A 57,671-nucleotide genomic window follows, 5' to 3' on the forward strand; every position below is an offset into this window, starting at 1 on the left:
TATTCAAATAAGTGAACACACCTGCGAACAGGATCAAAGCAAGGGAAACCAGGGTCAGAATACGAAAGATCTTATCCCTGCGAATCCAAAGGATTGAACACCCCAGAACCGCAATGATTATACCCACTGGCGCATTTTGCTGCTTGGAAGTAGTCAGGATAATCGTACTGATCAAGAACAGGGCCAGCAGCACGTAGTCATTGTATCTTTTTTGATATAACAACAACCAAGCTGCGAACATAGTAATCATCGTGATCATCACGACGCTCTCACCGTAAAAGGAGTTGAAATAAGCGGTATACCCGGTATCTCCAAATATAAAAATAGCAATACCTGCAGTGACCCATCCCTGCTTGCGGGTCATCCCCCATGTAATAGCCTCTATTAATAAGTAGATCGCCGCAACATATAAAATCGTGTAAATGACTGCTTGAAACCGGATATCGAAAACCTCGCTGCTAAAAAACAGCTTATTAAGTCCAATGGCCAGCTGGATAAATAGGGACTGTGAAGAAAATAATGTCGCGCCATTCTCATTAAAATATTGAAAGATTCCATATTGCTTTACAAAATAACCAAAGTATTGCTCGTCATAATCCGGCAGATTGAAATAAATTCCGTTACTATAGATGCTGCGAAAAAAATCACCATTATCCGCCATTCCGACATACGGGGCGGTAAATAAGGCGATGATGGTTATAAGCAACACTCCAACAGCAGTGATAAAAGCCGGGGACAATGGCAACGGTAGGTTAGCGAGTGTCATCCCCTGCCTCAGAGGTGATTTCACCGTGTTGTTTATCATGCAGATTCACCTTCGTTACTATAGGTTTAAATTAATAGACATAGGCCAATGATGCCATCAGATTGTCAAAGGAATAGGCTTGGCCACTAGCTACATCGCCGAAGCCTCCATACAGTGAGCTGCCGGCATCGGTTATTCTGAACTCGTTCATTCTTTCAATGCTTTTGCGATAGAGTGCATCGTCTCCGATCTCGGCACCAATCATAGCCGTAATGGCGTAAATGGCTGTTGAGCGAATATCGTTAAGCGGCTTTCCCTCACGCGAATATTGTCCATATAATGTGCCAGCCTCGACCTGCTGCTTGATAAAATTAATGCTGGAGGATTTCTGCTGGTCTACCTCTGCCAAAGCCAGAATAGACAGTAGCGATTCTACTGTATTGATATTCTCCGAACTATAGGTTCCACTCTCATAATTAAACCTTGTTTCATAGAAGGGAAACTCATCTGATAAATATCCATCTTTCAGAATAACGCTCATATTATTCAACAAAAAGTCACGAGATTCTCCAGAAACCGACAATTTTTGCATTGTACCTAAATCAATATAACATAAAGTAACGAATGTGTTGGTTTTTTTGTAATTTTCATCATAGAAGTCATACATATATCCATTTTTTACATTATAGTTATAAAACCTCTCACCATACTTAGCCGCTTCTTCTGTATATTGTTTATCTCTAAACGTATCCCCCGCTTCATAAAGCGCACGAATGATACGTAAGTCATCAACGGCAGCATTCACAGGATATAATTTCTGCTGTTTAGGGCTATATCGGTAGCTAAAACCACCCTTCATATCAAAGGTTTGCTTAGCCAGCGCCCATTCTTCTGCAAATCGCTCTTTCTCACCACTCCGTACGGCTGCCAGCATCCTCAGAGAGGCAGACTCACTTAGAATCTCATGGCCGCTTGCTGCTTCCCCGGATTGCTCTGTTTCAATTAAATTCGTATAAACACCGGACGAGCCGGTAAGCTTCGTAACAATAAATTGCTCTAAAGCATCCAATTCCTGTGAAAGGTCCCCCATATCATTATTAGCCGAACCCGTAGGATTCGGTGGCTCTGTTGTATGAACATTCGCGGAGGGCGAGGGTGTTGATGCCGGCATTGCTGTTTGCTCGCATGCTGTTAATGCTGTAAAACCTGTAAGTACCACTACAGCAACAGCTATCTCTTTCCTCAAAAAATCACCTCTCTAAGCATCTGCTTATATTGCCTAGTATTATCTATAACGGTAATATACATCACATCCTTAATCCAAATGTTAAATTTATGAAACCATTAGATGAAAAAAAAGAGGCATCCACACGCCTTCTGACGAGCAGATCCTCCTTTTTCTGTCATCTACTTACTTTATTCCATACGTTCCCAAAAACGATGGGCAGTAATGGCTGCAACGAAGCTAGCCGCGAAAACTTCCCCACCATCGCCTATTATGACTCCCGGACTGCTTCTATGTTCATCTGTTGCAAGCAGCTCAGCAAGTATTGTCGTCATCGCGATAGGTTTAAAATGTGCATAGGCTTGGTTGAGGAATAACGCTGCATCTTTATGGAATTTCTTGCGTTCCGCATTTCCACCAGCCGCATAAATCGCATCGAAGAGCACCGAATCTGTAGTGGACAAGGTATGGATGACTTCAAGCTCTGTGCCGCTTGAGCCTTTAATAAATCCAAGCTTATCACTGATTAGCTCCGGTTGTATCCCAGCTCCCATAAGCGTGTCCAACACAGGCATTACCGCAGCTTCATCAAAACCATCTCCGATAATCACGCCTACTTTCCGCGTGTTGGGATGTTTTTTCGTATTAGCCTGACTTAAGGCAGGGGAAGCTTGAGTGACCTCGGAACCGCCAACTTCTGGAGCCGCTACTCCAATGGCTTCTGCCACAGGTACAGCAAGCTCGGAGGTAATGTTAGCAAGCATATTTACGACCTGCTGTCGGACCGACTTACTCTTAACCTTTCCAAGCTCAAAAGAATAAGCTTCGATAATATGCAATTGTTCCGGAGGGCTCATACTATTCCAGAATAACTTGGCTTGTGAAAAATGATCCTCAAAGCTTTTACTCCGGCTCCGTACCTTACGGCCCTCAACCTTTTCTTGATAATGCACATAACCGCCTTCAGCCTCTGGGACAGGTCTCGGCGTGTTTTGGGCCAGAGAATTATTATGATAACTCACAGTGCCCTGATTAATCGTCTGCCGCCCATATCCGTCACGCTGGTTGTTGTGAAAAGGACAAACCGGTCTATTGATCGGCAGTTCGTGGAAGTTAGGACCTCCAAGCCGAATCAACTGGGTATCCGTATAAGAGAACAATCTGCCCTGAAGTAGGGGGTCATTGGTGAAATCAATCCCTGGCACTACATGTCCGGGGTGGAAAGCCACCTGCTCCGTTTCGGCAAAAACATTATCCACGTTGCGGTTCAAGGTCATTTTCCCAACGATCTGCACGGGCACGACTTCCTCTGGCCATAGCTTTGTAGGGTCCAGCACATCGAAATCAAACTTGAATTCGTCTTCTTCACTAAGAAGCTGAATGCCCAGCTCGTATTCCGGAAAGTTGCCGGCTTCAATCGATTCCCATAAATCACGGCGGTGAAAGTCAGGGTCCGCTCCGGATATTTTCTGTGCTTCGTCCCACACCAAAGAGTGTACACCAAGCACTGGTTTCCAATGGAATTTAACAAAATGCGCTTTCCCCTGTTCATTGATCAGACGGAAGGTGTGAACTCCAAACCCTTCCATCATCCGGAAGCTGCGCGGAATGGCGCGGTCGGACATCAGCCACATCGCCATATGGGCCGATTCCTGATTATTGGCGATGAAATCCCAGAAGGTATCATGGGCTGATGCTGCCTGAGGCATTTCATTATGCGGCTCCGGCTTAAGCGCATGCACTAGATCAGGGAATTTAATCGCATCCTGTATAAAAAAGACCGGCATATTATTGCCTACCAAATCATAGTTGCCTTCTTCGGTATAAAATTTGGTCGAGAAGCCCCGGGCATCCCGCACAGTTTCGGCTGAACCCCGTGATCCTGCTACCGTTGAGAACCGGACAAACACCGGGGTCTTCACGGACGGATCTTGAAGGAATTTCGCCTTCGTATATTCTTTCAACGATTTATATACTTCAAACTCCCCGTGGGCGGCAAATCCGCGTGCATGCACGATCCGCTCAGGAATCCGCTCGTGATCAAAATGGGTCATTTTTTCCCGAAAATGAAAATCCTCCAGCAAGGTTGGCCCCCGGTCACCGGCTTTTAGGGAGAACTCATCCTCGGACACTTTCAATCCCTGATTGGTTGTTAAAGCGTGACCTTCGTCCTTACTGCGAAACTGTTCCAGTTGCTCATTTTTGCTATTTCCGTTCACTTTTTGCTGTTCACTCATTAACAATGGCTCCTTCCGAAAGGTAGAGTAACGATAATATTCATCTCTTACCCTTAAGGAAGGAACGGCAAACAAAAAGAAGCGGAATTCCGAGAAGCCATTCTCCCGAAAATCCGCTTTACTCGCTCACTGACCTAACCTTTAATTCTCCGATATGTCTCTTCATCCGAAACAATATATAATCTAGCCTCTTTAGGAATAGGCTGGTCCAGCTTGCGATTGATGCTAAGGTCACTACGATCCGAGAGTAAAGTTGCACCTTGAAGGAGCAATTCCTGAAACGCCTGCCCATAGGTCTTCCATGCACTATTCACTGGAATCTCATAAATATCATCCCCATACTGGCGGCTCAGCAGCTGCGTAATCACCTCTGAATTCCCCTCTTGCAGAGCGGATCGGACTGCCAATCTAGAAATGGCATCATGCGACAGAACGAATTCATTGACCTGAACATGCCTGAAATTCTGTATATTCTTCTCCTGCATAATTTCTACGGTAGTATGTACTTGTGGCGCTATGCGCTCAATGCTGGAGGCGATAAGCAGAGATTTCCCGTCAATTAGCGATGCTTCATCAATCCGTGTGTCTCCGAACACAATGGCTGCCCTAGCTTCGTGTATGTTAGCTTTAAGGAGAATCTCATCGCTGGAAGCATCACCGCTTACAAAGTGGACCTGTTCCATATGCTCCAGCGGATGCCGTCCTATCTCATCAATGATGACGATATGACATTTAGGTGAATAGCATAACACCTCATCTACCGCAGCTTGCGCTTTCTTACTCCAATTGATTAATATCACATGATCCTTTCCCCGGAAGCTCAAAGTTCCTGCTCCTCTCCTTCTCTGCACCTCTGCAATAGAGTCAATGACCTTGCCAATAACCAAGCTGAGAAGACCAATCCCAAAAATATACAGAAACATGGTGAATAGCTTACCCACTACAGTCTCTGTAAAATAATCTCCATACCCAACGGTGGCCATCGTTGTCATGACCCAATAGAAGGCATTAAACCAGTTGTGGAATGTACTCGGTTCAAGCAGGTAAGCTATCGATGCGCTAAGAATTATAAAGATCAAAATAATCAGACCGATCGACCGTTTGCGTAAACGCATCATCCTGTTGGATATTCTCAGAAAAAAATGCATCTGCCATCCCTTCCTCACATTAATAAAGCTGCCTCTCGAGGTTATTACTGAGGGCAGCCTTATCCATGTCCATCTGCGATTTGTGAACTAAACAATCAAACTGCTGACTGCAAATGCTGTGCCGATAAACACCAAGCAGAGCATGGTGCCTACTGCCACATTGCCTTTTTCCAGATGTTCTGAAATTTTAAAGCTTGGGGTCGCCAATTCAAAAATCCAATAAGCAGCGATGAGGCACACATAACCGACAGCAAACCAAATGATCATATGCAGAATAGAGGTATTCGTATACGCCGCTACTCCAATGATAATTGCTGTAGCGAGAAATTTGCCGCCAAGCGCTAGAGCTACAGCCACATTCCCTTTTTTCAGCTCTTCCATATCCTTGAACGGGGTCATCAAGCCAAAGATAACCATACCCAACAATTGCAGAAGAATAATCACAAATATACTGACTATTAAATTAACAACAATCGTCACTTTGCCCACCCCCGAAATTTCGCATATGCCGAGTCATAATCGGCGAAATCATGTACTTCCTCAAGGACTACGGAAGCGGTCTTTTCTTTCTCTAATGCTGCATAACGCTCATCGTCTATCGGCTGCTTGATCCGGTTGCCGGAAGGCAGCTCGAGGACGGCAAAGTTTCTTGTCTTCTCATTATATTTTGTCTTGTATACTCCTACAAGATCAACATCTGTAGTTACCGATACCTTAAGGTTGGTAAGATCCTCGACTGCTGTTTTTTCATCGGGATACGATTTAATGGTCGTCCAGGAAGAGAGGCGGACTTCATTGCGTTGGTCGGCATCTGTGATCAGCTCAGCGTCCATGAACTGCAGTGTCCATATTTTATCGCCAGTAGCATAATTCTCATCATTCGGCAGCAGCTCATTATCCGGCAACACCGTCATATCGCTACCAATTAGATCACCTACAGTACTCTCCACAACCCGGTAATCCCAAGGTACCCGTGCAACACTGTCAGAAGTTTTCGCAGTGCCTGAATCAAACACACTCCCCTGATTACTGGAACATGCACTAAGCAGCAATACCGTTAGAAGCATCATACATAAAGCCCCGATCCGGGCCTTTACTAATCTGGTAGACGACTTGTTTATAGCCTTACTTTTATCCAACTATCTCACTCCCAACGCGATAAAATGACTGGCATTGCCCGTAATCAGTCCGCCAGCCCGGCCGAGCAGCCCACACGGCTTCCCATTAATGACGAACATGCCTGTCAGTAGGTGGAATTCACCTTTGGCGGTGTGTATTCGGGCTAGTTCAGCTCTTTTTTGATATACAGAGGGAAAAAGCTGACTGCTATCATAACCCTCTTCGTCCTCAATTTCTAGAGTTCCACTATCGTCAAAGAGACGTACAGAACCGCCTTCGCGGCCAAATACAGATTTGGACACAAAGCTGCCAGAGAACACAGGCTTATTATAAGTCGGCAAAATATAACGTGAGATCGCCTCACGCTCTTCATTGTCAAATAATAAGCCAAGCTCATACATTCCCCACACAGCTGCAATCAATCCCTTAGACTGCAACAGGATACTGTGTGGTCCATTAAAAAGCTGAAGATTTCCCTGTTCAACAGCATAGGCAAGTGCATCTCCACCCTCATCGACGGCCATCCACTCTTTAGGATATAGGGCGAACATCCGCTTTATCACCCGGTCCTCCCCGTCCTTCAAAATGCCCTCATCGACCCACAGATCGAGACAATCCACACACTGAATAGTAAGCCCGCTATGTCTGGCCAAGGCTTCAATCGTACCCGAATCTTCAAGATGAGAGCCATAAGCAACACAAGCTGCGGTATCTGGTCGTTCTATCTGCCAGGCTGCGGCAAGTTGTTCCTTCATCGCATGATTTGGACTAGTCACACCCGCCTGTTCACAGATCCAAGGTGTTGCTATGGAAGCCTCCACATAACCTGTAGGTGTATCGGCATTCAGTTCCAGAAGCTTGATGGTTCCATCATTAGCTATCGCAAAATCGAACCTTGCATACCGACTGATTAGACCTTCTTCCGGAATAGAAAACCCGTCAAGCATCTCCCAAAGAACAGGAGGAATGCCCAGCAGCTCATACAAATCGCGTTTTAGATGTATATACCGAACCGCTTTATCGAGGATAGCCCACAGCTTTGCGGAGGCTTCCTCAAGCTCTTTATAAATGTCGCTGCGCATCACAGCTATTGCATCCATCCAGTACTCTTCTTCCTCTAGATCTGCCCAAGTGAACCCAAGCTCATGCAGCGCTTGTACCCGTGGGCCCCGCTCCAGATCAGACAAATCTAGAATCTCAAACACGCTCTGCTGATCACTCATCCGCCGAAACCACTCTTACTGGAACCAGATCTCGATGAAGATTTCGAGCCTGAGCTTGATTTAGAGTTCTTCGAAGAGTTTAAGCCACTGGAAGTGCCACCGATTCCGTTCTTTGAAGAGGAACCTCTTCTCGTGATGGAACCCGTGGATGAGGTTGAGGTTTTAGGTTTCACTACAGAACCGGGCACCTTTTTATTCTGAAACTTTTCGCTGCTATAAGTAGGTGGTTTATAAGTGGTTCTCGTGCCTCCATAATAGGTAGGACGGTCCTTAGCCCATCCTCTGGAGGAGTAATTGGCACCGCTGTTAAACAACATGTGATACAGAAGCAAATCCGTCCAGCCAAAACCTGAATGATAACCGCCATAGTTATTCACTACCGTTGTTCCGTTTGAAGTTACTACGCCTTGGCCTTGCTCCTCTACCTCTTTCGTACCTTCTTCGGGGTAGGGAATATTCCAATCCACATTTTTATCAAAATAAGCTTTAACCTCTTCATTAGACCAAGAGACTAGCTGTGGTTCGCCCGCAGAAGTATTCGCGCTAGCCCCCGCTCCGCCAGGAATAAACATAGCATTCGCTAATAAGGCTATGCCTAGCGATGTTGATAATACACGGATGGGTTTGCCATCTGCGGTAAATAATTTTGATGCAGGCAATTCCTTATCCCTTTCTTCTTTAGCCATCGTAAGGTTCTCCTTCCCTGATGATCTTCTATCCCTCAGTGTGCATCGGAACAAGCAAAAGCTCCAGCTTGCCTTCATCCACATTCAGTCGTCCTTCAACCGCCTCATATTCCTTACTGCCCACCACTATATAATTGACATGTTCAAGTGCAGTTATCATATTCATGCTCCACGTACGCTCTTCAATCACTCGTAGATCACCTTCTGGCATTTTTTCGATTAAAACTACACTCATCCCGTTATCCATTATTACCATTCCTTCCTTATATCTGCTATAGCATCTGATACGTTTTTATCACCTTTTCGTTTCAGTTCTAAGCTTGTATAGATTGCCCAGCATTACTTTTGGAATAAGAACGTCTATATAAAAGGAGAACTCCTAACGAACACAAGCTGACAACGAGCAACAGTCCGTATACATGCTCATATGCTTTTGCCGGCGCAAGATCACGCTGAGCATGCAGCAACAGCCCACAGACCGCAACAGATACAGAACCTCCAAAGAACTGAATCAGTTGTAAAAGCCCCATACCTGAACCAATCCAAGTTCGCGGAAGAACCCGAGAAGCTTCATTATTTAAGGATGCCATTGTCGCCGAGAAGGCCGGAGAGAAGCAAAGATAACCAAGCAGAAGAACTACAGGAGATACAGAAAGGTTCAGCGCAAATGCAGCCATAACAGCGGCAAGAATACAATGCCCTATGATTAAGAAGCGCAAGTTGCCATACCGGTCAATAAAACGTCCAACAAAACGGGTAAGAAATGCAGATAATAACGCACCTGGTGCGATAAACAAACCAATCATCAACGCGGATTTACCAAACAGATTAGCGAGCACAAGCGGCATCAGGAACAAATTCCCCAAGTTCAGCACCAGAATACAAAAGCCTATGGTAACTAGCTTCAAGTATCCCGGCATTTTTAGCAGCTGCGGGTTAATAAAGGATTCCTTCGCCTTCTTCAAATACCAAGCGTGCACGATAATAGACACTACGCCCACTGCCAACCATACCAGAGATTGGGTGGTTACGGCTACCAGCAGACTTGCTGCATTTACAACGGTCAGCGCCGCCCCAATAACGTCAAAGCTTGCAGGCTTCGGCTGTTCCTTAGGTAATAACCGCAGTAGTACTGGCAATACAACAAGCACAAGGCAAGTAATTCCGAATAACCCGTTCCAGCCAAAATACTGACTGATGACACCACCAAAAATCGGGCCCAAACCAAAGGCCATTGCACTCCCTGCGGAGATCATGGCGATAGCCGCACCACGTCTTTCAATAGGCACATAACGGCTAGCCAGTACGAGACCCAATCCAGCCATCGCACCCGCGCCAGCAGATTGTACTATTCTCGTTATCAATAATGTATTAAAGTCATGCGCAAATAATCCAAACACTGAGGCCAACCCGAGAGTAATTAAGCCAACGGTCAAAAGTCTCCGAATCGGCACCACGTCTGATAAGCGGCTATAAATAACCGTCGATAAAGCATATCCAATCGAATAGCTCGAAATTACCCATGAACCTAGATCAGCAGAAATTTGGAGATCCTGAATAATGGTTGGAAGTGATACATTAAACATCGTTGTGTTCATCACTACGATAAAAAGGCACATGGTCCATAATGGCATGACTACTTTATCATTCATTACTACTTTCTCATTCATTCCTATCCATCCCTGTCCTAATTTATCTATACAAGCTTATCTAAGTTTATGCCTATAAAATCAGGATGGCAATTGGAATAGGGGGATTTAGACTACTTACGCCACATCAATCCGCACAACAATTCAAACAACTCCATGTAGTTGCGTGGATTTTTGCCCGTTAATGTATGAATGCGATTAAGCCGGTAGTTCAGTGTATTTCGGTGAATATTCAGCTTCTGTACAGTACGATTATGGTCCCCATTCTCAGCAATAAATACTTGCAGTGTTTCAATCAGGCCTGTCTTATCGCCCGACTGATCCAGTAGAGCATAAATCGTCCCGGGCCGTTCTGCCCCGTCATAGGAGAGATGAATTAAGAATCTTAGTTCTTCATAAGTGTACAGTATCTTGAGCGGGTCGACTCTACTACCAACACTAATCGCCGCCTGGGCCTGTTCAAGTGAATAAGCAGCTAACTCCTCTGCTTCGCCAGAACCTATTCGCCCCACATTCGCACATGAATTTAGTTTTCCTATGAGCTCTTTATAAAGAAAAACATCCGTTATAAAAAAAACCGCCTTATCATTCTCCAAATTCCAGTAATGTGGATAGGACCTAAATACATTTTTGAATTCTTTTCCGTTCACATCGCCTTCCACTAGGATCGCCCAGCATTTTTTCTTAAGATCAAGCCCATAGCTGCCCGCCCGTTCCAGAAACTCAAGATCATATGCTTCTTTACGATAAGACAATTCATGATAAAATTTCACACGTTTTACTCGCTCATCCTGTTCCAGCTTGTTCCTTGCTTCCTGCTCAATAAGTAATATAGTAGTGACTCTGACCAGCTTACTAAACGGCCTAACCTCATCTGGATGTCCCGTAATACCTACCACACCCAAAACTTTATGATCTATAATAATGGGTTCATTCACCCCCGGCTTCATGCCGCTGCCATCCTCGTACACTTCAAAGACATGCCCACTTTGAATGGCTATTCTCGCTCCCTCATGTAAGGTTCCGACCCGTTTCAGATCTCCGCTCCCCACAATAAAGCCGCTCTCATCCATAACATTAATGTTATAAGGAACTACGCTCATCATTTCTTGTGCTATTTGTCCTGCAAGTGATTTCGATATCTTCATGTCTGTACCTCCTGTCCCTTTATATTCTACTCAGAAAGCTTCTACCTTAAAAAAGAAAAAGGGGCTGACTCCGTTCAGTCAGCCCCTCTATCACTTTGTATAATTCAATCAGCTTCCTTGGTTCAACATGACTAACCTAGCCACATTCTCAGCCGTTCTTTCCAGATTCTCTTGCCCTTTATTCAAGGCATCCTCCAATGAAGCTGCACCTGGCATGATCCCAAAAATAGCATCAATCCCTTTATCATACAGCACTTCCGTCTGATCGCCGATCCGTCCCGCAAAAGCCAGCACAGGTTTATTATATTTCTTAGCGACCTCAGCAACGCCAAGCGGGGTCTTGCCATATTGGGTCTGGAAATCGATGCTTCCTTCCCCGGTCCACACCATGTCCGCCTGCTGCACTTTTTCTTCAAGTCCAGTATAGTCGATCACAAGCTCAATGCCCTTTTTTAATATTCCGTTTAAGAACACCACCAGTCCTGCCCCAAGGCCACCCGCTGCACCAGCACCAGACATATCTATAATATCGAAACCCAATTGCTCTTTGATGACACTCGCATAATGATGCAGATTGCTGTCCAGCTGTTTGATCATATCCGAAGTAGCCCCTTTTTGCGGACCAAATACATTGGAAGCCCCAGTCGGACCACATAATGGATTCGTAACGTCGCAGGCCACTTCAACCTGTACATCCTTAAGGCGAGGGTCAAATCCACTCAGATCAATACGGGCTAATCTGCCGAGCTCCCCACCACCAAACAACAGCTCATTGCCTTCGGCATCCAGCAGCCTGCCGCCTAATGCCTGCACCATCCCGGCGCCTCCGTCATTGGTGGCACTGCCACCGATACCGATCAGCAGCTTGCTGACCCCACGATCCAGACATGCTTTGATTAATTGTCCTGTCCCGTAGGTAGTTGTAATCAACGGGTTACGTGTCTCTGGGGATACCAGCTGAATGCCACTCGCACTAGCCATTTCCAGCACCCCTGTCAGCCCGTCTCCTGTGATTCCGTAGGATGCGCTAACTTCATTGCCCAGTGGTCCTTTAACTTTTGTTATATATACTGTACCTTCCGTTGCATCGACCAAGGACTGCATCGTTCCTTCGCCGCCATCTGCCATGGGTACATGAATACAAGTAATATTAGAATTTACTTTATGAATGCCTTTTTCCATGGCTTCACAAGCTTCTTTGGCTGTCATACTTTCCTTGAAAGAATCCGGTGCCAATACGATGACAAAGTCTTTATTCATAGAATATCCGTCCCTTCTAGTTGCAAATATAAATTATAGGATGAAGCCGTATAATATAGTGGCGACGATAGCCATCGTCAGACCCACGAGACTTTCATAAGGAATCAGTGACATCCGGTCCTTAATGTTCATCTTAACGGAATCAGCGGTCACGTGGAAGAAGTTACCGTGTGGCAGATGGTCAATGACTGTAGCCCCGGTGTGCACCATAATTGCTGCATTTAGCGGCGCTGTGCCCATCGAAAGAATAGCGGGACCAAATGATCCGGCAGCCACGATAGAAGCCGTAGAGGTTGATGCTGTAGCAGCCGCCATCAGGATCCCTGCAATTGGCGCAAGGAACGTTCCGGAAATCCCCATAGCCGTTATTGCATCTACAACAGTAGCACTCAAATCCGATTTTGAGATAATACCAGCGATAGCACCAGCACCAATCAGGATAATGGCTGTACCTGTCATTTTATTTAACCCTGAGGTTGTAAATGAAATGATGTTCTTCGTTTGTTTCATAGCAATCAATCCAATAATGCCGGCAAGAGGCAAGATGATCATAGAATCGACTTTAAATGATTTCAGCAATTCAATATTTAGAATATTTCCGATTGGGTTAATGGCTAGAAGTAAAATAGCGACAACTGGAGCGACGATGGCACGGCCAAAGCTAGGTTTAACCTTAGTACTGTCTTCCTCTTTAGTTACAACGTCACCCTCTGCAATTTTCACACCTTTGTTGACCAGCAGATTAGCAATAATAACAGTGACAATCAGACCCGCAATGGCTGGGATGAATCCATGAATCATGACCTGAGCCAAATCTACATCAAAGCCTTTAGCTACGGCAATGGTGTTCGGGTTCGGTGAAATAATGTTACCGGCTTTACCGCCACCGACCAGTGCGAGCAGCAAAGCGGTTTTGGAAATGCCGATCTTCTTACCTACGGACAAAGCGATTGGAGCGACAATAATGATAGCAACTGTGATGAATACGCCTACCGCTGTAATAATCATAGTTGCCAGCGCTATAGATAATAACGCTTTCTTTTCGCCAAGCTTATCTACTATGGTCTCGGCCATTCGTTCGGCTGCCCCTGATTCAATCAATACCCCGGCCAGCACACCAGCTGCGAGAACACGTACAACTGCCCCCATAACACTATTCGTTCCGTCGATGACATATTGTACTGTCTCTGCAATGGATGCCCCGCCTAATATTCCTCCGGCAATCGCGCCTAAAAAGAGTGCGTAGACCGGGTTAACCTTTTTGAAAATCAATACGACGGCCAGAATCAATCCCGCAATCGCGCCCATCCAGTTAATTACTGTGCCTTCCATCTCTAGTTGCCCCCTAGTATAAGAATTTGACACTATACAGTGTGTAATTTGATAACGCTTTCTAAACTGAGTATACTGCGCTTACAAACCCAATAATATTGACGGGACAACCTATTTTTTTGTGCATATGCACAAGCTCTGAGCATGAGAAAAAGACCAAGCTTAGGTTTCAGCACACCAGAGCTTGGTCTTTTAACATGAATTAGACGTATTAAGAAACTTGAGTTTCTTTCGTTAGAATAGGGGCAGCAGGATCTTCTGCCAGAACATTATCCTTTGTCTTGGAGAGGAAGATATTCAGCACAATCGCTGTAAGGGAACCGGATACGATACCGTTTTGCAGCAGCATCCGAGCGAATTCAGGCAATTGATCGAACATTGCAGGTACAGTTGCCGAACCCAAACCAACAGCGATACTACAAGCGGCAATCAGCAGATTACCATCCTTACGCAGATCTACCTCTGACAGAATCGACATCCCGGAAACAGCAACCGATCCGAACATCACGATCATCGCTCCGCCCAGTACGGCATTGGGAATAACTGTTGTCAGAGCCGCCAATTTAGGCAGTAGTCCAAGCACAACCATAATCCCGCCGGCTGCAAAAATAACATTCCGAGTTTTGACCCGAGTCAGCGAGACCAGACCTACATTTTGCGAAAATGCTGTGTACGGAAATGCATTAAAGATCCCGCCCAGCATAATCGCCAAACCTTCCGAACGCAGCCCGTTTACGATCTGCTTTTGTTCCACTTTCTGATCCGTCACTTTACCAATCGCAAAGTAAACACCTGTGGACTCCACCATACTAACAATATTAACAATGATCATAGTCAAAATAGCCGTAAGATTGAACTGAGGCCATCCGAAGTAGAAAGGCTGTGCAACACTTACCCAAGAGGCTTCACCTACTGTAGAGAAACTAACAATGCCCATTCCATAAGCAATAATTGTACCCACTAAAAGACCTATCAAGACAGAGACCGAGCGAAGAAATCCTGTAGTAAAACGGTTAACCGCTAAAATGACCAGCAGCGTGATCAGTGCAAGCAACAAATTGCGGGGATTCCCAAAATCAGCGCTGCCTTCTCCGCCAGCTACGCTATTCATAGCTACAGGAATAAGAGATAACCCAATAATGGTCACGACTGAGCCCGTTACTATCGTTGGGAAAAACCTCAGTAGCTTCCCATAAAGGGGGGCCGCCAGTACCACGAATAAACCAGATAAAATAATTGCTCCGTACACCGTCGCCAAATTGTTGGCACTGCCGATAGCGATAATCGGCCCTACTGCCGTAAAGGTACATCCAAGAATAACCGGCAGCCTGCTGCCAAAATACTTTGTGCCCATAATCTGCAGCAAAGTAGCTAACCCGCAAGTAAACAAATCAGCTGCGATAAGATAGGCCATTTGGGTGGCATTCAGGTTCAGCGCGTTCCCTACGATCAGCGGAACAACAACTGCTCCGGCATACATCGCCAGTACATGCTGAAATCCTAATGCAAATACTTTTTTCTTGCTTAACATCTCGCACTCTCCTTGATTGGCTCTTTTGAACTTTCATTATCAATGAAGTGAATTTCACCTGGTGACATAGATGTAATCCGGGCTAAAGCATGGACTTCTATCCCTCTATCCTCGAGTAGACTCCGGCCTTCTTGGAAGCATTTTTCAATCACACAACCAACGCCAAGGAGTTCAGCGCCAGCCTCTTGCACGATATCAACCAGTCCAACAAGAGCAGCACCAGTAGCCAAAAAGTCATCTACAATAAGCACCTTATCGCTTGGTCCGATATATTTTTGCGAGACACTAACCATATAATCCTCTTTGCGTGTAAAAGAATGTACCGGCGCGGAATAGACCGCTTCAGATAAGGTCACTGCTTTCTTCTTCTTCGCATATACAAACGGTACGCCTAAGGCGATGGCCGTAGCCATGGCAAATTGAATGCCACTCGCTTCAATAGTGATGATTTTAGTGATAGGCAAATGTCCGAACAACCGCTTGAACTCCTGTCCAATTTGTAAGGCAAGCTCCGTATCCACCTGATGATTCAGAAATGAATCTACCTTTAGTACCGTATCTGATAAAATAAGACCCTCTTGTCTGATGCGCTCTTGAAGTACCTTCATAGTAAACTTGATCTCTCCTTCTGAATTAAAAACAAAAAAAGGACAAATCCCTTGAGTCGTTTCTCTCAAGTGAATTTGTCCTTCTGGGTTTTTGTCCCTTAGTGGTGTAACACTGCATAGTGTCCGCATCGCTCGGTCCAGTCCTTCCATAGTCAGGAAGCGGAACCCTAGATGCGCTATTTCACTCATAGTCGGATAATTACAGTGGTTATCCGGTAGAAACTTATGGGCCATATTCCCAAGATTATATGAGTTGACAAGCAAATATAAGGATAATGTATAATGTGAAACTTATATTTTTATAAATGTTCAATATGAATACCTTGTATATCTTACACGCTCTGTCTGGTGCTTACAAGCAAAATTTTAAGCAATTTACATGCCATTTTCAGGTTATTTTCACGAAATTCAATTGTTTACATTTAGTAGTTACTACTCCAATATCTTCTGCGCTGTTTCTTGGGTCGTTACAAGTACATTCATATAACCCCCATTTAGTGCCCCAAGGATCCCCGTTACCTTCTCAAGTGACTCCGCTACACCAATCGAATACCGTGCTTGCTTAATTTGCTCCAGCTCAATGGTCAGTGTTCGATCCGATATTCCGGTATGCACGGGAATCCCGTTGCCATCATAGAATCGTGAACAGATGTCACCAGCGACCTTTCCATTCTCCAGCTCAGCAATCACTGCATCGCCATAAAAACCGCGCCACGCCTCTTCCCCTTTCATTTCCGGCGATCCGATGCCGAACACAGCGATATCCAGATGGTCCCACGCCTTGGCAATGGTCTGATAATACTGGGAATTCATCAGTTGATCTCTAGTTTCCTTTTGCTCCGTGATCGCTGGAACATCAATCATTAACGAGCGCGCACCCCATTTTAGAGCAGCTTGATAACAGATGTTATTTACATGGTACCCGCTCTCCATCTTTCCTGATGGGCCGCCGACCGTAGGTACACAGGTTACAAATGGTCTCTGGGCTTGTGTTAGGCTATCTACGACGGCAGCTAAGCTGCTTCCCCAAGAAAATCCAATCGTATCTTTCGGGAGAAGCACTTGCTCGAGCCATCTCGCACAGGCTTGTCCTATAGCTTTGCGTTTAATCGTGCTGGACTGTGCAGGATCTACCTCGACAACAATGGCTTCCCGTAGCCCGAACCGCTCCTTCAGCTCCTGCTCCAATGTAAAATGATCGCCAGTATCGTAATTAATAGTTATTGTAACGATCCCTTCTTCACGTACCCTCTTTAGCATCCTGCTGATGGTGGTACGATATATACCAAGTTGGCTGGAGATTTCACTCTGCGTTAAATTCTGTTCATAATACATTTGTGCTATTTTAATAAGCAGCTTCTTATCTTCTTTTCGATCCATGTTACAACGCCCCCGCGTATTCAACAGTTTGACGGATTTAGACCCCCCCGCTATACTGTAGACGATTGTTTTGCACATTTATTATTATAATGCACAAATGTGCTTAATATTAAAACTTTTATGAAGATGAATGGTTCAGATGGAATCAAGGTATCTCTAAATAAAAACAAAAAATCAAACAAGTGAGGTGCTGGAAATGAACCCTTTAAAGTGGGCAATTGTCGGTCCAGGAAGTATAGCTGCCGAATTTGCGGCTGCGCTGAATGAAACGGGAGGAACGTTGTATGCGGTTGGGTCGCGAAGCTTGGAGAAAGCACAACAATTCGCTAATCAATATGGAGCCACGAAAGCTTATGGCAGTTACAGTGGAATGCTGCAAGATCCTGCAATTGATGTAGTGTACATCTCTACGCCACATAGCAATCATTATGAATACATCATTGAAAGCTTACAGAATAACAAACATGTTCTCTGCGAAAAAGCAATCACGGTGAACAGCAAACAACTTCAAGAAGTCACCCGACTTGCCGCTGAAAAGGATCTGGTTGTGGCCGAAGCTATGACCATCTACCATATGCCACTGTATAAGAAACTGCGGCAGCTCATTGATGACGGCATCATCGGGCGCCTCAAAATGGTGCAGGTCTCCTTTGGCAGCCATAAAGAATATGATGTGAACAACCGTTTCTTCAGCAAAGATCTGGCGGGCGGAGCACTGCTGGATATTGGGACATATGCGCTGTCCTTCACAAGATTCTTCCTGTCCAAACAGCCCCATGAGATTCTTACTACGGTAAAACAATTCGAGACAGGAGTGGACGAGCAATCCGGTATTATTCTTAACAATGCGGCAGATGAAATGGCGGTAATCTCCCTTACAATGCGCTCCAAAATGCCTAAACGGGGGGTGGTTGCAGGAGAGCTCGGATTTATTACCGTAGACAATTTCCCGCGGGCCAGCAAAGCCACCATTCAATATTTGGATGGCACAGTAGAGACGATTGAAGCTGGAGATACAGCCAAAGCTTTGCAATACGAGATTGAAGATATGCAGCGGTATATTGCAGATAAAAGCCATAAAGAGACCCTCAACCTCTCCTTGGATGTCATGGACATTATGAGCAATGTCCGGGAGCAATGGGGGATCAAATATAGCTTTGAATAAATAAACCGTTTAGTAGGCAGCTAACTTAGGCAAATGATTGTTTTTCGAGGTAGATCGCCCGTATTCATCACTTATTCCCCCCATCTGCATTAATGTTAATGAAGTCAAAGTATGGGAGAGTGAATATGGGTGGCCTATAAAAGAGACCGGATCGTTGTCATTATTCAAAAAGGAAAACGGCGCATAATTACAAGGACCCCCCTCCACGGAGTGGACAGATTAGTCTTTGTCATCAACAATCAATATACGAACGCCCCCAACACTACACAAATTGCAAGCGGTGCAGGGCGCAGCAGCGCAAGCGGCAATAATGCCGCCATTGCTTCTCCCTATACACGCCAACAACAAAGTGTCGGCGCAGGCGGTGATGCGACTAACCTAGGCAGCGGGGGCTACAAACGCGGCAAAGCTAAGCCCCTCTTATTATATCCCTATCGCAAAGAAGTTGTGGTCGTTATCAATACCCAGACGGTTAAACTGCCTAAACGGAGCCAGAATGCCTCCGCAACTCAGGTAGCAAGCGGAGGCGGAACGTTCAGCACCGGCGGAACAAACTCCGCTATTGAAAGCCCAGGAACAAGACAGCAGCAGGCGGTTGGTGGAGGATCGGGTGGGCACGCCACTAACAAAGGCACAACTAAACGGCGCCACCTCAAACAACGGTCTCGTTAACCCTATTGGGACTATATAACAAGCATAGCAAAAAGCATGGGCAAACCTGACTAGATCAGGGTGCCCATGCTTTTTGCGGTTTGGCGAGTTGCGCTATAGGTACTTTTTAGTACCTATAGCACTTTAAAGTACGTACTATACTTAATGGACAGATCTCTTCATAATAGCACTTACCGGCCGGTGATTAACACAGCGTAGGAGTGAAAGAAATGTCCTTAGATAAAAAAAGAAGCACCTTGGCGCTCTTAGCTCTAGCCATTAGTGCCTTTGCGATTGGTACCACTGAGTTTATCAGTGTGGGGCTGCTGCCTCTAATCGCCACGGATCTGCATATACCGGTAACCACAGCCGGGTTGACCGTTACTTTATACGCTTTAGGAGTAACTTTTGGCGCACCCATCTTAACGTCGCTAACCACGTCGATATCGCGCAAAACCTTACTGCTAAGCATTATGATCGTCTTTATTATCGGCAATAGTCTTGCGGCGGCTGCGGACGGAATTACATTGCTGTTAATCGCGAGAGTAATTTCCGCTCTGGCCCATGGCTTGTTCATGTCGATTGCTTCGACTATTGCCGCCGATCTCGTGCCTGAGGATCGTAAGGCCAGTGCCATTGCCATCATGTTCACTGGACTTACAGTAGCTACTGTTACGGGCGTTCCACTAGGTACGTTCCTTGGCCAACAACTCGGCTGGCGTGCTGCATTTGTTGCTATTATTGCTATCGGGCTTATAGCACTCATCGGCAATCTGATCCTTGTTCCTTCATCCGGGCTGCGCAAAGGCACCCATACACCCCTTCGTGAGCAAGTTAAGCTGGTCACCAATGGGCGTTTACTGCTTGCCTTCGCAATTACGGCTTTGGGCTATGGGGGCACATTTGTAGTCTTTACTTATTTATCACCCCTTCTGCATGAGATCAGCGGCTTCAAAGAGAATACAGTCGCCGTAATCTTGCTTGTATACGGCATTGCGATTGCCATCGGGAACGTGATTGGAGGTAAAGCCGCCAACCGCAAACCGATGAATGCTCTATTCTATATGTTTGCAGTCCAAGCTGTCGTCTTATTTGTCTTAGCTTTTACCGCACCTTACAAGGTTGCCGCACTGATTACGATCTTCTTTATGGGACTGTTAGCTTTCATGAACGTGCCCGGCTTGCAAGTACATGTCGTTACGCTTGCAGATCGATATGCGCCAAGTGCACGAGATGTAGCTTCTGCATTAAATATTGCTGCTTTTAACGCTGGTATTGCCATTGGTGCGTACCTTGGCGGCATCGTCACAGATCATATGGGACTGATTCATACCACTTGGGTAGGTGCCATCATGGTTCTGTCCGCTGTATTACTAACGGCATGGAGCCGTGCTCTGGAGAAGAAAGATGAGGCTCCTCTCCAGACTAAAGCTGCTTAAAGAGCAGTCCATTAACAACCCAAACAAACTTTTAAATATCTTAGGAGGTTACTTTATTATGGCTCAACATCTACAGGATACAACTACATTACACAACGGTGTAAATATGCCTTGGCTAGGGCTTGGCGTATTTAAAGTGGAAGAAGGCGCAGAACTGATACAAGCGATCAAATCCGCTATTAGACACGGTTACCGCAGCATTGACACTGCCGCAATTTATGAGAATGAAACAGGCGTGGGACAAGCCATCCAAGAGGCTCTGCAAGAGAACAGCTTGTCCAGAGAAGAGCTTTTCGTAACCTCAAAGGTCTGGACCGCAGATATGGGCTACGAAGAAACCATTGCCGCCTACGAGGCTAGCTTAGCTAAACTCGGACTTGAATACCTGGATTTGTACCTTATTCACTGGCCTGTAAAAGGAAAATATAAAGAGTCTTGGAGAGCGCTTGAAACGTTGTATAAAGAGGGCCGGGTAAAAGCCATTGGGGTCAGCAACTTCCAGATTCACCATCTTGAAGATGTACTGAAGGATGCTGAGATTAAGCCGATGGTCAATCAAGTTGAATTACATCCTTATTTGAATCAGCAAGAGCTGCTCGACTTCTGCAAAGAGCAAGGAATCCAATTAGAAGCTTGGTCTCCGTTAATGCAAGGTCAATTGTTCGATCAGCCTGTACTGAAACAAATTGCCACCAAACATGACAAATCCGTCGCTCAGGTTATTGTCCGTTGGGACCTGCAACGGGGGATTATCACCATTCCTAAGTCTACTAAAGAACACCGGATCATCGAAAATGTAGACGTGTTTGATTTCAAATTATCTGACGAGGATATGACTCTAATTAACTCTCTCAACCAAGATCAGCGGGTAGGTCCAGACCCAGATCATTTTGATTTCTAAGGGATTACGCACCTTGCACTAACACTATAAGCACCGGCAACACGAGAAACGAAGCAAGCGTCGTCCACAAAATACATTTGGATACCAGCTCCGGTGAGGCATTAAAACGCTCGGCTAGCACGACGGCGTTGACGGCAACTGGCATAGAAGCCAAAATCAGCAGCACAGAGAACAAGGTTCCGGTAATTTGCAGGGTCGATAATCCGAGGTAAGCCACTAGCGGCGCTAAGATTAATCGAATCGACAGCCCAGTCCAAAAAGTAGACTGACCCTTGCGTGCGGATGGCATGTTTCTCACTTTAACCATCTGTGCGCCAAGGATCGCCAGTACCACCGGTGAATATCCTCCAGCTACCAAGGCAACCCCTGTAGCCACCTCTGCAGGCAAATGCAGGCCAAAGATACGGAGAAGAAGGGCCAACAGAGCTGCGTAAATGGCAGGAAGTGAAAAGACCGATTTCACTGCATTTTTTACCGAGAACTGAGATCTTGCTGCAAAATAAACGCCTATCGTATTCACGATAATCATCTGTCCGATCACATATACAGAGGCCTTATCGAGACCAAGCTGTCCGAAAGCTAGCAACACCAGCGGAAGTCCATAATTCACGCTATTCGTAAACGTTGAAATCAAGGTCAGACCGGATACTTCGGATGGATCTAGCTTCAATAATTTGCCGACTATATTCGCAATCGCCCATAAGAAGATTAGATTTAGAAGCGAAAAGGCGAGCGTCTTATAAATATCATCCATGGATATCTCTGCAGTAGCCAATGTATTTAAAATAATTGCCGGCGTTAAAAAGTATAGATAAAGCGTCAATAACGGCTTCGTATCCAGATTCTTAAACCGCCCAAGTAGGGCACCCACGATCACAGGAATGGACAAAGGCACGATGACTTGGTATAACGTCGATAACACACTTTGGATCATGAATAGAACTCCTCTGCTGTAGGTTACTTCAAACTATAAGCGTAACAGCGCAGAACGTCTAAGATATGAAATCAATATATCTCATAGCCAAAACCTATCATACCAGCAAAAAAGCTCCCAACCCTTACAAAGGGTTGGGAGCTTTTCGGTATATTGTTACATCATTTTGATCTCAAGCAACTCATATTTAATGATGCCCATCGGTGCATTTACACTAACAATATCGCCGACCTTTTTACCCAGCAATTCCTTGCCTAGCGGGCTTTCATAGGAAATCTTGTTATTAAGAACATCTGCCTCAGCAGCTCCAACAATTCTATATTCGATCTTCTCCGAATATTCGATGTCATTCAGAATAACAATACAACCCATACTAACCTTTGACAGATCCATTTGGCTCTCATCCACGATCTTGGCTTTGGTCAACATTTTCTCCAGAATCATAATACGAGTCTCCATGAACGATTGATCGTCCTTGGCCGAATGGTACTCACTATTTTCCTTCAAGTCTCCATAGCTGATCGCCAATTTAAGCCGTGCGGCCAATTCCTTACGCCCTGCGCCTTTCAATTCCTTCAGCTCTTCCTCTAATTGAGCCAACCCTTCTTTGGTCAAGAACACTTCTTCATTAGACATGTATACAACTCCTATTTTGGATGCTTTATAATATTTTAACCGATATATCCCAAACTTGCGAAAGATCTTACAAGAAGAAACAACATTGTCGTCCTTAAAGGACGACAACCATTTCTCGTAGAAATATAAAGATACTTTAAAGTACAAAACATATAAATGCTTATATTTTAAAAAAATCCCTGCCACAATGGAACATTGGGCAAGGAGGTCAATGCTGCTTAATTATTCTGGCAAATGCTCTTTACAAAAAAGGAGTAACGCTTCTTCCTCGTCCTCTTCCATATCGAAATCGAGCAGTTGACCTGAAGTTGTCTCCTGTAGATCATAACTTACGATGCTGACTTGATCTTCATCCACCTTAATAATCGCTCTAGCGGATACTCCGTTCTCTACATACAGCTCATCATCCTCTGGAACGTCCAGTTGAACGACAAATTCATACCGTTTACCGGTTAGTATACCGAAAGGATCTTTTACATTCTCCACATTATAGCCCGTAAATGTCAACATAACTCAATCAACCTCTTTTCCTAATACCTGCCACGTCATTGTATCACAAAAAGTAACATATTGTTGTCGAGATAGTCCGTCAAGCCATGGCTTTGGATTTCTTGATTTGTTTGCTTCGCAGCTGTCCGCAGGCAGCATCAATATCCACACCATGCTCCAGACGAGTGCTTACGCTGACACCCTGCTTCTTCAAGGTATCAAAAAAGGCCCGCACCGTCTCCCGCTCGCTTCTTTGATATTGGCTGTGTTCATCCACCGGGTTATAAGGAATCAAATTCACATTGACGAGCGGGCGTCGATCGCCAATCAGCTCGGCCAGCTCAAGCGCATGCTCTCTGCCGTCGTTTACATCCTTCATCAGAATGTATTCCAGCGTAATTCTCCGCTTGGTTTTCTCCAAATAATAATCTATAGACTCCATTAGCTTCTCTATTGGAATGGCCTTGTTAATCTTCATGATCTGCGTCCGCAGTTCATTATTAGGGGCATGCAAAGAAACCGCCAGGTTCACCTGCGTATTCGCATCCGCAAATTCAACGATTTTGTTAGCCAATCCGCTCGTTGATACGGTAATCCCTCTACCTGCAATTGCTAGTCCCTTGTGATCTTTGACAATCGCCAGGAAATCGAGCAGGTTCTTGAAGTTATCGAATGGCTCGCCAATGCCCATCACTACGACGTGACTGACCTTTTGATCCAGGTTCGCCGCATCCAGATGCTGCTGGACCTTCATAATCTGCTCCACAATCTCTCCGCTGGAGAGATCCCGGCTCTTCGCCAATAGCCCACTTGCACAGAAGCTACAGCCGATATTGCAGCCCACTTGCGTGGTTACACATACAGACAAGCCGTATTTCTGTCTCATAAGCACGGTCTCGATCAGGTTGCCATCCTTTAGGCGGAACAGGAACTTAATCGTCCCATCCGCAGATTCCTGCTTCACATGTTCTTCCAAGGTATGAATGACAAAATTCTGCTCTAATAATTCTACACAATCTTTATTTACATCGAGCATCTCCGAAAAGTCTGTAATCCGCTTCCGATAAAGCCAATCCCAGACCTGCGTAGCCCGAAACTTTTTATGTCCACGTTCTAACAGCCATGCCGCCAGTTGATCAAAAGTTAATCCATAAATGGATTCTATATTCATTCGTTATCCTCTTTTCAAAACGTTAAAGTTCAGACCATCATTACTCATTGTCTCAAATTTTTTTTATTAAAACAAGGGGAGTTATTGGGTTGTGTCGAAGTTTACACCATTAAAGTCTGTTCTATGAACATGTATCTAAGGAGCGATGGAATCATATGGGTTCAACAAGAATAAAAGCAATCAGCCTCACCCTTCTAGCTGCCGTTCTAATCCTTGGCGGTTTTTTAGTGTATATTACTCTCACTGACTATAAACCACAGGAGATTACTACACTTACTGTAAACAATAATCCGCAGCAAGTAATGAAGCAGGGAGAGTCCTTTTCTGTAACTACCTTTAATATTGGCTACGCCGGGTTGGATAAAGGCCAAGATTTCTTTATGGATGGCGGAACAAAGTCACGCTCAAGCAGTAGGGAACAAACGAAGATAAACCTTGAGGCCGTAGCGTCCCTAATGACAGCTACAGACTCGGACCTGTTCATGCTGCAGGAGGTCGACATCGATTCTTCCCGTAGCAACGGTATAGATGAAGTCTCTTACTTGTCGAATAAGTTCGCTGATTACAGCAATGTTTTCGCGACCAACTACAAGGTACCTTGGGTACCGCTTCCTGTTCTTGATCCGATGGGCTCGGTGAACAGCGGTTTATTAACTTTATCCCGTTTTAACAGCACAAGTAATATTAGATATGATCTCCCGGGCAAAGAAACCTGGCCTCGCCAACAATTTGATCTCGACCGTGCTTTTGTGGAGAGCAGATTCCCCGTTGATAATGGAAAAGAACTGATTCTAGTCAATCTTCATTTATCAGCCTTTGACCAAGGCGGAACGATTCGCAAACAGCAATTGGAGTATTTATCGGCTTATATCAAGAAGGAGAATGACAAAGGGAATTACCTCATCTTAGGGGGAGATTGGAACCATTCCCTTCCGGGTACAGCTCCTGATGCTTTCGAGACAACGCAGGATTGGCCGCAATGGCTGCAAGAATTCCCTGAACATTTCCAACAGGGCTTTCAGTGGGCTGTAGATGCCAAGGTACCCTCCGTCCGGACGCTCGATGTTGCCTATACAGAAGGTGTGAATTTCCGCGCAGTGATTGATGGCTTTCTAGTCTCACCAAACGTCAGCATAAGCGGCGTACAGGGTCATGAGTTATCCTTCGAACACAGTGATCACAACCCTGTAACAGCCACTTTTATTCTGCAATAACATGGATTCTCTGATTCTATTTAAAAACAACAAATTTCAGGTTTTTCTCTTGGAAATACTTAATGATAGCGGGCAAAGCTTCTACAGTAATCTTCTTTTCGTGAAATAGATAGACTCCGCCGGACGGATCGGCATGATGAACATATTGAAGAATATCCTCTGGGTTCTTGACGTTCCAATCCTCGGGATCACGATTCCACAATAATACCTTCATCTGCTGTTCCGTCACCTTGGCGGTTAACTTGTCATTGATCGCCCCATATGGCGGCCGAAAAATAGTAATCGGTGATTGTGTAATTTCCTCCAGCGCCTGATTAGTCTTCGCCAAGTTAATCCGGTTCTCCTCAACGCCATTAGCAGTCATTTTGCTATGATCCCACGAATGACTCCCAACCGACATCTTATGCTCATTAGCATACCTAACGGCTTCCGCATTATGAGCTACCTTATTCCCAATGAATAAAAAGGTGGCAGCCACCTTATGTTCTACTAGAATATCTACGATCTCTTTCGTATACTTTGACGGTCCATCATCAAATGACAAAGCAACATAACCCTTTGGCAAACTATACAAAAATTCATTCTCAGGTAATTCATACTTTTCGTACGGTAATGTCTGTTCTTGAGGAGGGACTGAAGGTTCTGGTGTAGGCTCGGCTTGCTGGTTATGAACCGATATCGTCTGCGCAAGGGTAACGAACGGTACCGAAAGTAATGGCTCAGAGTTGGCCTCTAATACGGGTTCGTCCAGCGCTTCAGCACTATCTACGAGTTGTCCATCCATTCGCAGAGGTAACACAAATATCAAACAAGCGAACATGAGACACAGCAGTGCAACCAGTCCAATTCGTTTGGTCTTCTTTCTGCTTATCCTATGCCCTGGTTCTGTAGAGGGAAGCATGGTCTGAACTACCCTCTCCTCTTCTGCTTGAGGATAGTCCTGCTGCTTTAATTGAAGAAGTTGGGTTACATAATTTTCAGAACAGGCAAAATACAATGTTTCGCTGTAAGCTCTGTTCATTATAATCAGCGTGCTGTAGTAACTATTCCGAAACGGATCCCACTTCGGATACAGCGACAATCTCATTCTCCCTCCGGAAAAGGGACCTAGCGCCTTCAATTGTTCGTATGTAAATTCATCTATGGTGAGCTTGCTTCTTGCGTACCCAACATTACGGGTTAGACCTACCTCAATCTGATAACCGGCCTGTTCATGCTCAAGCGACAGTAACTCAATCATTAGAATGGTGTCCGGTTCCTTAGATGCCATGAATCCTATGTATCTCCGTTTCCATCGTTTCGATCCGTCAGACTACTGCCACTCCCAAAAGGAACCGTCATCCGATTGGTGAAATCGCTGATCATACCCGAGAGATACGCCTTTTCTTGGCGAATCGTATCGTACTTTTGTTTTAGATGTGCATTCTCAATCTCAACCCGTCCGATTTTCTCTTCCAGATCATTCATCTTTTTGAGTTTCTCTGCATGGGCTTCGTTATGTTTTTGAATCAGATTTACATATTTTTGCTGCTCCAGCTCAATGGTACTCTTCAATTCCTCAATCTCAGCTGTGAGCGTAGTTTGAAGCTCCCGGTAATCCTCCAGCACTTGATCGACCTTCAAATTTCTCTCAATCAACTTATGCTCAAGCTCGCGGACATTCTTTTCTCTTTCCTCAATAACCTTATTGAGGTTCTTCATATCCCGGTTTAAGCGCTCCACATGACTGCTGGAATGGGTTAACCGATCCTGAAGCTCATTAATATTGGTCTCCGCATGTTGTCTGGCCTGAATAATCTGTTCCACGGAGAAGATCAAATCGAGTGATTTTTTATCAAGCTGAGCTTTGCCTGTAGTAACCAATCCAGCTAAAGTCTCGTCCGAGGTCTTTTCTTCTATTTCTTCGACCTGTTCATCTAATAATTGTACCTTTTGAACCATATCCGACTTGGATTGCTTATCCACTGAATCTTTCTTTTTAAAAAAGGGGGAAATCATCGATTTTATCACCTCAATTATAAAAAAATGTCAAAAAATGTCGAGTGCCCACGAGTCTATTATAGTTTACTTATCTTGTATGTAAGTGAGCCTTTATATCTAACTTTCTGAAATGCACCTAAAGACCTATTCTCTTCTGCAAAATAAAAAAAGCACCCCTTCGGGTGCTTTGATTTCAATTGAATTTATCGGGAAATTGTTTGATCAATCCCTCGGTTAAGATATCTGCGAACATGATCATATGTTCCAGCCCTTTATCAAATGCGGCAATTTCGGCATCCCAATCCTTTTTAACTCTAGCTGTCACGTCATCAGTAATCAATTCCAGATGTTCATGAAGCATTTCCTTTAATTGTTCATAAGAATATTTGGGGTTCTGGCTACTAAGAAACTTGGCAATGTCATCAGCGTTGGCATACCACTCTTTATTGTATTTTTCCACATCGGCCTGATTTCCAGCCTTTACAGCACCTAGAACTTTTCCGGCAATAAGAATATGCTCCCGCAATAATTGAGCCAGCTTATCTCCAACTGCCTCACCGTAATACGGTTTAAAGACATCCCCTATGTCCTGCTGATTCTGTAACAGCCTTGCCAGTACCTTATCCTTGTCCTCAGAATCTGCAAAGGCGCTAACAATGTAGTTCTTTGTCCATACCACATGATCGATCCATAACTTCCTAAGATTATCCTTAAGCTCAATTACGGAGGGGGTTAAGCATTGCTTGTGGGAGCTCTTTTTCTCTTTAGCTGCTGCAGCATCGGCAATTGTAGGTGTAACACTTACAACCAGAAACATACACAATAAGGTTAGCTTCAACATCAAATACTTATTTTTCAATATGACCTATCTCCTTGTGAACAGTGATGGATTTGAATATCTTGTATATTGTGCACCTTTACTTCCATTTCATTCGCAACTATTCTCAGAACACAAAAAAGCACCATCACGTGGACGGTGCCTGGGTCTTACTTTTATCTAAACATCACTTTATCTACGTTGTATTTAGATTTCAGTTCATTAATGATATAGGTTTCATAGATCTCTCTATGAACTGGACTTTCGATCAAACACACATCAATTCTGGTGACCTCGTCCCGATGTTGCTTGATGTCAGATACGGTGTCTTCAAAATGTTTTTTAATTCTTGGTCTTAGCTTTCTCGCTTTACCTACAAACAACAACTCATCCTGATCATTGTAGAACATAAAGATACCGCCGTAATCTCTCGGAATCAGGTGAAAGTCCGTAAATCCGTAAATATTGCTTAACTGCGGGTTAATTTGTTTAGTAATACTAACATCCGCTTTTGGAATCGTTATGTTGATCATTAGCTCACGTCCTCTTTCTATATAGGAGTAAATAGTATCATAAATCGCTAAGTAAGACCATTCAATCTGGCGCAGTCAAATAAATACAATAAAAGCAAGTTCGATTGATCTAATGGAAATATTACTTAAAAATATAGCATTATTCAAAACCTTCCTGCCCAAGGGTTGCGGTCTTAGACAGGAGAGGATTATAAATAAAATAGAGGCGTTTGCATCATGATATATAGATATTTGTCATCTAGGAGGATTTGATTCATGGCAGTAACAGACCGGCAAAAAATAGTAGATAGCGTCCCGCAAAAGGGTTTCTTCGGACATCCTAAGGGACTTTTCACCCTTTTCTTCACAGAATTTTGGGAGCGTTTCTCTTATTATGGCATGCGAGCTATCCTTGTCTACTACATGTATTATGAAGTGACCCAAGGCGGTCTCGGATTACCTGAAGATATGGCACTTTCTATTATGTCTATCTATGGATCGCTTGTATATATGTCAGGGATCATTGGAGGCTGGCTTGCGGATCGGCTTCTCGGGACTTCGAGGGCTGTTTTCTACGGCGGCGTTTTAATCATGTTCGGGCATATACTACTGGCTATTCCAGGCAATACCACATTGTTTTTTGCTTCGATGGTTTTAATCGTACTCGGAACGGGTCTACTGAAACCCAATGTTTCAAGTATTGTCGGCGAAATTTATAGCGAGCAGGATAACCGCCGTGACGCTGCCTTCAGCATTTTTTATATGGGCATTAACCTGGGAGGATTTCTCTCCCCACTAATTGTTGGCGCAGTAGGCATGAATAATTTCCATCTAGGTTTCTCGATTGCCGCAGTCGGAATGTTTGTTGGACTAGTCGTTTATATTATGACTCGCACAAAAAATCTGGGTCTGGCCGGTACGATTGTACACAACCCTATTCCTGCAGATCAGAAGAAAAAAATCTTTACTTGGATTGGTGTAGGATTAGTTGTACTTGCGATTTTGATTACGATCGGCATTCTTACCGGAGTGCTTACCTTTGAAACATTAATAAAAATAGTAGGGGTATTAGGCTTACTTATTCCTACGATGTATTTTATTATGATGTACCGCAGTCCCAAAACAACGGCCGTTGAACGGTCAAGAATTCTCGCATACATTCCTTTATTTATCGCATCGATTATGTTCTGGGCGATTCAAGAGCAGACTTCCACAGTTCTAGCTAGTTTTGCTGATAAACGGACCCAATTGGATTTTGCAGGCTTACACATTTCTCCTGCTTGGTTCCAATCGCTTAACCCGCTGTTTATTATCACTCTTGCACCTATATTTGCCTGGTTGTGGTTAAAGCTCGGTAACCGTCAACCCTCGATTCCGCAAAAGTTCTCGCTTGGTTTATTGTTTGCCGGTTTATCCTTCCTGGTGATTCTAGTACCTGCTTATTTCGGTGGAGCTAATTCACTTGTGAATCCATTATGGCTGGTACTCAGCTATTTTATCATCGTAATCGGGGAGTTATGCTTGTCCCCTGTGGGCTTATCAGCAACGACCAAACTGGCACCGGCGGCTTTTACCGCTCAAATGATGAGTATGTGGTTCTTATCGAATGCCGCTGCTCAAGCAATTAATGCTCAAATTGTAAAGTTCTATACCCCAGATACCGAAATGATGTACTTTGGAGTAATTGGTGGAGTGGCCCTTATCCTTGCGCTTATCCTCTTCCTATTCTCTTCCAAAATTCAGAATTTCATGAAAGGGATACATTAAAGACACCCAAAGGCTGCCCGAGATCTTCTCGGCAGCCTTTTTTTGGTTTCCTATAGTTATCCAACCTCTACACCAGAAACATGGCGACAATCGTCGTGACTACCAGCCCAATCAATACAGGCTTAACATTCCGTCTCGCCAGCTCAAAGGGGCTTACTCCGCAAATAGCGGCCGCCGGAATCAATGCCCACGGAATCAGCGTGCCTCCACCCACCCAAATGGCAGCTACCTGACCCAGCGCAGTTAAAGTCGCCGCATCGGAATGTGTGGCCACCGCAAACAATTTCCCAATAGACCCGGCAAGTGAAATGCCCGAGAACCCTGAACCATCTAGGCCTGTAATGGCTCCGGTTATAGTTGCGGTCACAGCACCCACTGCGCCGTTCAGAGGAACGTTATGCGCTAGAGCGACCCCTAGATCATTTACAATCCCCTGAGATGCGGCGGGCAGCACTTTGCCGAATAATTCAGCAAACGCCGAATCCCCCAGATAGAAAAAAGCGGCAATCGGTATCACAGGACCAAATACTTTGAAGCCAAACGTAAGTCCATCAATCAGATAAGTAGTTACTTGCTCCAATCCTTTATTACGATGTGCCAACAAGGTTACTACAACCAGAATGAACACCGCAGTACCACCAACTAAGGCAGTTGCGTCTCCACCCTGCAAATCGAGCAGAAACATGCCTGCTACATCGGCTAAAAACAGGATGGGAATGGCGATGGCCAGCCATTGTTTCAATGCTGGATGAATCACCGCTGAATCTTCTGCCGTATCATTCTCTGCAGAAAACGCACTCACGGCACTTTTCCCGGCAATAAGCCCGTCTCGCCAAGTTCCCTTCTTCTGATCTCTGCGCATCATCCAATACGCCGTTATCGTAGTCACCACGCCCATAACAATTACAAGCGGAATACTCGCCTCCATGACACTGGTCACAGAAAGTCCGGCCGCATCTGCTGTTAGTTTAGGTGCACCTTGAATAATGTAATCACCTGAGAGCGCAATCCCGTGGCCAAATAAATTCATTGCCATCGCCGCTCCAAGAGCCGGCAGTCCCACTCGAATGGCAACCGGCAGCAGCACAACCCCGATCAAGGCCACTGCGGGTGAAGGCCAGAAGAACCATGAGGTGACCATCATAATCAGACCGATCCCCCAAAAGGCTATGAACGGTGTGCGCAAAAAGCGGGTAAGTGGAGCAACCATGATTTCGTTAATCCCCGCGCGTGTTAATACCCGGCTCATGGCTACTATAATCGAAATAATCATGATCGTACCCATTAGCTCCTTGGTTGCATATACAAAAGAGTTGAATACACCTGTGACTGAACCACTGACGGTTTCCGTGGCTAACCACCCAAGTACAAAGATGCCCGCAATACAGATCATCGTTGTGTCCCGTCTCTTGATCAGAAGTGCCATTATAAATACGATAAATGCCAGATATACATAATGGAGCGCTGTTAACTGGATGCCCATCTCTGCACCACACCCTTCTCCTACTATCCGAGTGCTATATGGTATGCAGGGGTGTAGGCTAATGTTCGGTAGAAATGGGCCTAAAACAGCAAAAGAAGCCATCCCGTGCGTAGAGAAAATCTACGTATGGGACGGCTTCTTAATGTTTCTTAATTAGAGACTATTATTTAGCTACAACTCCGCCATCAACCGGCAGCTCAACACCTGTAATGTAAGAAGCTTCATCAGAAGCCAAGAACAATACAGCTTCAGCTACTTCAGAAGCACGTCCAACACGTGGCAGCGCAGTCTGAGACATAAAGAAGCTATGCATTTTTTCGTTATTTACAAATTCAGCACTCATTGGGGTTTCGATAAATCCTGGGTGAACAGAGTTCACACGAATGTTATCTTTACCAAAGTCTACAGCTGCTGCTTTACTTAGCATACGAACTGCACCTTTAGAAGCTGTATAAGCACCAGCACCGCTGCTGCCAGTCAAACCTGCGATGGATGAAATATTAACGATGGAACCACCTTTATTGTTCTTCATTTGAGGAACAACATGCTTCATGCCAAGGAATACGCTGCTCACGTTGATGTTCATTACTTTGTTCCATTGATCAACAGTGGATTCGAGCAATTGAACCGGGAATGAGATCCCTGCATTGTTTACCAAAATGTCGATTTTCCCGAACTTGCTAATCACATCTTCTACAACCTTGATCCAGTCTTCTTCGGAAGCCACATTATGTGCATAAGCTGCTGCTTGTCCACCATTTGCTTCAATTTCCTTCACAACTGCTTGTACGGCAGCCTCGTTAATATCAGTGGCTACAACTGTAGCACCCTCTTTGGACAATAAAAGGGCTTCTTCACGGCCCATACCGCTGCCTGCACCTGTAATAATTGCTACTTTATTAGTTAGACGATTCATAATTAGGTCTCCTCTATAATCGTATTGTGATATAATATTTGAGTGATGATAGTCACACTATCACTGTGATATACATCATATCATTTTTACAAAAGAACTACAACCACTCCTTGCTTAATCCAATAAACGGTGGATATAATACTAATAATTGAAAATCCCAATCAAAAAATGGAAGGGTCTAGCCCTCATGAATCCTAAAACACGATACGAAAAAGAAAGATCCGATGGTAAACAGCAACGATTAATTACGATCCTCGAATCCGCAGAACGAGTATTATCACAAAAAGGAATCGAAAAGTCGACGATGCAAGATGTCGCAAGCGAAGCCAATATCGGGATTGCGACGTTATTTCGCTATTTTCCCAGAAAAGAAAAACTCGTAGTGGCTGTAGCCACCCGAATGCTGGAGCCTATGCTCGATCATTTTAAATACGTAGCGGACTTGCCCCTTACTTGTCTTGAACAAATCGAGAAATTATTTGATTTCTTTATTCAGGATCAAAATCATCTAAGTATTATTTTTATGGTCAATTTCGAAAGCTACGCCTCACACTCAAATGAACCTGTTGAGGATGTTCTGAGCTTCAATGCACTCAACCGCAAAATTTGGCATGAATACTCCAGGATCATTCAAAATGGGGTAGAAGACGGCTCTATTCGTGCGGGTCTCCCCGTAAAAGAGACCTTAATTACGCTCATGAATAGCTTTGCCCTCTTTTCCAGAAAACTAACGATGAAAAAAAACATTCTCCTGCTGGAATCGGATCTGGACTCCGACGATCAGCTTGAGCTGCTTAAACAAATTTTTCTGGATCATTTAAAAGCCTAAAAAGCGCCAGTTTCCTTAGGAGGGGAACTTGGCGCTTTTTCTATAGTCAAAACAAAAAGAGACATTTCCAAGGAAATTGCCTCTATCCAGATTCAAGTTGCGACCTATATACTGCCTTCGTTAGCTAGTGAAATGGGCAGGTTGCGACGGGTGATTGTTGATAAAGAAAACGAGGGCTGAAATCATATTCTTTTAACGTACGATCATGCCAAATCGGTGTAGACGAGGGTGACATAGGCGGAATCAACCAGGACCAGCGCCCTGAGACTTGGCGCCCCTGCTCGTTCTCCTGTTGCTGGAATCGAACAAATTGATCTGCTGCTGTATGGTGATCCACGATGCTGACACCTGCTTGCTTGAAGGAATACAGCACTGCGCGATTCAGCTCAAGAAGCGCCCTATCCTTCCAAAGCGTTGTGTTGCTGGAGCGATCCAGTCCCATCACATCAGCTATAGCTGGCAAAGTGTTGTATCGTCCGGTATCCCCTAAGTTACGCGAGCCGATTTCAGTCTCCATGTACCAACCGTTAAAAGGAGCAGCCGTGTACAGAATACCGCCAATTTCCAACTGCATGTCCGCGATAATGGGTACAGAATACCAACGAAGCTGAAGCTCAGCAAAACGTTCAATTTCAGGATGTGTTAACGGTACCTCCTGAATGAAGTGATCAGGAATAGGGAAAACGTAGGGATGCCCGTTGCCAATACTTATCACTAACGGCAACACATCATAATCGCCACCCGTTCCTTGCCAACCTAGTTGCTGGCACATTTTTGTGAATTCATCCGATGCCGGATCGCCTGCACGTCCGTGTTCTTCATCGCCAGGATAACCGGCATAACGAATCAATTGGTGGTTCCAGATCCGAATCCGCTGATTCGGATCTTCTCCGCTGCGGAAGACCGTGATGAGTGAACGAATACGTCCTCCGTTGTTCGCCTTTTCCAGATGTCGCAGCAACGCTTCAGCAACTTGTTCCTCAGTCTCTGCTTGGCGTTCATCGATTAGCTCAATGGATTGCCAAAAAAGACGCCCAATGCAGCGGCTATTGTGGCGCCAGGCCATTCTTGCACCATGCGCTAATTCTTCCGTTGTATGTGTGTAACTGCCTGATTGGTTAATTTCCTCATGTACGGCTAGGATGCGATGATCCGTCTCGGCTTCAGACTTGTCTAGTTCAGCGTAACATTGTCGAATGAAAGCTTCCACCTGCCGGGTTAATTCTTCGATGTGCTTGCCATTCATATCCCTTATCCCCCATCTAAACCCTTGCTTAAACTCTCAATCCAGTATAACATCCCTCTTCCTATGCCACATCTTTCAGGGAAAAGCGCATAAGAACAACCCGTGAAGCTTGGAGCTTCACAGGTTGTGGCAGGAACATTTAGCGCTCTGAACGTTTCCCTTGCTTATTCAATGAGGCAAGTCTGCTCTTATCCTCGGTCAACAGTTCTTCAGCCAACTCCACACCTTGAGGACCTAGCCAGTCCTGAGCTTGCTGAATCGCCTGCTCAGTATGTGCCAGGCGGTTCTCAGCCTGTGCCAAAGTCTGTTCTGTTGGATGACTAAGTGCCTGAGAGACAGAGAAATGAAGCTTGCCCAAAGAATTTTTGGCTTGAGTTACATTGTCATTCGCTTGCAGACTGGAATCGGGTTGTTTCATAAATGAAATACGCTCCCTTCTGAAATGCGCCTGTTCTCTTCTAGCATGGTTTGGGTGAAGTCATCTTATGCATTCACTATCTACTGGATAATGGATTGCATAAAGGACGTCATTTCATTACTCGCTTTATTCAGGCGCTCAATGACACCGCTGAATTCAGTGACCAATTCTGCTTGTGAGTGTGAAGAAGCAGAGATCGCTTCAATTTCTTGCTCCATTTGCTTAATGGACTTTTGAACATCACTCAGTGATTTTTCAATATTATGGGTTGCTTCTTTAGTGTTAACGGACAGTTTGCGTACTTCCGTAGCAACCACCCCAAAACCTGCCCCTTGCTCTCCTACACGCGCGGCTTCGATTGCCGCATTCAGCCCAAGCAGGTTCGTCTGCTCAGAAATCTCACGAATGAAGCCGGCAACCTTATTCACTTCTTGTGATTCTGTTACGGCTCTACGCGTATTATCTAATATTTGCTGCGAGGTTGCTGATAATTCCTGAGATTGGGCAGCTACGCTCTGCACCATCTCCATTAGATGACTGCTTATCTCATTAATCTCATCTGTGAATCCTTCAAGCTTATTCTCGTTCTCTAGTGTATACGCAATGGCAAAAACCCCGATTACATCATCATCCGTTCCGTAGATAGGTACACATGTTGAGATTACAGGAGCTCCATAAATTTCTGCTGGGATTCGGTTAGAGCTTGCTATACCTTTCAGTCCATTTGAAAGCGACAGATCTTCAGGCGGGATAGGGTTACCCTTAACCAATCCGAGATCAATAACTTTACTCGGTGCGTAATAATGGAAGATCTCCCTGTCCGTGATTCCAATCATAATATCCTGCGAGTGAATCTTTTTGAAATAAGGTGCTGCGAGGACTAAGGCATCGATAATACTCATCTCTTCATCTCCCATATAAAAAAAATGTATATGTAGTTTTATCGTCACAATGGGTTATTAAATGAATATTGTCATAGTAGAGTAACAATCCCCACGTATGATTTGTTTATGAATACTATTAGCAGACGACAATTTCTACAGAAAAGCGCTCAAGTAACTCTAGGCCTTCTTGGAACAGCTGGTGCATCCGGTATCTATTCACATTGGATCGAACCCTACTGGCTGGAAATCAAATACGTAGATATTACACTCCCTAGACTTTCTCCAGCCTTCGATAAATTTCGTATCGTTCATTTTAGCGATTTACATCAGGGGGTATATTCCAAGCCGCAAGCTTTAACGGAGCTAGCGCAGCAAATTCAACAGGTAAAGCCAGATCTGATCTGCTTCACCGGCGATTTATTAGATCATTCAGCCGATTATATTTCAGAAGCCGTAGCCTTGTGCTCTCAGTTGCGGGCTCCTTTTGGACAATTTGCAGTATTAGGCAATCATGATGCTTTTGGGACCAGAAAGGTTGTAACGAAAGGGCTAACACAATCGGGCTAACACAATCGGGCTTCCACGTGCTCCATAATGAACATATCGTCTTAACCCAAGGTACGGACAAGCTCTATATTGCCGGAATAGATGATCCTTGGGTCGGAAAAGCAGATATCGCCCAAGCGCTGCTTCATATCCCGGAAGAGGCTTGCACAATTCTCCTTGCCCATGAACCTGATTTCGCCGATGACTTTTGCAAGCTGCCTATAGATCTGCAATTGTCTGGTCATAGTCACGGAGGCCAAGTGCGGTTTCCAATTGTCGGAGCTTTATATACCCCGCCTCACGGAAATAAATATTCAAGTGGATTATATCAACTGCCCAACAGCCAACTTCAGGTCTATACCACTCGCGGGATAGGAGTAACTCGTATGCCTGTTCGCTTTAATTGTCGCCCCGAACTCACCGTAATTACTTTACATTCTTAATGCTAGTGTCTTAATCGTACAAAATGGTTAAAAAGTATATACCTTTTGCATATCTATGCAACAACACTGTAACCGCCTTTGTAATCAAATCTATTTGGGACCTAGGTATAATTGTAGGAGTGATAGAGGAAAAAATATCATATTGCAACTACATAAGCCCATCCTTGGGAAGGAGAGATTAAGTTATGAATAAAAGTATGAAATGGACCTCAGCCATCTTGGCTGCTGGAGTATTGCTTGGAGGGTCGGGACTAGTAGGAGGAACCTCAGTTCAAGCCGCAGCTACCGGAGGAAGTACAGTAAAACAAGCCGCACAGCAACCCTCTGTAGTGCTTAAATATAAAGGCCAGACCTTATCGCAGCAAGCGAAAATAGTAAACGGCAACACCATGATCCCTTTAACTGTACTACGGGATGCTTTTGGCCTCTCCATTAACTATAATGCAAGCACCAAAACTTATAGTGTAGGCAGCGATTCCATGAAGCTGGACATGGAGGTCTCAGATTACGGTGTTAGTACAACCCTGAATGGCTATTACATTTATAGCATGACCGGCAGTCATGATGTGAAGGTCATCAACGACCGGATTTATGTTCCGTTCAAACTCTTGTCTGACTATTTAGGAGTGCAAGGCGTTTATAATCCTTCATTGAAATCACTTGATCTAAGTAAAAAAGTAATGAATGACATCAAAATCACCTCTGAAACCTTAGATAAGAGCAATAAAAATGCTAGTATCAAAGTACAGTATCCAAAAATCAGTGGCTTAACGGATGAAGTGCAGACTAAGATTAATGCGATCTTCAAAAAGCAAGCTGAACAATTCGTCGCAGAGAGTGAAGAACAGGCTAGCCGTAGAGATGGTACTATAGAGAATAAATATGACTTCTCTCAAACTTTTGTTGTCTCCTTTAACCGTGAAGGGGTTCTGAGCATCGTGACTGATCAATATGGCTATACTGGTGGAGCTCATGGTGGAGCCCTTCGTGAAGGATTTACCTTCTCGCTGAAAGACGGCAGACCAATTGAACTTAAGGACCTGCTGAAGGCAGAGCCAAACTACAAACAAAAATTAGATAAAATGTTGAAGGAAAGCACCAAGGAGCTAGCTTTTCCAGATACACCTGGCGGACTAACAGAAAAACCAAACTTCTACGTTTCCGAGAGTGGCCTTGCAATCTTCTACCAACAGTACGAAATTGCCCCTTATGCGGCTGGAATTCCTACGTACACCTTTAATTTCAGTTCAATATTACCAAAGGGAACTAACCCATTCGCTGCCTTCAAATAAACTTCTATTGTAAAAAAGAGCGTCACAGTCATTAGGACTGGGACGCTCTTTTGGTTTTACAGCTTAGGCTTCCAAACTTCCAGCCGGGCCGAAGAATTCATAATGAATTCTGTCTTCAGCCACCTTCCATTCCTTAAGAGCCTTATATATCGCCTTCATAAAAGGAGTCGGTCCGCAGAAATAGAATTCAGAGTTTACGTCTGTTACTTCTTGCAACCAAGCTAGATCAATATAACCTGTTTTATGGAACGTATCTCCTTCACTTGGAGTTTCATAACATACATAGGATCGTAGGGTAGGATGGGACTGCTCCAAATCCGCCACCATTTCTTTCATAGCATGCAAGCTTCCATTGATGGCTGCATGAATGTACGTTACCTCTCGTTCTGGCTGCGTAGCAATTAATGTCTCCAGCATACTTACCATAGGGGTTAGTCCAACCCCACCACTGATAAGAACCACTGGACGATCACTATCTTTATTTAGTACGAAATCACCTGCTGGCGAGCTTACTTCCAATATAGCTCCCACTTGTACGACATCATGAAGGAAAGTAGATACGACTCCAGCCGGTTTATCCGGCCCTTCACCTTCCCGTTTAACTGTGATGCGGTAATACGACTGTCCCGGCGCACTGGACAAACTATAGTGGCGAACATGGGTGTATTCCTCTCCCTCAGGCTGAACACGAACCGTGATGTATTGACCCGGCAAGTAAGAAGCTATAGCCCCTCCATCCTCAGGAGAAAGGTAGAAGGAAGTAATAAGTTCACTTTCTTTAACCTTCTTAGTAACCACAAAGTTTCTAAATCCACTCCAACCCCCGGGAATTTCGGCAGCTTCACGATACTTCTCTGCTTCGACACCAATAAAGGCATCTGCAATCACGCCATACGCCTTTGCCCAAGCATCAATAATTTCCGGCGTCGCCGCATCGCCAAGTACTTGCCCAATAGCAGCTAACAAAGTCTCACCTACGATGGGATAATGTTCAGGTAATACTCCCAATGCCCGATGTTTCTCCGCAATCTGTTTTACCACAGGCAAAATATTTCCCAGCTGATCAATATTCATTGCCGCCGCGAGTACGGCGTTAGCGAGTGCAGTCTGCTGTTTACCTTCCCGTTGGTTGGCATGATTAAATATATTTAGTAACTCCGGATGATTTTCAAATAACATGCCATAGAAAGTAGTTGTGATGGTCTTCCCATGAACCTGCAATACGGGCACCGTTGATTTTATGATTTCAATGGTTTGTTGATTTAACATCTAAATACCCTCTTCCCTGCAATAAATTAATTCCTCTATAAAAAGCATATAGAAGCTGAACATCCCATAGTGTGCGTTCAATCACACCGGAAATTGAAAAAATGTGAACGATTCAATAATTGCAATGATATCCATCACAATAACGTACCCGAAATCAAAAAAACTATCCAAGCAGCCATTATAGCTTCCGGGATAGCTTTTTATCTTATTATTTTGACAGCTCCACAAAACCTTCTCCGAATACATCTCGTACATCGTGGATGGTAATAAACGCCTCTTTATCAATGGATTTGACGATTTTCTTAAGCATAGTCACTTCCTGCTTGCTAATCACAATATACAGCAGCTCTTTAGGTGTCTTGGTATAGTACCCACGGCCATATATTACTGTGACGCCTCTATCCATAATTCCATTAACCTGTTCAGCAATTTTGTCCTGCTCTTGGGATACAATCGTAACAGCCTTCTTAGGGTTCACTCCCTCAATAATGAAGTCCATTATCTTAGTGGCTACATAGAGCATCACGATCGTAAACATCAGACTTTGTACTCCAATGATGAAATACGAAGCGAACACCACAATTAAATCAACGAGCAGTAGCGCGTAACTAACATTCCAGTCCAAATATTTATGTAGAATTCTGGCGATGATGGTTGACCCTGCAGTCGTTCCACCCACTCGTATAATTAGCCCGATACCCACACCTGAGAAGATACCCCCGAATATTGCATTAATTATCAACTCATCGCTGCCAATATTCCAATTTTTCGTAAGAATCAGGAATAACGAATTGAAAAACACCGCAATAATCGTGTATACCGTCGTAGTTTTGTCTAGAAATTTGTACCCCACAATTAATAATAAAGCGTTAAGAATCAAACTAACAATACCGGGTGACCACTGATACAAATAGTAAGTAATCATAGTCAGTCCCGTGACCCCGCCTTCACCGAACTCGTTCGGAATCACAAACAAATTAACGGCCAAGGAGAATAACAAAGCTCCTACAATGATGGAAACAATATCCGAAATACGCTTTTTCATACCATGCCCCTTCTACCCTAGATCTATATCCACAAATACTAACACCGCTTTGATATAGATGCAATCCATCCGAAAGAAGTCAACAGTCTATAGATACAGTAACCAGCCACCCCGCCGCCAGTGTTCAAAATAAGATCATCCACATCAAAGGTGCCGATATACAATACTAATTGTGTGAATTCAAAACAGAAGCTCAGCGCCAGCGAGAGGAAGAAAACTCTTCGAAACAGCCTTACTTTTTGCGATAACAGCATGGGCACCAAGATCCCAAACGGAATAAAGGCCAACAAATTCCCTACTAAATTAATCGATGAAAAAGGATCTGAAAGCGACAGATCGTCCATCCCCCGGGAGATCTCCTTAAAAGGGATATAGTTGCCTCGCCGATTAAAAATCCGGTCTGGATGTTCAAACATACGTCCCGCTTGCTCCCAAAGCGATAATAAGTTCACTGGTGCACCTTTAAATAAAATAATTCGGATTAAAAAATACATATAGACGATAAATATCGCTGCCAGCAAAAGGTTTATAGCAGACTTTTTTTTCGGCTCTTTAGTCATTAATATGTAGTAACAATTATGCCATCCATGTTATCGCCTGACGTCATATATTGCCCTTCCTGTGGAATTTTGATCGTAGTGTATTTGGATACCGGAAAATAACTTACTGTATAAGCCTTGCCGTCTACTGTTGTTGAAATCTCTTTGTTCTCTTTCAAGAAATCCAAATATTGTTCTAGCACAAGCCCTTTCTCATGAATAATGGCGCTGTGCGGCAACCCTACATAACGGAAATGCCAGGGTTCATATTTTATCCCCGTAATCTCGGTTTTGTCTTTCGGATAGCGGAGAATAAAGCCGTATTTCCAGGCATTTTTTTGCAGCCATTTTCCTTCAGGCGCTTTACTCATTTCTGATTGGGACGATCCGATATCCAGAGATAATCCTAAATTATGTTCACTATATTGCGCCGGTAAAGCATAGTCCGAACCTTTTTCCTGATATAATTTCTCTTGCTCTTCAAAGTCCCTGTACCCGCTGCTAATTAAAAAATGATTCACACCCTCTTTTTCGGCAGCTTTGACCATCTTATTGAATTTATGCGCTACACTTTCAGACAAACGAATCGAGGTATCCAGCAGCCCATAACCCTGCACCAGATCCGCCTGCTCATATAAGGTCACGATATCAGACTTCACACTATCCTCATGTACCGGGTATTGTTTGTTCACCAGCAACAAATCCCCTTGATACACTTGATCTTGTGTTACTACCTCTAAGCTATTGTTATTTCTAATAGATTCTTTGCGAATCTTATCATCGTATCCTAAATTACCCGTATTCGGTAAATAACGAGCCGCTGCATACCCAAGCAACAACACAACCAACGCCAAAAAGCCCCACTTCTTCATCAGCAATGTCCTCCCATTTCCTTGATAGGAATAGAATAACGAAGACACTTTAAAGAAAAAGCAGGACAAATATAAAGTTTTTCTTAAAATAAATAAATCTCACTGGCTTTACCCATTAAAAGTATATCCAACGCCCCAGATCGTCTTAATGAATTTATTCTTATTGATGTCTTCACCGAGCTTTTTGCGCAAGGTACGGATATGCACCATGACCGTGTTCCCACTCTCATAATAAGCATCGCCCCACACCTGTTGAAAAATGTTCTCCGCACTAAACACCTGCTTAGGATGGCTGACCAATAAGTGCAAAATATCAAACTCTTTTGGAGTTAGCTCAATAACCTCACCATAAAGAGTAACCGTATGCTCATCCGGTGAAATCATCAATCCCCGAACCTCTAGCACCGATTTAGGTATGGCAGCGGGCTGACTGAATTGTATGGAGCGCCGCAACTGGGAATTGACCCGGGCGACCAGCTCCATTGGGTTAAACGGTTTGGTCATATAATCATCTGCGCCCATAACCAGTCCGGTGATTTTATCAAGATCGGAAGTTTTAGCACTCAGAAAAATAATCGGCAGATGATGATGCTCCCGAATATGGCGGGTGACCTCGTAACCATCCAGCCCCGGCATCATGATATCCAGAATCGCCAAATCTATCGTTTGCGACTCAATGGCTTGTACCGCTGCCCTTCCATCGGACACTTTGAGGATATGATACCCCTCTTTTTGCAAATGCAAGGCCACCAAGTCGGCAATTTCCGCCTCATCATCCGCAATTAAAATGGTGATGCGCTTCATCTATTTTTCACTCCTATAGGTTGTGCTGTACACTCTTCATCCATTATACCCTAAACTCAAAAACCACTCCTAGAAAGAAGTGGTTTCCGATTAAATCTATGATTTATATAGTCTATTTCCTTTTATTATAGCTGTCTAACAATAGCTCTAATGAAATCCCATTTACTGTGACGCCTGAAAGATTGCAGTCTCTTATATCTACATTCGAAAGATCACAATCTACAAAGGATGTCCCGTTTAGCTGGCATCGCTCAAACTTATTGCCTTTACCGTACAAATGAATATCGTGGAAATAAGCCTCCCCTAATTCACTATTACTAACCTCTATTTCCCACAGCCCCACTTCATTAAACTTAACAGAATGCATATTGATGTCATTAAAGGTAGTACTGCTCATATTAATATTATCGAATCCGGTCCCCTCCATATTTACATTGGAGAAGTTTGTTTTATGCATATCAATATCATCAAATTCACTTTGGCCCATAGCCACACGACGAAAATTCGTTTCAGTCATTCTTTCATCCTGAAAGACTCTCTTCTTAAATTCGTCCTGTAATTTGTTTTCACTAAGATTATTATTCACTGTACTCAACATCTCCCTTTTTAAGATCGCTCTTGATCTGCGGAGTCTACTCTCAACAGCTTCGCTGGATAAATCAAGGAAATCGGCGATTTCCCTAACCTTGTAATTGTCGATATAGTAGAGAATTGTGACTATACGGTTAGCTTCTGATAGGGTGTTTAAGGCTTTCCACACATCTTGCTGGAGTTCTTTTCTGAGCAGCTGATCTTCGGTAGATTCTGGATGCGGAACCTCCATTTTTTGCATGAATTCGTAAGCAGTTTTCTTTTTATTTGACCTAAACCAATCCATGCATTCCCGTGCAGTAACCGCATATAACCAACTGGCGAGTTTCTCAGGCTCCTTTAAGTCAGGTAATTTGCGATAGGTTTTAACAAAAACCTCTTGGGCAATGTCTTGTGCGGTATGAAAATCACCCAATTTACCATAAGCAACCCCGTATACTGCATTGGAATATTTGCCGATAAGTACACTGAATGCATCCATGTCACCTTTACACACCTTATCTACCAGTTCTGCGTCCGTACAAGTCACTATTTTCCTCCTTAACATCAAGCTCATAACATAGACGGAAAAGAGACTCAAAAACCGTCTTTATGCCTGCAAATAAATTTTAATGGAGAGGGGATTTCAACTTTTCCACACCGTGATAATTATAGCCTAATTATTACCTAGCTAAAACAATCTGCGAGCCGTGACCAAACGTTTCTTCCACTTGTCACTTAAGGCTTCATAATGAACGCCAAGCTCCTTGGAGTACGTATGTAGGATCTGATTATTTCCCGCGTAAATCGCCACATGCCCAATATCGAGTCCTCGTGCACTGAAGAATAACAGGTCCCCTTTGCGCAGCTCGTTAATTCCAACCTCTTTGCCCTCTTTAGCCTGATTGTAAGAGACACGTGGCAGGTCAATTGCCAACACATCCTTAAATACATGTCCTACAAAGGAAGAACAGTCAAAGGTAGACGTCTGGTCAGTAGCAGCACCAAATTCATAAGGTGTTCCCAGATATTTTTCTCCGTAAGCAAGCAGCTCGCTTCCCTGCCGCTCTACAAGAGTCGTACTAGTATAATTGCTATATTTGGGTTTAGCAGATATATAGCCACTCTTGTTATCCTGTGTTCGTACTTCTAACCATAAAGCATCTACTTCTCTAACCACATGTACCTTATCTCCTGCTGACAACATTTGCAGCACCGTTGATTGGGCTGACGAGTCTGGCAAACTTCGCAGGTTAACCCCATACAGAATTGTCGTATCGTAATCCAGTGCCGAGTAGATACGAACGGCACGAGTAGTGGTATCCCACTTCACAGTGCTGCCCAAAGCTTCGCTGACAAAACGCAGTGGCATCATCGTATAACCGCCGGCAATCTGGCCGGGAACCGTTACACTTAAGGACTGGCCATTTTTATTCGCTGCCTGATCACCAATACGATAGGTCAGCACCAGGTCTCCCTTGGTTGCCTTAACGGTCTTGGTATCATTATTCCAAGTAATCTTTGCCCCCTGAGCTTCAAATAACTTGCGCATAGGGACTAGTACTGTATCGTTTACTAACAAGGGCTGAGCCCCCAATTGTAACTGTTGATCATCCAGATAGACGGCTGTAACCGGAGTCTGAGGCGTTGTCGCCGCATAGGCCGGAGCAGTATAGAGCATAGATGTAAGTAGTAAAAGTAACATAGCTTTCTTTTGAAATTTCATGATGTCATCACCTCGTTGATTGATATGTACACCTATTGTTACTAAAAAAAGGGCGATTAGTTTTGTTACAAATTTTGGGGTAAGCATCTACCTACGGCATAAGCACCTAAAAAAAAGAGGACTACGATCACCTTTCGGTATCATAGTCCTCTTTTTAAATATGCCTCATGGAGCCGGCTAGACAGGTTCCTCAACTTCAAAAATGGAATCAATAATGATCGGAAGATTATCCCTTACAGAAACAGCACCCAATACAGAACGAGCATGAACACCCTTGTCTCCGAACACCTCAAGCATTAAATCTGAACAACCGTTAAGCACTTTATGATGTTCTTCAAAAAGGGGATCTGCATTAACGAAGCCTTGAATTTTGACTACTCTTTTCACTTTGTCCAAAGAACCTAAAGCTGTCTTCAGGACGGCAAGGATTTCTATACCCGTTAAACGTGCAAAATGGTAGCCTTCCTCGGTAGTGTAATCTTGTCCCAGCTTTCCTTTGGGATGGCCCGCTGGTCCTTTTCCCGACACAAAACATAAACCATTAACAATTACGTAGTTAGCGTATTTTGCCGCCGGTTCACTAGCCTCGGGCAGGACAACCCCTAATGCTTCGAGTCTGCTCGCTATAGTGTGCTCTGTCATATCCATCTCCTCCTCCATTATCAACAGCTTCAATAATTAAGTAAGATCATAGTTACTACTTAGCTTCAACCTCTGCTTCCCATCTCGATATCTCAGCGCGAACAATGGGTGCTACTTGGGTACCCAATAGCTCAATGGCTCTCATTACATCCTTATGAGGCATTGTGCCAAGCGGCACATGCAGCATAAAACGTGTGATGCCTACTTGCTTGCGCAGGTGAATGATTTTCTCAGCAACGGTCTCTGGGTCACCTACATACAAGGCACCTTCAAATCTACGCGCCGCATCATAGCTTGCACGGGTGTATTGACCCCATCCGCGTTCCCGGCCAATAACATTCATACTAGCTTGTGTAGAAGGGAAGAACATATCGGCAGCCTGCTGATTGTCCTCTGCAATGAAGCCGTGTGAGTGCGAAGCAACGGGCAGCTTCGATACATCATGTCCTGCTTGCGCTGCAGCCTTCTTATAGAGCTTCACGAGCGGAGCAAACTGTAGCGGACTGCCGCCAATGATAGCCAGCACAAGCGGTAACCCTAGTAGGCCTGCACGAATTACGGATTCTGTATTTCCTCCGCTGCCAATCCATACTGGCAATGGATTCTGCACGGGACGCGGATAAATCCCCAGATTATTAATGGCAGGACGGTGCACGCCGCTCCAGGTTATTTTTTCGGATTCCCGTATTTTGAGCAGCAAGTCCAGCTTCTCATCGAACAGCTCATCATAATGATTCAAATCATACCCAAACAGCGGGAACGATTCAATAAAAGAACCCCGGCCTGCCATGATCTCTGCGCGTCCATTCGAGATTCCATCCAGGGTAGCGAAATCCTGAAACACACGTACGGGGTCATCAGAGGAAAGTACTGTAACCGCACTGGTTAGCCGAATCCGTGTCGTCTGTGAGGCCGCCGCAGCCAGTAAAACTGCTGGAGAAGACGCCGCATAATCTTTGCGATGATGTTCGCCCACGCCAAATATATCTAAACCCACCTGATCTGCAAGCACAATCTCCTCTACAACCTCGCGCAATCGCTGCGCATGACTTATCACTTCACCCGTCTGAACATCCGGTGTTGTTTCTACGAACGTGCTTATTCCTATTTCCACTTACAAATCCCCCTTAACTATAATTTCCTCTTTAAATTGTTTGTTTGATTATAACACAAGTTAAGGTTAAAAAAGCTAGTCATTCTGTCCAACCCCAGTTTCCCGGGAAACTCATCCTTAAAATTTGCAAAACCACGCTTACAAATAGAGGATTTTGAAGGAATATGTTGAAAGACTCTTAAACAAATAGCGGTTGTCGTAGAACAAATAATCATATGGCAAACGAATAAAATTCAAGGTAACATGAAAGAACTGTTAACCGGGTGGGAGAAGGTGTCACTGAAATGAATATCATGACATGGATTGATTTGTTATTATTTTTTGTTTTGTTCGCTTTGTTCATCTACATATTTGCGTCTGTAACTATCACTAACCTACATAAAGCATACTTAGTTTTTCATTTTACTATGATGTTATGGCCCTTCTGCCAATTCGCTATCAAAACGACCGACGATCCCAAGTTTCAATTGTTTTATGTAAAGCTTGCTTTTATCGACTCGGTTCTGTTAACGATTGGCTGGCTTCTGTTTACGGTACTACTCACCGGGAATTCACATCTTCTTCGAAAAAAGAATACATTGATCCTATACATTCTCGCAGCTTTGATCTTAGTAGGGGTGATCGCCAATCCAAACGGAAGTTTTGTTCTCCCTATGAACGGCGGATATATCGAAAGATATTATGGTCCGATTTTTTGGCTGCTTATTATCTTCTTAACCACCAGCGTAATGATTTCTCTGTATATCATCTATTCAGCGCTAGTCTCAAACACTACACAGCGGATCAAAAAACAAGTTGCTCATGTGCTCAAAGGGGTGCTGGTGCTAACGGTATTTATTTTATTGGATGTTTTTCTTAATGTGGTATTGCTTAAATCTGATCCAGTTATTCCAGGGCTGACCTCTCTGGGGATCTTAATCTCGGCAATCTTTTTCGTAATTGCTATCCATCGGGATAAAATATTTGATCTCGTAACCATCGCCCATCAGGATATCATTGACACCATTACAGAAGGAATTCTTGTACTGGATGATAGTGAGACTGTAGTAGAAATCAATCGCTCGCTTTTTCCAAAAATCCATCTGCAAATCGGTGCTCACTTTGACGTGTCGACCATCGCACCCATAGAGCAAACTTCCGGAGCTTTCGATTTATTCCTTCATACATACTTGAACCAGCCCATGGAGAGGACTGAGGTTGAACTATTCTACACCTCACTCGATGCATACATTAACATTACTGCGGCGCCGATTGTGGTAGGTGGAATCAGGGTTGGACGCATTCTCACTTTTCAGGACAGAAGCGAGCTGCATCGCCTCATAGCCGAGACCAATCACCAGAACGAGACCCTCCAAGAGCGTAATGCTGCATTAACTGAAATCCAGAATGAATTATCGCAGACTAACCAAAAACTTAAGCAGATGGCCATAACGGACAGCCTAACCGGTTGTTATAATCGTCATTACTTAACGTTGCACTTAGAGCATGAGATCATAGAAAATATGAAACTCAAGCAGCCTTTTGCTATCATCCTTCTGGATATCGACTTTTTCAAAACAGTGAATGATAATTACGGCCATTTAATCGGTGATGTCGTCATTTGCAGCACGGTAGAGGTAATTAAGAAAACGTTGAGGGAGACGGATGTTCTGGCGCGTTATGGCGGAGAAGAATTTATCATTTACTTACCAAATACAGATCAAACACAAGCAAACCACTTAGCAAAACATATCAAATCTATAATAGAAGCTAATAAAGTACATGTAGAGGATGTTGCTCATTCCCTCTCGATTACTGTTAGTATGGGACTGCTGTCCATTAGTAATTTTGCAGCACAATATACAGAAAGCCTGACCAATCAACTAAATGATTTATTCGAATCAGTGGACAAAGCCTTATATCAAGCAAAAAATGCCGGACGAAATCAGATTGTTGAGATTAATAGATAACGTTTAAAATAAAGAATCAGCCTACTTCTGTTGAAGTTAAGCTGATTTTTATTTTTTTAGATCTTTTTAACAAACTCGGACTTTAATTTCATAGCTCCAAAACCATCGATTTTGCAATCAATATCATGATCTCCGTCCACTAAACGGATGTTTTTCACCTTTGTTCCTATCTTCAGAACGGATGAGCTTCCTTTTACTTTAAGGTCTTTAATAATAGTTATAGCATCTCCATCATTTAAAATATTTCCGTTGGCATCTCTGACAACCTTGTTCTCTTCACTGCTTTCAGCCTCTGTGTCGAGGCTCCACTCATGCGCACATTCCGGGCAGACGAGCAAACTACCATCTTCATAAGTGTATTCTGAATTACATTTCGGGCAATTTGGCAAAGTTGACATCAAAGTGTCCTCCATTCGTTAATGTAAATCTAGTTGTGGTTCCAGTGCATAGCCTCAAAAGTATATTTCATATTTGGTAAGGTTTCCACTAGATATCAGCAGTAAGTTTGTCTAGATTTCGACAGCGGACAGTAATTCTCAAATATTGTCTTGTATATTTTTTCCTAATTCAATAAGATGGAAATGTCGAATTTTTATGTAAATACATAGGAGAGTGAGTAATGATAAGTCGCAGAAGTGTTGCATTCGCCATTATTTTGTCATTAATTACATGTGGGCTCTATACAATCTATTGGTTTATTGTTCTAACCAATGAGGTAGGCGAACTGAGTGGAGACTATACATTTACAGGAGGAAAACATTTCCTTCTAACGTTGGTTACGTGCGGGATCTGGAGCTTCATTTGGGCCTATCAGGTAGGTAAACATATTGCTGAAGCTCAAAGACAGCGCGGCCAATACCCGTCAGATAATTCAGTGCTTTATGTGATCCTGACACTCTTTGGTCTGGGTATTGTCACGTATGCCTTGGTACAATCCGATGTTAATAAACTGGTATAAGTTTACGATTTATAAAAGGACACATCCTAAACTATTTTGGGGTGTGTCCTTAAGTCTCGTCGGCGTAGTTTATCTCAAAGCATGGATACCCTTAACCAATATTAGTATCCCTTGTCCATTTCATGAATGGACTGGATTGTATTGCCCCGGATGTGGAGTCACAAGAGTTATTCTTTCCTTGCTGAAGTTCGACGTTATTCAAGCGTTTAGATTTAACCCGTTGCTGTTTATTTTAGCACCTCTGTATATGTTGTATTGGATTACTAATAAGAAGCACATCCGGCCTCTTAGCCGGGCAATTATGGCTATAATGTTGATTCTGACCGTTACATTTGGAATACTGAGGAATCTCCCGCTGTTTGAATATTTGGCCCCGACAGTAATTCGTTAACAGCAACAATTATTACAAAATAGCCTGCAGTCGCACAATTGCTTGGGCCCGATCAACCACTTCTAATTTGCTGTAAAGATTGCTAATATAATTGCGCGCCGTACCTTCCGCAATATGTAATGTATCGGCGATTTCACGGTTGTTCATTCCCCGGATAATGAGCTGTGCCAGCTCCTCTTCCCGTTCTGTCAGACTGATACGATCCAGATCCGATCTTTGCCAGTGTTCATAGTCCTCTGTTAACCTGTTCATCCTCGATGCCAGTTTGGCTGCTACCGGAGCTGGCAGAATAAATTGCCCGGATAACGTATCATGAATCGAAGCGATCATTTTATCTGCATCCATGTCCTTCAGCATATAACCGCTTGCTCCGTAGGCCATTCCCTCTACAATATAATCAGTCTCTATAAAAGTAGTCAGAATCAGAATGAAGATGTTCGGCCGAATCTGCTTTATTCGTTTCAAGGCGCTAAGGCCATCCATAACTGGCATTTGAATATCGAGCAGCACCAGATCAGGCTGGAGTGCCTCAACCATCTCGCAAGCTTCTTCTCCATTCTTGGCAGCACCAACCACTTCCATATCATCTTCCAGATCCAAAATGGTGCGAAGTCCTTCCCGCGTCAACAATTGATCATCGGCAATTACAATTTTTATTTTACTCATGTTCTATCCACAACCCTTCGCATGGGCAGATCAATCTCCAGTAAACAGCCTTCATCCATTTCTGAATCGATGGATAAGCTGCCTCCCAGCTGCTCAACCCGTTCCTTCATCGTCCTAAGTCCAAATCCCATCACGATTGGACCCATCCCTAGCCCACAATCCTTGAGTCTAAACTGCAAGTTCGCTCCAACAGACTCCAGACTAAAATGGAACTCCACACTCTTCCCATGTCTGATCCCATTAGTTAAGCCCTCCTGCAAAGCATGATAGATTGCCTTTTTATAGGCTGTTGACATGGCTTCCGGCAGATCGTAAATAACTGCATGAACAACAACGCCTGCATTGCGTTCTGTATCTCGAATCAACTGCTTCAGCATCACGGTTAAATCAGAATACCTGTCCTCTTTCAGCATATGGACAGAGCCGCGGATTTCATTCAAGCTATGCCGCACAAGATCCTGGGCCTCAGCCAGACGCTGAAAGCCGCTGTCTATCTCCTTCTTCTGAAGCAGCCGCTTGCCAGCTTCAATCTGCAGAATCGTCGATGTAAGGGTATGCCCGACAATATCATGAATCTCTTGGGCAATACGATTGCGTTCCTCAAAAACAGTAGCTTCGGCCAAAGCCGCAGATGTTTCACGCATCGAACGCTCCAGGCTACGAGTTCTTTCTACCACCTGATCCTCCAGATTTTTTTTGAGATATTGGATTCCCGAATACAGCTTGGCATTAGCGATTGAGATTGCGCATTGTGAACCAAGCAGCTTGAGCACATCGAGTCTGCTTGGAGTAAATACACCCGGTGATAGATTATTCTCCAAATAGAGCAGGCAAACCAATTTATTCTGATTCATGATGGGGAGACATAGAACCGATTTCAGTCTATTATTCCTAACGTAAGTATTACGGGTAAATATTCCTTCACTGAGTGCATCATGTAATACAACCTGTTCTTGTGTTCTTGCCGCGTAAGCAATAATCGCTGCCGGGACCAACCCCGATTCTTCCCCAAGTGGAACAGATTCGATATGCTGGGTTTCTGAGGTCCCATAAGCTTCCACCATCCATTTGCCGTCATGATCAAAAATAACAGCCCCATATTCTGCCCCAGCATTGTGGAGCATGATTCGCATCAGCGTGGCCAATAATCGGCTCATCTCCATCTCGCCCGATAATGCTTGGGCAGACATTACCACAGAAAGGGAATCCACACGATCGAGCCCGGGCTCTCGTTTAATATGCAGCAAATGGCGATGCTGCTGCTCCAGGTCAGCCGCTTTAGCCTTTGCGCCCCATTGCAGATAAGCCTCATAGGCCTCAGTCATATAGATTCTTGCCAGATGCATTTTGCCATGACGAAGCCCATATTTACCGTAACATTCCGCTGCCATCGCTAAATCGTGAATATGACCGTGGACCCGAGCATTCTCAATGGATTGCTCATACAATGCTTCAGCTTGGCGGGGATCTCGCGATAGACGAGTTAACTCAGCCTTCATTAACAGATATTTATGCTGATAATTCCCCGGACAACGCCTGGCAAGCTTTTTCATTTTCTTCAAGCATTTACGCATTTTTGCCCGATATGTACGTTGCTCTTCAGCGTTATATTCCTCATACAACTGAGCCCAGACTAAACATTCATACATGATCTGCATGGGACTGTCTAAGCCATCTTCGCGTGATTTTATAATGGCCGCTGATTTGGCTAATGCCTCACTGGCTTCCCGGTATTCCCCAAATACATAGCCCGTCAAATATTGATAGATCCAGACCATTTCTTGTATAAAATCAAAGGTGTCCCCATGAACCGACTGTGCAAAAGCAGGCTCGCTAATCTCCGCGATGGGAAAGGGATCATCTATAGAGCGATAACCTGTCAAGCGAACAAGAATGGCCGCTGCTACAATAGCCTGCTTACAATGAAGACTGTTGTTATGGCGCAGCAAATCACCGGAATGAGTAATTAACCGCTCATAGATATCGCCGAGAGGATGACCAAATTGCAAAAGGGAGGCACAGTTGATCAACACATTCTGGTTGCCCTTCCATAAGTCACCTGATTCCAGTCCTACTTTACCAGCTTTCTCGGTAAACGTATGGAGCATAGCAGGATCATAATGCCGCCAGCTATCGTAGCACATGGCGAACGCGGCTAAGGTTGTCATGTGCTGTTTCGGATAGGGTTCGGATAAGCTGAACGCCAGCATGGCCCATTTGAATGTCTCTTCATCATTACGGAAGTAATAGTATTGAAACATTGCATAACCTATAAATCCAATGGAAGCCTCCGGAGTCATCCCATAATCAAGCGTTAATTCAATCATGGTGAAGGAAGAAGCGAGCCACCCTTCTCGATTGACGTAGAAGCAAGCATTACTTGAATGATCTAAAGTAGACATTGCGATTCTACGTGCTTCATCAGTCATTGGAGGTAAAAGAGTAAGCGATTCGAGTGAGACCTTCTTGAGTCTATGCCGCAATCGTAACCATTGAAGCGTCAATTGAGCATAACCAGGATCAAATTGATGCTTCACTTTCAGTAACGATAAGGTATGCTGGCCTAAGGAGATCACCTCTTCATGGTTATCATTACTTGCTTCCAACTGCACCTTCATTACGTAGACGTAAGCCTTATCCATATTTGTCGTAGCTTTATCAATTAACAGATGGAATAATTCATTAGCCGTATCAAAATGGGAACATAAATATTCGAGCTCCGCCCTCTCACGGAATACCCGGAAGGTCAGCCCATAATGCGCCTCCCAGCTCTGCTCCTCTAATAATGACGTTGCCTGAAGCATATATTGCAAGGCTGTCTCATGTGCGGTTGTTTGCTTCGCTTTTATCCCTGCCTGTAAGTTCAGCTCTACTAGTTGAAGCCTCTCTTCAGGGCGGTCTAACCATGTAAGTGCCTGATTCAAATGATGGACAGCTTCGAATAGAGTCGTTCCTTCACTAAGCGGGCCTCGGCCTAGCAATAACAGACCAATCCTCCAATGCAGCTCGGAACGCTCCTCTTCGGAAATAAAAGTATATGCTGCCTGATGAATGCGGTTGTGCTGGAACTTATAATGCGGATATTCCTCCCCGTTAACGGGCTGCAACAAGCGCCCATGTACAGCAACCGCCAACGCATCGTTCAATGTCTCTATCGGTGTCTCCGTAATATCAGCAAGTGTACGTAAATCAAATAGGCTGCCTATAAATGCGGCTCTACTAAGTGCACATACCGTCTGTTCAGGAAATTGTTGCAATTTACTTGAAAGGTATGAAGCTACGTTATCGGGTACATTCAATTCAGTAATACGCTGGAGATCCCATTTCCAGCTTCGAATATTCTCATCAAATTCCACTCGCTGGTCATCTATCAAATCTTGAAGGAATTGCTTAATAAATAACGGGTTTCCATCTGTCTTATGAAGCAGCACGCGCGCCAGCTCGTCCAAGTCAGCTGCCTCGTAACGCATAACATCAAGTAGCAGTTGTTTTAAATCGGTGAGTTCAAGCGCTTGTAAAGAAATTCTGCTCATGGCTACGTTGCGGTCAATCAGATGTTTTTCCAGCCTACTGAGCGGGTGCAGCCTTGTAATCTCCCGATTGCGATAGGAAAGCACGATTAGCAGATGAGTCGTTGCCGTATCCTCTATAAGCGAAGTGAGATATTGCAGCGACGTATCATCAGCCCATTGCAAATTATCCAATACCAAGATCAAAGGATGATCCTCATGAGGAAAGAGTTGAATAAATCGGCTCATGATTAATTGAAAGCGATGCTGAGCTTCCAGCGGTGGCAGTGGAGGTACGGAGGGTTGTGGGCCAATCAAGAGTTCAAGCTTAGGAACAAAATCGATCAGCAACTGACCGTAATTGTCCACTGCCTGTAGAATACGCAGCCTCCAAACCTCCACCTGCAGCTTTGTTTCCATCAGCAGCTGACTAACCAACTCTTCTAAGACTTGATGCCAGATGCCATAAGGGAGTGAGGTATGTCGGGATTCGAATTTGCCTCTGGCGAAGAAACCATCCAAAGAGACTGTATTTGTAAGGGTCTCCTTCAGAAAGGTTGTTTTGCCGATACCACTCTCCCCGCTAATCCAAACCGTCTCTACGGCACCTTGTGATGCTCGTTGCAGTGCTTCCCTTAAGCTTTGTTGCTCAAGATGTCTTCCATAGAAGCGTCCTGATACCATCCAGCGCTCTGGGATATCCCAGCTTCCTAGTGGAAAAGGCTCAATATGCCCGGATTCTTCTAGACGGGATAGACATTCCTCAAGATCCGATTTAATGCCAAACGCGCTGGCATACCTCGCTTCAGGCATTTTCTCCATGCATTTACCAACAATATCAGAGACCGATAGAGGGATAGTGGGGAACCTGCGGTGCAGAGGCTCAGGTGTATCTGCAAGATGACGATATACAATATCAACAACATCATGCAGCTCAAAGGGGCGGCTGCCCGAGAGACATTCATACAGGATGATCCCCAGCGAATAAAAGTCAGAACGGTAATCCGGTTTGACTCCGGTTCGTCCCGTTTGTTCTGGAGCTATATAAGGAAGCAGAACATCGGGCCGGCCGCCTAACGGTGACAAAGGACTCGTGGTGTTTTCGGTAGAACACATTCTTATATCAATAAATTTCACTTCAAAAGTAATGGGATTGACGATTAGATGAGCGGGGGTTAGTTCATTTAGTGTTATTTTTTCACGATGAATTTGCATAAGACAATCAGCAATAGCTGTAGCGATTCGAATTAGCGCTGGAAGACCCAGTGAATTAACAGGCATACGCAGGATCTGCCCAAGGGTACTCCCCTCTATATCTTTTAAGAGAAGGACTGGTCGGTCCGCCATAATTTCCAGACTGTACGGCTCTATTGCACCACGACCGCAAAGTCGCTTAAGCATGTCATACTCATGACGAAAAGCATCGACCATGGCAGCTCCCGGATATTCTCCTATTGTTGTCTTAGCGATAACCCTTAGGCCGTCCTCTTGACGTAGGAGTCTGTATAACCTGATATCTGCGGTATTATCTATCAGATCTAAGGTTTGGTATCCTGGCAATTCAAACATCAACAGCACTCCCTAATTACAATTAGACAGAATACTCAATCTCACAAAGTAGTTAAAGCCATTATAACATCTGATCTTGCCGTTCTACTCATAAGACATTTCATATTTCGTTAATCCTATCGCGTTCGCGCACAATGCCGCCTGTGTCCGGTCAGTAACCTGCAGCTTCGCTAAAATCTGACTGACATGCTTCTTCACCGTAAATTCACTGATAAAAAGACGTGTGGCAATCACTCTATTGCAAGCACCTTGTCCAAGCTGAATCAGGACTTCCTTCTCTTTTGGTGTCAATTCATCTGTTGGACTGCCGGCGCTCATTCGCATCTTTTCTTCCATTAGACCAGGATCATAGTATTTTCTCCCTTTGTACACCAACTGGATAGCAAACAGTAATTCCTCCGGCAGTGCCTCTTTCAGAACATATCCGTCTACCAATACTTCTTCAGCCCTCAAAAAATCCTCTCTGCTCGCAGAGGAAGTCAACAGTATGAATTTACTAACAATGCCGCGGGTACGTGCTATCCTAATGACATCCAGTCCTGATTCATCAGCAAGTTTAAGATCAATGAGGACAATGTCTGGCTTTGTCTCTTCAATCACATCAAGTGCTTCCGGACCATTCGTAGCTTCACCGGCAAATTGCATATCCGATTGCATTGCAATGACAGATGCCAGCCCTCTTCTAACTAAAGGATGATCATCTACAATGATGATTTTCACAGAAACACCTCCCTCTAAACCGCATACATTATTTACTTCTTTGTATAAAAAGCTTCAATTGGAGTATTCATTTAAATTTGGCGCATTTCTGATTAAGTATAGTTAAAAGACTACACCGCTTATAGTGAGCGTTGTCATTTCTTTTGTCATATGACAAAATGGATATTTTTACATAAAAACCCCTCATTTAAAAACTGGCGAACCATGGTTATAGAGACCACAATCCGCCTGCTTTCTTGGGAATTTAATTATTATCAATAAAAGAAATGATTTGCACGAGATTACCTGCGACTTGGTAAGTTAA

The 57,671-nt window shown here is 44.2% G+C and carries 56 protein-coding genes and 1 riboswitch (2 of these 57 cut by a window edge); of the genes, 13 read left to right on the forward strand and 43 right to left on the reverse strand.

Annotation, left to right across the window (positions count from 1 at the left end):
* The 16 genes from wsfD to NYE58_RS34865 form a co-directional block, all read right to left on the reverse strand.
* A protein-coding gene (gene wsfD, locus NYE58_RS34790) for a glycan biosynthesis hexose transferase WsfD (protein WP_076276275.1) crosses the window boundary here: on the reverse strand, window positions 1-805 show its 5' portion. Its footprint begins 749 nt before the window's first position; 805 of the gene's 1,554 nt are visible here — the first part of the coding sequence; its start codon is at window positions 803-805; the stop codon falls past the left edge of the window.
* A gap of 31 nt (window positions 806-836) precedes the next feature.
* Window positions 837-1,991, reverse strand: a complete 1,155-nt coding sequence (locus tag NYE58_RS34795) for a glycosyl hydrolase family 8 (protein ID WP_081387421.1) — start codon at window positions 1,989-1,991, stop codon at window positions 837-839.
* A 170-nt stretch (window positions 1,992-2,161) separates the two neighbouring features.
* A complete protein-coding gene (locus tag NYE58_RS34800) occupies window positions 2,162-4,207 on the reverse strand; it encodes a catalase (protein ID WP_076276276.1) in 2,046 nt (681 codons plus the stop codon).
* 134 nt (window positions 4,208-4,341) lie between these two features.
* A complete protein-coding gene (locus tag NYE58_RS34805) occupies window positions 4,342-5,355 on the reverse strand; it encodes a potassium channel protein (protein WP_341004115.1) in 1,014 nt (337 codons plus the stop codon).
* Window positions 5,356-5,442: 87 nt separating this feature from the next.
* The gene (locus NYE58_RS34810; protein ID WP_038573772.1) at window positions 5,443-5,835 is read right to left on the reverse strand and encodes a DUF350 domain-containing protein; all 393 of its coding nucleotides are present in this window, start codon (window positions 5,833-5,835) and stop codon (window positions 5,443-5,445) included.
* Entirely contained in the window at window positions 5,832-6,425 is a 594-nt protein-coding gene (locus tag NYE58_RS34815; RefSeq protein ID WP_341004338.1) for a signal peptide protein, read from the reverse strand. Before NYE58_RS34815 ends, NYE58_RS34810 begins: the two co-directional genes overlap by 4 nt.
* Window positions 6,426-6,494: 69 nt before the next feature.
* The gene (locus NYE58_RS34820) at window positions 6,495-7,697 is read right to left on the reverse strand and encodes a glutathionylspermidine synthase family protein (RefSeq protein ID WP_076218257.1); all 1,203 of its coding nucleotides are present in this window, start codon (window positions 7,695-7,697) and stop codon (window positions 6,495-6,497) included.
* Window positions 7,694-8,383 (reverse strand): hypothetical protein, encoded by a 690-nt coding sequence (locus tag NYE58_RS34825; RefSeq protein WP_076124098.1) that lies wholly within the window; start codon window positions 8,381-8,383, stop codon window positions 7,694-7,696. The genes NYE58_RS34820 and NYE58_RS34825 overlap by 4 nt, the downstream gene beginning before the upstream one ends.
* Window positions 8,384-8,411: 28 nt before the next feature.
* Window positions 8,412-8,618: a hypothetical protein gene (locus tag NYE58_RS34830; RefSeq protein WP_232061479.1), complete on the reverse strand. Its 207-nt coding sequence runs from the start codon at window positions 8,616-8,618 to the stop codon at window positions 8,412-8,414.
* 79 nt (window positions 8,619-8,697) lie between these two features.
* A complete protein-coding gene (locus NYE58_RS34835; RefSeq protein WP_256718952.1) occupies window positions 8,698-10,053 on the reverse strand; it encodes an MFS transporter in 1,356 nt (451 codons plus the stop codon).
* Window positions 10,054-10,145: 92 nt separating this feature from the next.
* Window positions 10,146-11,180 carry a CdaR family transcriptional regulator gene (locus NYE58_RS34840; RefSeq protein ID WP_076181893.1) on the reverse strand — a complete coding sequence of 345 codons (1,035 nt, stop codon included), beginning with the start codon at window positions 11,178-11,180 and terminating at the stop codon, window positions 10,146-10,148.
* A 108-nt stretch (window positions 11,181-11,288) separates the two neighbouring features.
* Window positions 11,289-12,440: a glycerate kinase family protein gene (locus NYE58_RS34845; RefSeq protein ID WP_076218259.1), complete on the reverse strand. Its 1,152-nt coding sequence runs from the start codon at window positions 12,438-12,440 to the stop codon at window positions 11,289-11,291.
* Between the two features lie 33 nt (window positions 12,441-12,473).
* Window positions 12,474-13,772 (reverse strand): GntP family permease, encoded by a 1,299-nt coding sequence (locus tag NYE58_RS34850; protein ID WP_076218260.1) that lies wholly within the window; start codon window positions 13,770-13,772, stop codon window positions 12,474-12,476.
* Between the two features lie 211 nt (window positions 13,773-13,983).
* A complete protein-coding gene (locus tag NYE58_RS34855) occupies window positions 13,984-15,303 on the reverse strand; it encodes a nucleobase:cation symporter-2 family protein (RefSeq protein ID WP_341004118.1) in 1,320 nt (439 codons plus the stop codon).
* Window positions 15,297-15,911, reverse strand: coding sequence for a xanthine phosphoribosyltransferase (locus tag NYE58_RS34860; protein WP_036682464.1), 615 nt, complete (start codon window positions 15,909-15,911; stop codon window positions 15,297-15,299). The genes NYE58_RS34855 and NYE58_RS34860 overlap by 7 nt, the downstream gene beginning before the upstream one ends.
* 168 nt (window positions 15,912-16,079) lie before the next feature.
* A riboswitch (purine riboswitch) is annotated at window positions 16,080-16,183 on the reverse strand.
* 160 nt (window positions 16,184-16,343) lie between these two features.
* Window positions 16,344-17,291, reverse strand: a complete 948-nt coding sequence (locus NYE58_RS34865; RefSeq protein WP_076276278.1) for a sugar-binding transcriptional regulator — start codon at window positions 17,289-17,291, stop codon at window positions 16,344-16,346.
* Window positions 17,292-17,487: 196 nt separating this feature from the next.
* On the opposite strand from NYE58_RS34865, the gene NYE58_RS34870 reads away from it, so the two are divergent.
* The 4 genes from NYE58_RS34870 (at window position 17,488) to NYE58_RS34885 (ending at window position 21,447) form a co-directional block, all read left to right on the forward strand.
* The gene (locus NYE58_RS34870) at window positions 17,488-18,456 is read left to right on the forward strand and encodes a Gfo/Idh/MocA family protein (RefSeq protein ID WP_341004120.1); all 969 of its coding nucleotides are present in this window, start codon (window positions 17,488-17,490) and stop codon (window positions 18,454-18,456) included.
* 129 nt (window positions 18,457-18,585) lie between these two features.
* A complete protein-coding gene (locus NYE58_RS34875; RefSeq protein ID WP_081383190.1) occupies window positions 18,586-19,128 on the forward strand; it encodes a hypothetical protein in 543 nt (180 codons plus the stop codon).
* Window positions 19,129-19,337: 209 nt separating this feature from the next.
* Window positions 19,338-20,546, forward strand: a complete 1,209-nt coding sequence (locus NYE58_RS34880) for an MFS transporter (protein WP_076105088.1) — start codon at window positions 19,338-19,340, stop codon at window positions 20,544-20,546.
* A 58-nt stretch (window positions 20,547-20,604) separates the two neighbouring features.
* Window positions 20,605-21,447 carry an aldo/keto reductase gene (locus NYE58_RS34885; RefSeq protein WP_341004121.1) on the forward strand — a complete coding sequence of 281 codons (843 nt, stop codon included), beginning with the start codon at window positions 20,605-20,607 and terminating at the stop codon, window positions 21,445-21,447.
* A 4-nt stretch (window positions 21,448-21,451) separates the two neighbouring features.
* Here the strand turns inward: NYE58_RS34885 and NYE58_RS34890 are convergent, their stop codons facing one another.
* The 4 genes from NYE58_RS34890 to rlmN form a co-directional block, all read right to left on the reverse strand.
* Entirely contained in the window at window positions 21,452-22,381 is a 930-nt protein-coding gene (locus NYE58_RS34890; RefSeq protein WP_076276281.1) for an AEC family transporter, read from the reverse strand.
* Between the two features lie 156 nt (window positions 22,382-22,537).
* Entirely contained in the window at window positions 22,538-23,017 is a 480-nt protein-coding gene (gene greA, locus NYE58_RS34895) for a transcription elongation factor GreA (RefSeq protein WP_036682220.1), read from the reverse strand.
* A gap of 222 nt (window positions 23,018-23,239) precedes the next feature.
* Window positions 23,240-23,527 carry a DUF6509 family protein gene (locus tag NYE58_RS34900; protein WP_036682221.1) on the reverse strand — a complete coding sequence of 96 codons (288 nt, stop codon included), beginning with the start codon at window positions 23,525-23,527 and terminating at the stop codon, window positions 23,240-23,242.
* Between the two features lie 79 nt (window positions 23,528-23,606).
* Window positions 23,607-24,677, reverse strand: a complete 1,071-nt coding sequence (gene rlmN, locus NYE58_RS34905) for a 23S rRNA (adenine(2503)-C(2))-methyltransferase RlmN (RefSeq protein ID WP_036682223.1) — start codon at window positions 24,675-24,677, stop codon at window positions 23,607-23,609.
* Between the two features lie 155 nt (window positions 24,678-24,832).
* Between rlmN and NYE58_RS34910 the strand changes: the two genes are divergently transcribed.
* Window positions 24,833-25,891 (forward strand): endonuclease/exonuclease/phosphatase family protein, encoded by a 1,059-nt coding sequence (locus NYE58_RS34910; protein WP_076202063.1) that lies wholly within the window; start codon window positions 24,833-24,835, stop codon window positions 25,889-25,891.
* A 16-nt stretch (window positions 25,892-25,907) separates the two neighbouring features.
* Here NYE58_RS34910 and NYE58_RS34915 read toward each other — a convergent pair whose 3' ends face one another.
* From NYE58_RS34915 to NYE58_RS34930, 4 genes are all read right to left on the reverse strand, one after another.
* On the reverse strand, window positions 25,908-27,161 hold the full coding sequence (locus NYE58_RS34915) for a polysaccharide deacetylase family protein (protein WP_341004122.1): 1,254 nt from the start codon (window positions 27,159-27,161) through the stop codon (window positions 25,908-25,910).
* A 5-nt stretch (window positions 27,162-27,166) separates the two neighbouring features.
* The gene (locus NYE58_RS34920; protein ID WP_239498760.1) at window positions 27,167-27,856 is read right to left on the reverse strand and encodes a hypothetical protein; all 690 of its coding nucleotides are present in this window, start codon (window positions 27,854-27,856) and stop codon (window positions 27,167-27,169) included.
* Between the two features lie 208 nt (window positions 27,857-28,064).
* Window positions 28,065-28,730, reverse strand: a complete 666-nt coding sequence (locus NYE58_RS34925; protein ID WP_175617270.1) for a glycosyltransferase — start codon at window positions 28,728-28,730, stop codon at window positions 28,065-28,067.
* Between the two features lie 134 nt (window positions 28,731-28,864).
* A complete protein-coding gene (locus NYE58_RS34930) occupies window positions 28,865-29,221 on the reverse strand; it encodes a nucleotide excision repair endonuclease (protein ID WP_036682230.1) in 357 nt (118 codons plus the stop codon).
* 255 nt (window positions 29,222-29,476) lie between these two features.
* Here NYE58_RS34930 and NYE58_RS34935 point away from each other — a divergent pair, with 255 nt between their 5' ends.
* Window positions 29,477-30,967, forward strand: a complete 1,491-nt coding sequence (locus NYE58_RS34935) for a peptide MFS transporter (RefSeq protein ID WP_076219954.1) — start codon at window positions 29,477-29,479, stop codon at window positions 30,965-30,967.
* 67 nt (window positions 30,968-31,034) lie between these two features.
* Here the strand turns inward: NYE58_RS34935 and NYE58_RS34940 are convergent, their stop codons facing one another.
* Window positions 31,035-32,450, reverse strand: a complete 1,416-nt coding sequence (locus NYE58_RS34940; protein WP_341004123.1) for a hypothetical protein — start codon at window positions 32,448-32,450, stop codon at window positions 31,035-31,037.
* 163 nt (window positions 32,451-32,613) lie between these two features.
* The gene (locus NYE58_RS34945) at window positions 32,614-33,366 is read right to left on the reverse strand and encodes an SDR family NAD(P)-dependent oxidoreductase (RefSeq protein ID WP_038573803.1); all 753 of its coding nucleotides are present in this window, start codon (window positions 33,364-33,366) and stop codon (window positions 32,614-32,616) included.
* A gap of 187 nt (window positions 33,367-33,553) precedes the next feature.
* Here NYE58_RS34945 and NYE58_RS34950 point away from each other — a divergent pair, with 187 nt between their 5' ends.
* Window positions 33,554-34,195 carry a TetR/AcrR family transcriptional regulator gene (locus NYE58_RS34950; protein ID WP_076124124.1) on the forward strand — a complete coding sequence of 214 codons (642 nt, stop codon included), beginning with the start codon at window positions 33,554-33,556 and terminating at the stop codon, window positions 34,193-34,195.
* 124 nt (window positions 34,196-34,319) lie between these two features.
* Here the strand turns inward: NYE58_RS34950 and NYE58_RS34955 are convergent, their stop codons facing one another.
* The 3 genes from NYE58_RS34955 to NYE58_RS34965 all read right to left on the reverse strand — a co-directional run bounded on the left by NYE58_RS34955 (window position 34,320) and on the right by NYE58_RS34965 (window position 36,761).
* Window positions 34,320-35,441, reverse strand: coding sequence for a nitric oxide synthase oxygenase (locus NYE58_RS34955; RefSeq protein ID WP_341004124.1), 1,122 nt, complete (start codon window positions 35,439-35,441; stop codon window positions 34,320-34,322).
* Window positions 35,442-35,580: 139 nt separating this feature from the next.
* Entirely contained in the window at window positions 35,581-35,859 is a 279-nt protein-coding gene (locus NYE58_RS34960) for a hypothetical protein (protein WP_038573810.1), read from the reverse strand.
* An 80-nt stretch (window positions 35,860-35,939) separates the two neighbouring features.
* A complete protein-coding gene (locus tag NYE58_RS34965) occupies window positions 35,940-36,761 on the reverse strand; it encodes a methyl-accepting chemotaxis protein (RefSeq protein ID WP_036682244.1) in 822 nt (273 codons plus the stop codon).
* A gap of 108 nt (window positions 36,762-36,869) precedes the next feature.
* Between NYE58_RS34965 and NYE58_RS34970 the strand changes: the two genes are divergently transcribed.
* From NYE58_RS34970 to NYE58_RS34980, 3 genes are all read left to right on the forward strand, one after another.
* Complete coding sequence (locus NYE58_RS34970; RefSeq protein WP_341004126.1) at window positions 36,870-37,310, forward strand: metallophosphoesterase; 441 nt, start codon at window positions 36,870-36,872, stop codon at window positions 37,308-37,310.
* A gap of 17 nt (window positions 37,311-37,327) precedes the next feature.
* Window positions 37,328-37,732 (forward strand): metallophosphoesterase, encoded by a 405-nt coding sequence (locus tag NYE58_RS34975; protein WP_341004127.1) that lies wholly within the window; start codon window positions 37,328-37,330, stop codon window positions 37,730-37,732.
* Window positions 37,733-37,917: 185 nt separating this feature from the next.
* Window positions 37,918-39,024, forward strand: coding sequence for a PdaC/SigV domain-containing protein (locus NYE58_RS34980; protein ID WP_076218802.1), 1,107 nt, complete (start codon window positions 37,918-37,920; stop codon window positions 39,022-39,024).
* Window positions 39,025-39,087: 63 nt separating this feature from the next.
* On the opposite strand, the gene hmpA is transcribed toward NYE58_RS34980, so the two are convergent.
* The 9 genes from hmpA to NYE58_RS35025 form a co-directional block, all read right to left on the reverse strand.
* Window positions 39,088-40,293, reverse strand: coding sequence for an NO-inducible flavohemoprotein (gene hmpA / locus NYE58_RS34985; RefSeq protein ID WP_076218803.1), 1,206 nt, complete (start codon window positions 40,291-40,293; stop codon window positions 39,088-39,090).
* Between the two features lie 208 nt (window positions 40,294-40,501).
* A complete protein-coding gene (locus NYE58_RS34990; protein ID WP_036682251.1) occupies window positions 40,502-41,338 on the reverse strand; it encodes a YitT family protein in 837 nt (278 codons plus the stop codon).
* A gap of 38 nt (window positions 41,339-41,376) precedes the next feature.
* Window positions 41,377-41,898: a VanZ family protein gene (locus NYE58_RS34995; protein WP_076124132.1), complete on the reverse strand. Its 522-nt coding sequence runs from the start codon at window positions 41,896-41,898 to the stop codon at window positions 41,377-41,379.
* Entirely contained in the window at window positions 41,898-42,749 is an 852-nt protein-coding gene (locus NYE58_RS35000; protein ID WP_076124134.1) for a M15 family metallopeptidase, read from the reverse strand. The genes NYE58_RS34995 and NYE58_RS35000 overlap by 1 nt, the downstream gene beginning before the upstream one ends.
* Window positions 42,750-42,857: 108 nt before the next feature.
* Window positions 42,858-43,553 carry a response regulator transcription factor gene (locus NYE58_RS35005; RefSeq protein ID WP_076124136.1) on the reverse strand — a complete coding sequence of 232 codons (696 nt, stop codon included), beginning with the start codon at window positions 43,551-43,553 and terminating at the stop codon, window positions 42,858-42,860.
* 112 nt (window positions 43,554-43,665) lie between these two features.
* Window positions 43,666-44,673, reverse strand: a complete 1,008-nt coding sequence (locus NYE58_RS35010) for a sigma-70 family RNA polymerase sigma factor (protein ID WP_076218804.1) — start codon at window positions 44,671-44,673, stop codon at window positions 43,666-43,668.
* Between the two features lie 141 nt (window positions 44,674-44,814).
* Window positions 44,815-45,849, reverse strand: a complete 1,035-nt coding sequence (locus NYE58_RS35015) for a C40 family peptidase (RefSeq protein ID WP_341004128.1) — start codon at window positions 45,847-45,849, stop codon at window positions 44,815-44,817.
* 177 nt (window positions 45,850-46,026) lie between these two features.
* The gene (locus tag NYE58_RS35020) at window positions 46,027-46,491 is read right to left on the reverse strand and encodes a RidA family protein (protein ID WP_076132951.1); all 465 of its coding nucleotides are present in this window, start codon (window positions 46,489-46,491) and stop codon (window positions 46,027-46,029) included.
* A 55-nt stretch (window positions 46,492-46,546) separates the two neighbouring features.
* Window positions 46,547-47,605: an LLM class flavin-dependent oxidoreductase gene (locus NYE58_RS35025; protein WP_076124143.1), complete on the reverse strand. Its 1,059-nt coding sequence runs from the start codon at window positions 47,603-47,605 to the stop codon at window positions 46,547-46,549.
* A gap of 284 nt (window positions 47,606-47,889) precedes the next feature.
* Here NYE58_RS35025 and NYE58_RS35030 point away from each other — a divergent pair, with 284 nt between their 5' ends.
* The gene (locus tag NYE58_RS35030; protein ID WP_341004129.1) at window positions 47,890-49,554 is read left to right on the forward strand and encodes a histidine kinase N-terminal 7TM domain-containing diguanylate cyclase; all 1,665 of its coding nucleotides are present in this window, start codon (window positions 47,890-47,892) and stop codon (window positions 49,552-49,554) included.
* Window positions 49,555-49,610: 56 nt separating this feature from the next.
* Here NYE58_RS35030 and NYE58_RS35035 read toward each other — a convergent pair whose 3' ends face one another.
* On the reverse strand, window positions 49,611-49,952 hold the full coding sequence (locus NYE58_RS35035; protein WP_036682263.1) for a zinc ribbon domain-containing protein YjdM: 342 nt from the start codon (window positions 49,950-49,952) through the stop codon (window positions 49,611-49,613).
* A gap of 221 nt (window positions 49,953-50,173) precedes the next feature.
* Here NYE58_RS35035 and NYE58_RS35040 point away from each other — a divergent pair, with 221 nt between their 5' ends.
* Entirely contained in the window at window positions 50,174-50,512 is a 339-nt protein-coding gene (locus NYE58_RS35040) for a DUF4234 domain-containing protein (RefSeq protein WP_051491231.1), read from the forward strand.
* Window positions 50,493-50,903: a DUF2752 domain-containing protein gene (locus NYE58_RS35045; RefSeq protein WP_076218808.1), complete on the forward strand. Its 411-nt coding sequence runs from the start codon at window positions 50,493-50,495 to the stop codon at window positions 50,901-50,903. The genes NYE58_RS35040 and NYE58_RS35045 overlap by 20 nt, the downstream gene beginning before the upstream one ends.
* 12 nt (window positions 50,904-50,915) lie before the next feature.
* On the opposite strand, the gene NYE58_RS35050 is transcribed toward NYE58_RS35045, so the two are convergent.
* From NYE58_RS35050 to NYE58_RS35065, 4 genes are all read right to left on the reverse strand, one after another.
* Entirely contained in the window at window positions 50,916-51,569 is a 654-nt protein-coding gene (locus NYE58_RS35050; RefSeq protein WP_076276285.1) for a response regulator, read from the reverse strand.
* Window positions 51,566-56,647, reverse strand: a complete 5,082-nt coding sequence (locus NYE58_RS35055; protein WP_076276286.1) for an AAA family ATPase — start codon at window positions 56,645-56,647, stop codon at window positions 51,566-51,568. Before NYE58_RS35055 ends, NYE58_RS35050 begins: the two co-directional genes overlap by 4 nt.
* An 84-nt stretch (window positions 56,648-56,731) precedes the next feature.
* Window positions 56,732-57,367: a response regulator gene (locus tag NYE58_RS35060; protein ID WP_076218810.1), complete on the reverse strand. Its 636-nt coding sequence runs from the start codon at window positions 57,365-57,367 to the stop codon at window positions 56,732-56,734.
* 244 nt (window positions 57,368-57,611) lie between these two features.
* A protein-coding gene (locus tag NYE58_RS35065; RefSeq protein ID WP_341004131.1) for an NPCBM/NEW2 domain-containing protein crosses the window boundary here: on the reverse strand, window positions 57,612-57,671 show its end. Its footprint extends 5,268 nt past the window's final position; 60 of the gene's 5,328 nt are visible here — the last part of the coding sequence; the start codon falls outside the window, past its right edge — the gene reads right to left on this strand; the stop codon is at window positions 57,612-57,614.

The sequence above is a fragment of the Paenibacillus sp. FSL L8-0708 genome (genome assembly GCF_038009325.1).
Lineage (GTDB): Bacteria > Bacillota > Bacilli > Paenibacillales > Paenibacillaceae > Paenibacillus_AQ > Paenibacillus_AQ odorifer.

Bases quoted from the DNA above. Each gene is read 5' to 3' on its own strand.
- NYE58_RS34935 (WP_076219954.1), top strand. From the start codon at position 29,477: ATGGCAGTAACAGACCGGCAAAAAATAGTAGATAGCGTCCCGCAAAAG.
- NYE58_RS34950 (WP_076124124.1), top strand. From the start codon at position 33,554: ATGAATCCTAAAACACGATACGAAAAAGAAAGATCCGATGGTAAACAG.
- NYE58_RS34880 (WP_076105088.1), top strand. From the start codon at position 19,338: ATGTCCTTAGATAAAAAAAGAAGCACCTTGGCGCTCTTAGCTCTAGCC.
- NYE58_RS34910 (WP_076202063.1), top strand. From the start codon at position 24,833: ATGGGTTCAACAAGAATAAAAGCAATCAGCCTCACCCTTCTAGCTGCC.
- NYE58_RS34960 (WP_038573810.1), bottom strand. From the start codon at position 35,859: ATGAAACAACCCGATTCCAGTCTGCAAGCGAATGACAATGTAACTCAA.
- NYE58_RS35000 (WP_076124134.1), bottom strand. From the start codon at position 42,749: ATGAAGAAGTGGGGCTTTTTGGCGTTGGTTGTGTTGTTGCTTGGGTAT.
- NYE58_RS35055 (WP_076276286.1), bottom strand. From the start codon at position 56,647: ATGTTTGAATTGCCAGGATACCAAACCTTAGATCTGATAGATAATACC.
- NYE58_RS34865 (WP_076276278.1), bottom strand. From the start codon at position 17,291: ATGGATCGAAAAGAAGATAAGAAGCTGCTTATTAAAATAGCACAAATG.
- NYE58_RS34825 (WP_076124098.1), bottom strand. From the start codon at position 8,383: ATGGCTAAAGAAGAAAGGGATAAGGAATTGCCTGCATCAAAATTATTT.
- NYE58_RS35030 (WP_341004129.1), top strand. From the start codon at position 47,890: ATGAATATCATGACATGGATTGATTTGTTATTATTTTTTGTTTTGTTC.
- NYE58_RS34995 (WP_076124132.1), bottom strand. From the start codon at position 41,898: ATGACTAAAGAGCCGAAAAAAAAGTCTGCTATAAACCTTTTGCTGGCA.
- NYE58_RS34805 (WP_341004115.1), bottom strand. From the start codon at position 5,355: ATGCATTTTTTTCTGAGAATATCCAACAGGATGATGCGTTTACGCAAA.
- NYE58_RS34845 (WP_076218259.1), bottom strand. From the start codon at position 12,440: ATGAATAAAGACTTTGTCATCGTATTGGCACCGGATTCTTTCAAGGAA.
- NYE58_RS34990 (WP_036682251.1), bottom strand. From the start codon at position 41,338: ATGAAAAAGCGTATTTCGGATATTGTTTCCATCATTGTAGGAGCTTTG.
- NYE58_RS34885 (WP_341004121.1), top strand. From the start codon at position 20,605: ATGGCTCAACATCTACAGGATACAACTACATTACACAACGGTGTAAAT.
- NYE58_RS34970 (WP_341004126.1), top strand. From the start codon at position 36,870: ATGAATACTATTAGCAGACGACAATTTCTACAGAAAAGCGCTCAAGTA.
- NYE58_RS34900 (WP_036682221.1), bottom strand. From the start codon at position 23,527: ATGTTGACATTTACGGGCTATAATGTGGAGAATGTAAAAGATCCTTTC.
- NYE58_RS34890 (WP_076276281.1), bottom strand. From the start codon at position 22,381: ATGATCCAAAGTGTGTTATCGACGTTATACCAAGTCATCGTGCCTTTG.
- NYE58_RS34945 (WP_038573803.1), bottom strand. From the start codon at position 33,366: ATGAATCGTCTAACTAATAAAGTAGCAATTATTACAGGTGCAGGCAGC.
- NYE58_RS35040 (WP_051491231.1), top strand. From the start codon at position 50,174: ATGATAAGTCGCAGAAGTGTTGCATTCGCCATTATTTTGTCATTAATT.
- greA (WP_036682220.1), bottom strand. From the start codon at position 23,017: ATGTCTAATGAAGAAGTGTTCTTGACCAAAGAAGGGTTGGCTCAATTA.
- NYE58_RS35035 (WP_036682263.1), bottom strand. From the start codon at position 49,952: ATGTCAACTTTGCCAAATTGCCCGAAATGTAATTCAGAATACACTTAT.
- NYE58_RS34940 (WP_341004123.1), bottom strand. From the start codon at position 32,450: ATGGGCATCCAGTTAACAGCGCTCCATTATGTATATCTGGCATTTATC.
- NYE58_RS35050 (WP_076276285.1), bottom strand. From the start codon at position 51,569: ATGAGTAAAATAAAAATTGTAATTGCCGATGATCAATTGTTGACGCGG.
- NYE58_RS34830 (WP_232061479.1), bottom strand. From the start codon at position 8,618: ATGAGTGTAGTTTTAATCGAAAAAATGCCAGAAGGTGATCTACGAGTG.
- NYE58_RS34800 (WP_076276276.1), bottom strand. From the start codon at position 4,207: ATGAGTGAACAGCAAAAAGTGAACGGAAATAGCAAAAATGAGCAACTG.
- NYE58_RS35045 (WP_076218808.1), top strand. From the start codon at position 50,493: ATGTTAATAAACTGGTATAAGTTTACGATTTATAAAAGGACACATCCT.
- NYE58_RS34965 (WP_036682244.1), bottom strand. From the start codon at position 36,761: ATGAGTATTATCGATGCCTTAGTCCTCGCAGCACCTTATTTCAAAAAG.
- NYE58_RS34850 (WP_076218260.1), bottom strand. From the start codon at position 13,772: ATGGAAGGCACAGTAATTAACTGGATGGGCGCGATTGCGGGATTGATT.
- NYE58_RS35005 (WP_076124136.1), bottom strand. From the start codon at position 43,553: ATGAAGCGCATCACCATTTTAATTGCGGATGATGAGGCGGAAATTGCC.
- NYE58_RS34820 (WP_076218257.1), bottom strand. From the start codon at position 7,697: ATGAGTGATCAGCAGAGCGTGTTTGAGATTCTAGATTTGTCTGATCTG.
- NYE58_RS34930 (WP_036682230.1), bottom strand. From the start codon at position 29,221: ATGATCAACATAACGATTCCAAAAGCGGATGTTAGTATTACTAAACAA.
- NYE58_RS34815 (WP_341004338.1), bottom strand. From the start codon at position 6,425: ATGATGCTTCTAACGGTATTGCTGCTTAGTGCATGTTCCAGTAATCAG.
- NYE58_RS34915 (WP_341004122.1), bottom strand. From the start codon at position 27,161: ATGGCATCTAAGGAACCGGACACCATTCTAATGATTGAGTTACTGTCG.
- NYE58_RS34840 (WP_076181893.1), bottom strand. From the start codon at position 11,180: ATGAAGATATCGAAATCACTTGCAGGACAAATAGCACAAGAAATGATG.
- NYE58_RS34835 (WP_256718952.1), bottom strand. From the start codon at position 10,053: ATGAATGAGAAAGTAGTAATGAATGATAAAGTAGTCATGCCATTATGG.
- NYE58_RS34980 (WP_076218802.1), top strand. From the start codon at position 37,918: ATGAATAAAAGTATGAAATGGACCTCAGCCATCTTGGCTGCTGGAGTA.
- NYE58_RS34855 (WP_341004118.1), bottom strand. From the start codon at position 15,303: ATGTTAAGCAAGAAAAAAGTATTTGCATTAGGATTTCAGCATGTACTG.
- NYE58_RS34860 (WP_036682464.1), bottom strand. From the start codon at position 15,911: ATGAAGGTACTTCAAGAGCGCATCAGACAAGAGGGTCTTATTTTATCA.
- NYE58_RS35015 (WP_341004128.1), bottom strand. From the start codon at position 45,849: ATGAAATTTCAAAAGAAAGCTATGTTACTTTTACTACTTACATCTATG.
- NYE58_RS34870 (WP_341004120.1), top strand. From the start codon at position 17,488: ATGAACCCTTTAAAGTGGGCAATTGTCGGTCCAGGAAGTATAGCTGCC.
- NYE58_RS35020 (WP_076132951.1), bottom strand. From the start codon at position 46,491: ATGACAGAGCACACTATAGCGAGCAGACTCGAAGCATTAGGGGTTGTC.
- NYE58_RS34955 (WP_341004124.1), bottom strand. From the start codon at position 35,441: ATGAATGGCAAGCACATCGAAGAATTAACCCGGCAGGTGGAAGCTTTC.
- rlmN (WP_036682223.1), bottom strand. From the start codon at position 24,677: ATGAATATAGAATCCATTTATGGATTAACTTTTGATCAACTGGCGGCA.
- hmpA (WP_076218803.1), bottom strand. From the start codon at position 40,293: ATGTTAAATCAACAAACCATTGAAATCATAAAATCAACGGTGCCCGTA.